At 42.7% G+C, this 48,901-nt stretch carries 43 protein-coding genes and 1 other RNA gene; 25 read left to right on the forward strand and 19 right to left on the reverse strand.

All coding sequences use genetic code 11. The features are described from left to right. Positions 1 to 41: 41 nt before the first annotated feature. From DXB58_RS23495 to DXB58_RS23505, 4 genes are all read right to left on the reverse strand, one after another. Positions 42 to 485, reverse strand: a complete 444-nt coding sequence (locus tag DXB58_RS23495) for an N-acetylmuramoyl-L-alanine amidase (protein ID WP_122138439.1) — start codon at positions 483 to 485, stop codon at positions 42 to 44. Positions 486 to 501: 16 nt separating this feature from the next. Continuing rightward, positions 502 to 600: a smalltalk protein gene (locus DXB58_RS27755; protein WP_004303901.1), complete on the reverse strand. Its 99-nt coding sequence runs from the start codon at positions 598 to 600 to the stop codon at positions 502 to 504. Positions 601 to 670: 70 nt separating this feature from the next. Beyond that, complete coding sequence (locus tag DXB58_RS23500; RefSeq protein ID WP_004303900.1) at positions 671 to 1,159, reverse strand: HU family DNA-binding protein; 489 nt, start codon at positions 1,157 to 1,159, stop codon at positions 671 to 673. A gap of 256 nt (positions 1,160 to 1,415) precedes the next feature. Beyond that, complete coding sequence (locus DXB58_RS23505) at positions 1,416 to 3,743, reverse strand: DUF3987 domain-containing protein (protein WP_122138440.1); 2,328 nt, start codon at positions 3,741 to 3,743, stop codon at positions 1,416 to 1,418. 154 nt (positions 3,744 to 3,897) lie between these two features. On the opposite strand from DXB58_RS23505, the gene DXB58_RS23510 reads away from it, so the two are divergent. The 6 genes from DXB58_RS23510 to DXB58_RS23535 all read left to right on the forward strand — a co-directional run bounded on the left by DXB58_RS23510 (position 3,898) and on the right by DXB58_RS23535 (position 9,251). Beyond that, complete coding sequence (locus tag DXB58_RS23510) at positions 3,898 to 4,257, forward strand: hypothetical protein (RefSeq protein WP_004303898.1); 360 nt, start codon at positions 3,898 to 3,900, stop codon at positions 4,255 to 4,257. 137 nt (positions 4,258 to 4,394) lie between these two features. Beyond that, positions 4,395 to 4,901 carry a DUF805 domain-containing protein gene (locus tag DXB58_RS23515; RefSeq protein ID WP_122138441.1) on the forward strand — a complete coding sequence of 169 codons (507 nt, stop codon included), beginning with the start codon at positions 4,395 to 4,397 and terminating at the stop codon, positions 4,899 to 4,901. 126 nt (positions 4,902 to 5,027) lie between these two features. Further along, entirely contained in the window at positions 5,028 to 7,286 is a 2,259-nt protein-coding gene (locus DXB58_RS23520) for a hypothetical protein (RefSeq protein ID WP_122138442.1), read from the forward strand. A 4-nt stretch (positions 7,287 to 7,290) separates the two neighbouring features. Next, the gene (locus DXB58_RS23525) at positions 7,291 to 7,863 is read left to right on the forward strand and encodes a sigma-70 family RNA polymerase sigma factor (protein ID WP_115485079.1); all 573 of its coding nucleotides are present in this window, start codon (positions 7,291 to 7,293) and stop codon (positions 7,861 to 7,863) included. Between the two features lie 4 nt (positions 7,864 to 7,867). Continuing rightward, on the forward strand, positions 7,868 to 8,935 hold the full coding sequence (locus DXB58_RS23530; RefSeq protein ID WP_122138453.1) for a RyR domain-containing protein: 1,068 nt from the start codon (positions 7,868 to 7,870) through the stop codon (positions 8,933 to 8,935). Between the two features lie 22 nt (positions 8,936 to 8,957). Further along, positions 8,958 to 9,251, forward strand: coding sequence for a RyR domain-containing protein (locus DXB58_RS23535; RefSeq protein WP_004303891.1), 294 nt, complete (start codon positions 8,958 to 8,960; stop codon positions 9,249 to 9,251). Here the strand turns inward: DXB58_RS23535 and DXB58_RS23540 are convergent. Genes DXB58_RS23540 through DXB58_RS23550 form a run of 3 tightly spaced genes read right to left on the reverse strand, consistent with a single transcriptional unit; the run spans position 9,226 to position 14,834 of the window. Continuing rightward, the gene (locus tag DXB58_RS23540; protein ID WP_122138443.1) at positions 9,226 to 12,507 is read right to left on the reverse strand and encodes a CHAT domain-containing tetratricopeptide repeat protein; all 3,282 of its coding nucleotides are present in this window, start codon (positions 12,505 to 12,507) and stop codon (positions 9,226 to 9,228) included. The two genes, DXB58_RS23535 and DXB58_RS23540, sit on opposite strands and share 26 nt — an antisense overlap. Positions 12,508 to 12,527: 20 nt before the next feature. Continuing rightward, positions 12,528 to 13,196 carry a hypothetical protein gene (locus tag DXB58_RS23545; RefSeq protein ID WP_004310258.1) on the reverse strand — a complete coding sequence of 223 codons (669 nt, stop codon included), beginning with the start codon at positions 13,194 to 13,196 and terminating at the stop codon, positions 12,528 to 12,530. A 21-nt stretch (positions 13,197 to 13,217) separates the two neighbouring features. Beyond that, positions 13,218 to 14,834, reverse strand: coding sequence for an SUMF1/EgtB/PvdO family nonheme iron enzyme (locus DXB58_RS23550; protein WP_004321203.1), 1,617 nt, complete (start codon positions 14,832 to 14,834; stop codon positions 13,218 to 13,220). Between the two features lie 95 nt (positions 14,835 to 14,929). Here DXB58_RS23550 and DXB58_RS23555 point away from each other — a divergent pair, with 95 nt between their 5' ends. Next, entirely contained in the window at positions 14,930 to 15,304 is a 375-nt protein-coding gene (locus tag DXB58_RS23555; RefSeq protein WP_004303886.1) for a RidA family protein, read from the forward strand. On the opposite strand, the gene DXB58_RS23560 is transcribed toward DXB58_RS23555, so the two are convergent. Then, a complete protein-coding gene (locus tag DXB58_RS23560) occupies positions 15,272 to 16,762 on the reverse strand; it encodes a folylpolyglutamate synthase/dihydrofolate synthase family protein (protein ID WP_122138444.1) in 1,491 nt (496 codons plus the stop codon). The genes DXB58_RS23555 and DXB58_RS23560 overlap by 33 nt on opposite strands. Positions 16,763 to 16,893: 131 nt before the next feature. Between DXB58_RS23560 and DXB58_RS23565 the strand changes: the two genes are divergently transcribed. Then, positions 16,894 to 18,219: a PhoH family protein gene (locus DXB58_RS23565; RefSeq protein ID WP_004296645.1), complete on the forward strand. Its 1,326-nt coding sequence runs from the start codon at positions 16,894 to 16,896 to the stop codon at positions 18,217 to 18,219. A 120-nt stretch (positions 18,220 to 18,339) separates the two neighbouring features. Here DXB58_RS23565 and DXB58_RS23570 read toward each other — a convergent pair whose 3' ends face one another. From DXB58_RS23570 to DXB58_RS23585, 4 genes are all read right to left on the reverse strand, one after another. Then, entirely contained in the window at positions 18,340 to 19,317 is a 978-nt protein-coding gene (locus DXB58_RS23570) for a dihydroorotate dehydrogenase-like protein (RefSeq protein WP_004296646.1), read from the reverse strand. Positions 19,318 to 19,340: 23 nt separating this feature from the next. Then, positions 19,341 to 20,009, reverse strand: coding sequence for a YggS family pyridoxal phosphate-dependent enzyme (locus DXB58_RS23575; RefSeq protein ID WP_122138445.1), 669 nt, complete (start codon positions 20,007 to 20,009; stop codon positions 19,341 to 19,343). A gap of 6 nt (positions 20,010 to 20,015) precedes the next feature. Beyond that, on the reverse strand, positions 20,016 to 20,495 hold the full coding sequence (locus DXB58_RS23580) for a DUF4494 domain-containing protein (RefSeq protein ID WP_004296648.1): 480 nt from the start codon (positions 20,493 to 20,495) through the stop codon (positions 20,016 to 20,018). Between the two features lie 83 nt (positions 20,496 to 20,578). Further along, positions 20,579 to 21,142: an HdeD family acid-resistance protein gene (locus DXB58_RS23585; protein ID WP_004296649.1), complete on the reverse strand. Its 564-nt coding sequence runs from the start codon at positions 21,140 to 21,142 to the stop codon at positions 20,579 to 20,581. A 137-nt stretch (positions 21,143 to 21,279) separates the two neighbouring features. On the opposite strand from DXB58_RS23585, the gene tpx reads away from it, so the two are divergent. Together tpx and DXB58_RS23595 are read left to right on the forward strand one after the other, a co-directional pair. After that, the gene (tpx, locus tag DXB58_RS23590) at positions 21,280 to 21,780 is read left to right on the forward strand and encodes a thiol peroxidase (RefSeq protein ID WP_004296650.1); all 501 of its coding nucleotides are present in this window, start codon (positions 21,280 to 21,282) and stop codon (positions 21,778 to 21,780) included. A gap of 198 nt (positions 21,781 to 21,978) precedes the next feature. Further along, on the forward strand, positions 21,979 to 22,863 hold the full coding sequence (locus DXB58_RS23595; protein WP_004296651.1) for a DUF3078 domain-containing protein: 885 nt from the start codon (positions 21,979 to 21,981) through the stop codon (positions 22,861 to 22,863). Positions 22,864 to 23,032: 169 nt separating this feature from the next. On the opposite strand, the gene DXB58_RS23600 is transcribed toward DXB58_RS23595, so the two are convergent. The 4 genes from DXB58_RS23600 to DXB58_RS23615 all read right to left on the reverse strand — a co-directional run bounded on the left by DXB58_RS23600 (position 23,033) and on the right by DXB58_RS23615 (position 27,862). Then, entirely contained in the window at positions 23,033 to 23,677 is a 645-nt protein-coding gene (locus tag DXB58_RS23600; protein WP_004296652.1) for a DedA family protein, read from the reverse strand. A 30-nt stretch (positions 23,678 to 23,707) separates the two neighbouring features. After that, positions 23,708 to 25,159 (reverse strand): lipopolysaccharide assembly protein LapB, encoded by a 1,452-nt coding sequence (locus DXB58_RS23605; protein ID WP_122138446.1) that lies wholly within the window; start codon positions 25,157 to 25,159, stop codon positions 23,708 to 23,710. Between the two features lie 102 nt (positions 25,160 to 25,261). Beyond that, on the reverse strand, positions 25,262 to 27,001 hold the full coding sequence (locus DXB58_RS23610) for a glutamine--tRNA ligase/YqeY domain fusion protein (protein WP_004327222.1): 1,740 nt from the start codon (positions 26,999 to 27,001) through the stop codon (positions 25,262 to 25,264). 48 nt (positions 27,002 to 27,049) lie between these two features. After that, on the reverse strand, positions 27,050 to 27,862 hold the full coding sequence (locus DXB58_RS23615) for a PstS family phosphate ABC transporter substrate-binding protein (protein WP_004310267.1): 813 nt from the start codon (positions 27,860 to 27,862) through the stop codon (positions 27,050 to 27,052). Between the two features lie 177 nt (positions 27,863 to 28,039). Here DXB58_RS23615 and pstC point away from each other — a divergent pair, with 177 nt between their 5' ends. From pstC to DXB58_RS23645, 6 genes are all read left to right on the forward strand, one after another. Continuing rightward, the gene (gene pstC, locus DXB58_RS23620; protein ID WP_009000081.1) at positions 28,040 to 29,236 is read left to right on the forward strand and encodes a phosphate ABC transporter permease subunit PstC; all 1,197 of its coding nucleotides are present in this window, start codon (positions 28,040 to 28,042) and stop codon (positions 29,234 to 29,236) included. A gap of 1 nt (position 29,237) precedes the next feature. Next, the gene (pstA, locus tag DXB58_RS23625; protein WP_004321179.1) at positions 29,238 to 30,113 is read left to right on the forward strand and encodes a phosphate ABC transporter permease PstA; all 876 of its coding nucleotides are present in this window, start codon (positions 29,238 to 29,240) and stop codon (positions 30,111 to 30,113) included. Positions 30,114 to 30,121: 8 nt separating this feature from the next. Beyond that, positions 30,122 to 30,880, forward strand: a complete 759-nt coding sequence (gene pstB, locus DXB58_RS23630) for a phosphate ABC transporter ATP-binding protein PstB (protein WP_004296658.1) — start codon at positions 30,122 to 30,124, stop codon at positions 30,878 to 30,880. Positions 30,881 to 30,935: 55 nt separating this feature from the next. Next, complete coding sequence (gene phoU, locus DXB58_RS23635; RefSeq protein WP_004296659.1) at positions 30,936 to 31,625, forward strand: phosphate signaling complex protein PhoU; 690 nt, start codon at positions 30,936 to 30,938, stop codon at positions 31,623 to 31,625. A gap of 375 nt (positions 31,626 to 32,000) precedes the next feature. Then, positions 32,001 to 32,603 (forward strand): riboflavin synthase, encoded by a 603-nt coding sequence (locus DXB58_RS23640; protein ID WP_004303876.1) that lies wholly within the window; start codon positions 32,001 to 32,003, stop codon positions 32,601 to 32,603. A gap of 32 nt (positions 32,604 to 32,635) precedes the next feature. Beyond that, the gene (locus DXB58_RS23645) at positions 32,636 to 33,181 is read left to right on the forward strand and encodes a nitroreductase family protein (RefSeq protein ID WP_008777194.1); all 546 of its coding nucleotides are present in this window, start codon (positions 32,636 to 32,638) and stop codon (positions 33,179 to 33,181) included. A 213-nt stretch (positions 33,182 to 33,394) separates the two neighbouring features. Here DXB58_RS23645 and DXB58_RS23650 read toward each other — a convergent pair whose 3' ends face one another. The 3 genes from DXB58_RS23650 to rnpB all read right to left on the reverse strand — a co-directional run bounded on the left by DXB58_RS23650 (position 33,395) and on the right by rnpB (position 38,548). Continuing rightward, positions 33,395 to 36,679 (reverse strand): S41 family peptidase, encoded by a 3,285-nt coding sequence (locus DXB58_RS23650; RefSeq protein ID WP_122138447.1) that lies wholly within the window; start codon positions 36,677 to 36,679, stop codon positions 33,395 to 33,397. A 51-nt stretch (positions 36,680 to 36,730) separates the two neighbouring features. Then, positions 36,731 to 38,050, reverse strand: coding sequence for a YihY/virulence factor BrkB family protein (locus DXB58_RS23655; protein WP_004296663.1), 1,320 nt, complete (start codon positions 38,048 to 38,050; stop codon positions 36,731 to 36,733). Positions 38,051 to 38,162: 112 nt separating this feature from the next. Beyond that, an RNA gene (gene rnpB, locus DXB58_RS23660) (RNase P RNA component class A) lies at positions 38,163 to 38,548 on the reverse strand. A 98-nt stretch (positions 38,549 to 38,646) separates the two neighbouring features. On the opposite strand from rnpB, the gene DXB58_RS23665 reads away from it, so the two are divergent. From DXB58_RS23665 to DXB58_RS23705, 9 genes are all read left to right on the forward strand, one after another. Then, entirely contained in the window at positions 38,647 to 39,627 is a 981-nt protein-coding gene (locus DXB58_RS23665; RefSeq protein ID WP_122138448.1) for a C40 family peptidase, read from the forward strand. A gap of 4 nt (positions 39,628 to 39,631) precedes the next feature. Next, positions 39,632 to 40,783, forward strand: a complete 1,152-nt coding sequence (locus DXB58_RS23670; protein WP_122138449.1) for a dipeptide epimerase — start codon at positions 39,632 to 39,634, stop codon at positions 40,781 to 40,783. A 219-nt stretch (positions 40,784 to 41,002) separates the two neighbouring features. Continuing rightward, positions 41,003 to 42,538 carry a trypsin-like peptidase domain-containing protein gene (locus DXB58_RS23675; RefSeq protein ID WP_117934855.1) on the forward strand — a complete coding sequence of 512 codons (1,536 nt, stop codon included), beginning with the start codon at positions 41,003 to 41,005 and terminating at the stop codon, positions 42,536 to 42,538. 183 nt (positions 42,539 to 42,721) lie between these two features. Next, entirely contained in the window at positions 42,722 to 43,582 is an 861-nt protein-coding gene (locus tag DXB58_RS23680) for an RNA polymerase sigma factor RpoD/SigA (RefSeq protein ID WP_002561589.1), read from the forward strand. A 134-nt stretch (positions 43,583 to 43,716) separates the two neighbouring features. Further along, positions 43,717 to 44,340, forward strand: coding sequence for a murein L,D-transpeptidase catalytic domain-containing protein (locus tag DXB58_RS23685; protein WP_117934853.1), 624 nt, complete (start codon positions 43,717 to 43,719; stop codon positions 44,338 to 44,340). A gap of 77 nt (positions 44,341 to 44,417) precedes the next feature. Further along, positions 44,418 to 44,819 carry a hypothetical protein gene (locus tag DXB58_RS23690; RefSeq protein ID WP_004296669.1) on the forward strand — a complete coding sequence of 134 codons (402 nt, stop codon included), beginning with the start codon at positions 44,418 to 44,420 and terminating at the stop codon, positions 44,817 to 44,819. A gap of 90 nt (positions 44,820 to 44,909) precedes the next feature. Continuing rightward, positions 44,910 to 46,121 carry a clostripain-related cysteine peptidase gene (locus DXB58_RS23695; RefSeq protein WP_122138450.1) on the forward strand — a complete coding sequence of 404 codons (1,212 nt, stop codon included), beginning with the start codon at positions 44,910 to 44,912 and terminating at the stop codon, positions 46,119 to 46,121. A 22-nt stretch (positions 46,122 to 46,143) separates the two neighbouring features. Then, complete coding sequence (locus DXB58_RS23700) at positions 46,144 to 47,151, forward strand: DUF2569 family protein (RefSeq protein WP_122138451.1); 1,008 nt, start codon at positions 46,144 to 46,146, stop codon at positions 47,149 to 47,151. A 998-nt stretch (positions 47,152 to 48,149) separates the two neighbouring features. Next, complete coding sequence (locus DXB58_RS23705; protein ID WP_122138452.1) at positions 48,150 to 48,485, forward strand: hypothetical protein; 336 nt, start codon at positions 48,150 to 48,152, stop codon at positions 48,483 to 48,485. Positions 48,486 to 48,901 lie beyond the last annotated feature (416 nt).

Here is a 48,901-nt window from a genome sequence, read left to right on the forward strand (position 1 = left end):
GAAAGTAGGAAGAAAACTACTTCGTTTTCCTCCTACTCGATTTATATATTCATATACTCTTTTCGACTGTCAAAACAGGGGCAAGCCTTATGAATCGAAGCACTAAGCTGATAATGTCCCAGGATTTGCGCATCCGGATATTGATGTTTGAGAATCGTCAACAAGTCAAGTAGCGCGAAGCGCTGCGCCTGTGTTCTTGTATCCGCCGGACGACCTGCTTCATCCAACCCGCCTTCATAGCAAATTCCAATACTATGCCGGTTGAAACCGCGGCAATGTGCACCGGGCTCTGATACCGGGCGACAATGGTGAAGTTCCCCATTACGGGTGATGTAAAAATGATACCCTATGTCCTTGAAACCTCGTTGCAGGTGACATTGTCGAAGCTGCTCTACGGTGAAGGAAACATTGCAGCGCGTTGCGCTGCAATGAATCACCAACAACTTAATCTCACGTGGGAGATAGTTTTCTTCTGAATTTTTCATATCGATCAGCAGGAGATTAGTGTCCCACGCAGGACGTTACACCGATAGCTGAAATGATCGAAGTCGCGATAGTCACGATAAATTGGAGAATGTTTTTCCAAAGTTGCTTTTTCATATAAATTTGAATTAAAGAATAAATACTACTGATACATTATGAACTCAAGAACCAGTCAACAACCGGTTGATTATGCTGCCGGGTCCGGAGCTTCCCCGCTGCCGGAACCTCCCTGATTATCATCACCGCCATCATCAGGAAGCGGATCTTTATCCAAATCAGTGGAAGAATCACTCTTATACAGTGTATAATCCAACGTCTTACACAACTTGCGGAGATCACTACCCGGATAAAAGAGCACTTTGCCCTTATCAATGCACGATGCCTTGAATTCCTTTGCCGTATCGGTAGGAGTACCGGTCTTGATACTCATACGGAAATTACCCAGGTCACCCATCTGGACGATATTTCCTTCCTCCAGTACATTGACGATTTCGAGCAAAAACTCACCGATACAACCTTCCAGTTCCCCTTTGGAATAAGAAGAGCGTTCAGTGATACGTTTACAAACTTCCTTGACCGTCACTTTACGACCGCTACGCGCCACTGCATAAAATTTCGGAGTTTCACTAGGTTTCAACAGGTTCTTACGAGCCATGAGAGTGTAATTCTGTGCCATAACTTTTAATTTTAAATCATTAATTTTTAATTGTCTAATTGCCTTGTAATCGATTACATGACAAAAGTACTACATCGGGAAAGCGGCATGACGCATAATGACGCACACAGACGCACAGATAAAAAGAAAAAACATCGGGAGATTTGTATCGAAACTTCCCAATGTTTGATTTCAATCATTGAGATGTTTTTTTCAAATCTCCCGATGTTTTTCCGGACTCTTCAAAAGGACAAAAGGACAAAAAGGACAGATGTGACTATTGCTCATTCATCTTGGTATAGGAACCATGAGATATCTTATTGATCTTTACTCCATTAAGCGATTTTAGCAGACGTGTTACCTTACGATGGTTGAAATCGTATTTTGCGCCAATCTGAATCGCTTCGTCTGTCGTGAAACTGTCGGGCAACTCTTGAACGAAATTACGAATAGTGTCCGGATTCTTCAGTGGACGGACCGAAGGAGATGGCATGGATGAGTGCAACAGCCGGCTATGTTCGTAACAACATAGAACGATTTGAAGAGAACGCTCAAAATCAGCGTCCGTGCAATAAATCTCGGGAGAAAGATCGGTTGCCTCAAATTGCCGGATACGGGTCTGGATCATACTGATGCGCATCACCAGAAAAGCATAGCGTTTCACTACGGCTTGGAGGTCATCGTTGCCTTCCAATGCCACCTCGGACAGCATACGTGAGAAAATCTCATTCAGACGGTTCCATTGCAGGCGGTTGAAATGAAAAAGAACCGGATGAGCCAGACAGAAGTGATATAATTCGGAGACACGATGTGCAATCGGTTTGAAAGAATCTTCCAGTGAGACGCAGTCGTCGCCCATTTCTTTCCAGTGCGGAGCTTCGCGGAAAGTGTAAATCAGGGTGCGGCTGGGCAATCCGTTTTCGTAGCTGCTCAATAGGCCGTCTATTTGTCCGGGAGTACCCGTCAGCAACAAAGCCAATTTGGGATGGCGTATATAGATCGGAATGAGGCCGTTGGCTTTGTAGGAAGAATCTATATTTTCGTGCTCAAAAGCCTTGCGGAGCATATCGTCGAAATTGCCACAATCCAGATGATTGGCTGTGGATAGCGTTTGTGCCTCCGTGTCGAAAATGATGCTTCCCTGTGGACCGTTGTCCTGCATCTGCATTTGCATGCGGGTATAGCTGGTGGTAGCAGGAATGAATAGCATTTTGAAAGGAGGTCGTTGCGGTTCTTCGGAGCATGCTTCTCCTTTCTTTTTCTGTTTTTGATATTCTGATTGCCAGTTATTATGTACAGTTTGGTAGTTTTTCATCATAGATTCACTGGTAGACAGGATTTCTGAATGTATTTCTTCCAACAGGTATCGTCCGGTTTGGGCGATGCTTTTACCACTGGCGGCAGGCGAAAGTATGACACTGAATATATGCGTGGAGTATTTTTTATGATTATAAATTCCGAAAGTCTGCGGAAGTGCTGCGCTCAAGGCCGTGAGATCGGAAAGGAGAGCGACATCTTGTTCGCGTTCGCTTCCGTCTTCAATGATACAGTCATTTAATAGGTCGGGAAGATTATTGTACAAACTGCGGGGAAATAAAGGAGTTCCTTTTCGGAATTCTTCTCCCAGCCAATAGGCTTCGTCGTCGGTATCGGAATTTTCTGCAGTACTATATTGTCTTTTTGTCCTTATGTCCTTTTGAAAAGAAGGGGCGCTGGCCGGAGAGGAAGCGGGTGCATGTTCATTAACTTGTTTATATCCAGACGATAAAACCTTTGTTAGCTCTTCGGAACGAAAATCTGTGTGCTCGAAAAATAGAGAAAGTTCGCGTAATATGCTTTTCTGGGGATAGTGTCGGCGGCAGGCTTCGCAGGCAAGTTTGAAGACGTTGGAATGGCGCTGACCGGCTGTTAGCGGATGAAAGAAAATATAGGACGAAATAAATTGGGCGATTTCTTCTTCAGACACGTTTTCCGGAGTATTATCCTGAAGGGGAAAGGGAGGAAGCACTTCATTTTCAGAGAAAGTGTTTGTTTCTTCTTTTATAAGTGGCTCCAACACAAATGCCTGATAGAGCGCCGCAACATATCCGTTGGGGGAATAACTGAAATAACACAGGCGACTTTCGTCCTTGCATGCCGGGTCACTCTCCAATCCCAGCAGTTGATTGTAGTAGCGGCTCACTAGTTGCTGCCCTTCACGATGGCGGTTTTCGATACCTTCTACATAGGCGAAAACTTTCACTCCGTCGGTAGGGCTTTCTATTGCCGCTACTGTGTGGGGATCTGCCGCACAACGTTGGATGACTTGAAGACGATCTTTTACATGATCGTAATCAAGTCCGACAATATGGCTGGAGAGAAGAAAGTTTTTGATAGCGTGCGCTCCGTCGAATGTGCCTGCCGGAGTGAAGCAGGGGAGTTGGTTTTTCAGCTTCTGTGCTGCGGTATGGTCTCCTTCTGCATGGTACCGCCGAATAGCGTTTATGATGGAGGCATAGATCGGATGAATGCACATAATAATGACTTCAAGGAAAGACATGACTTGGGGCTTTTTTGAATACACATTTTCGTAAACCGAGACTTTGATTTCTTCTAAGACTTTCATATAAAATTGTTTTTTGTAAGATTGAGCTACCTGACTATCAGATAACGGGAACAAAGGTCGAGATATTAAAAATAAGGTTGCTTCCCTATGTGGATAGCACTTGATAAAGCAAATAAAAAACTGAAAAATTATAAATTATTAATCATAGAATGACATGGCAAAAGAAAAACAGGAACCTTATGAGTTCTTAAGCAATTTGGTATTGGCTTTAATGGATATGGATCGTATTTTCAGTAACAGTTTTTTCATAAGCGAATTCGCTATCTCTCCTAAAACATTAGGGGAGATAAGGCGGGGAGAGGATATGTGCATTTATCAGTATGTACGGGTGATCCGGTGTATGACGAAATATCTTCATTTGATTATTCAGCTGGATATGTTGCTGAAGGAGTTAAGAATCGTACTGTCTTCCCATTGTGACTTGGTGGTCGCTACGGTTCCGCATCGTTCTTGCGGAACTTGTCAGCCGACAGAATGGGTGGCAGTGATGCATTGGGATGGAGTGAAATTGTAATTTCTACAGAAAATAGGGCATTTTTTCGATTTTTTTGCCCGGTTCCTTTCTTTATTTAATTTTTTTTATATCTTTGCTTTCATATTGAGAAACACAGAGAATATCTCACTTATTTATTCATATAAACTTAATAAATTATGTTCAAAGCTCCTTTCTCATTTGACGGGCGTATTCGTAGAATTGAATATTTCCTGTCGGGCATTATCGGTGGTGTAGTTTCTAGTATTGCATGGGCACTTGGTGTAGGTACATTTATTTTGGGTGCTGCCAGCGGATCGGCCGGTGGATCAGTATTTGGTTTATTGATCGGTCTTGCTGCTATGATTGCTTCCATCTGGTTCTCTTTGGCACAGGGTGTGAAACGTCTGCACGACTTAAACAAATCCGGTTGGCTGATTTTGTTGTGCTGTGTGCCTATCATTGGTTGGATTTTTGCATTGTATATGTTGTTTGCAGATGGTACGGTAGGTCCTAATCCTTACGGAGCAGATCCGAAAAACCGTATGCCATATCAGGCACAGCCTGCTTCTGTAAATGTGACTGTAAACGTTTCAAGAGAAGAGGTGAAAGTTGACAAGCCGGTGGAGGATGCTCCCGCACCTGCAGAAGCTCCAGCGGAGGAGAATAAAGAAAAAGCTGAATAATCTTATTAAAGAAGAAATAAGAAAGCCTCTTGCAAAATTCGTATTGCAGGAGGTTTTTTGTTACTAATCTGTTTGTTATTCAATATTTTGTATAAATTTGTAGAATAAATAATCAATCTATCGAATATGTATATGTTAAGCACAGTAATCTCTCAAACTGGTGAATGCAATGCACAGCACGCGACAGACCCTTGTTTTTTAAATCAATGGGGATATTCTACCCTTTTGTTAATCATTATCGGGATAGGTTTAGTATACCTGCTTTTTAAGAAGCGGAAATTCTTAGTGGATAACCTGAAATGGATTGCAGGTACAGTATTTATTGCAGGTTTCCTGATATATTGGTACGCTTTTAATGAGGGAGGGAGTGACAGTAATTCGATAGCGTTGGCGTTTAGGTCTGCTCTGTCTTCTATGGAAATGTTCGCTTCGCATTCCGATCTTTTGGAGGTTCCTGAAGATCTGCATCATGATCCTTTCTACATGACGATATTTTCTGTGATACATTTCCTGGCCGTTATAGTGAGTGCGGTTTTTATCATCAAACTGTTAGGATTCAGATTCATCTCATGGGTGCGGTTATGTATGGCGAATCTTTCAAGAAAGAAGAAATGCCGGCTGTTTATTTTCTGGGGTGTCAATGATAATGCGATATTGCTGGCTAACAGTATAAGAAAAAAAGCGGCAGAGCCAAAGGGGAAGAATGAAGAAGGATGGGAGAATTGTAAGTTCATTTTCGTGAGGTTGCTTTCTGCTAATGAAAGCAGTTCTCATGGCCGGTTCACATTCAGTCATTTCTTTAATTCGTCTCATGACGGAACTGAAAAATTCATAGAAAAGATAGAAGAGCTTGACGGCATACTGGTTAACTCTAAATTTGGAATCACAGGCCGGGTTATAGATAAAGTCAAATCGGAATTTGATTTATACAAATATCTCGGATTGAGGAGATTGGGAAACCTAATCAAGAAGTACCCGCAGGCAACTTTCTATTTCTTGTCTCCCAATGAAGAACTGAATCTGGAGGCGGTGTCTGTTTTTAAGGAAATAGCGAAATGTAAAGAAGATAGAGTCCATAATCAGGTTCAGATTTATTGCCATGCGCGTAAGAACAACCAGAACCAGAAGTTGGAAATATGTGATGGGTTGAAACATCAGATTCATATCATCGACTCGTCTAATCTTGCTGTATTGCAATTAAAAAAGAATGTGAGGAATCACCCCGTGAATTTTGTAGATGTCGATACATCGAAGGCTTGTGTAAAGAAACCTTTTACGTCGATGATTATTGGCTTTGGAGAAACCGGACGTGATGCATTTCGTTTTCTATATGAGTTTGGGGCATTGATCGATGTAAATGGCAATAGGAACCCTCAAAAAATATATGTGGTTGATGAACATATAGATGAATTGAAAGGTGATTTTTTAATGAAAGCACCTGCCTTGAAGGAGAGGAAAAATGAGTTGGAATGGTGTGAAGAAATGTCTATCCATTCCGAACGTTTTTGGGAAAAATTTTCTGAAATCATTCATGATCTAAACTATGTTGTAATTGCTATAGGAAATGATAATGAAGGGATGGCATTGGCGATTGATCTCTACGAATATGCCTATCGATATAGAAAGGATTGTTTCAATGATTTTAGGATTTATCTGCGCGTCAATGGAAGTTGCAACACCATTCAGCTGAAGCAAATAAAAGAGTATTTTAATATTTATGGCAATACCCGGGATGTAATCATAACTTTTGGAGCGCAGGAAGAAATATTCTCGTACGATGTGGTATCGACAGATGTGCTTGAAGTATTGGCAAAGGAATTTTATTATGCATATCAGAAAATTATGATTGACGCAATGCCTGAAACGAATGAGAAGGAAATTGAAGAGAAGAAGAAAGCGAAGGAAAGCCTGAAGCAAACAGCGGAAGAAGAATGGAATGCGCGTAGAGAGGCATTGCAGGACAAGCATAGCTTGGATGCACAAATTAAATTGGCTTATCAGGAAGAGCAGGATAGGGCTAATGTATGGCATATCGATACCAAAAAGTTTTTAGCCGGGGCCATGGGAGAGGATGGCAAAGATAATAAGGAAAGATTGAAAGAGATGGTTGAGCTGACGCAGCGTGATGCCCATACATTGAACTATTCTAAGGTTTGTGACGTTGTTTCCAGTACATTATTTGATAATTTGAGTAAGTGCGAACATTTGCGTTGGAATGCATGTATGGAACTGCAAGGATTTGTAACGTGTGACGGAGATAAAGACTTTCAGCAGAAGAAGCATAAATGCATCGTCGATAATGATATTTTAAGAAGTAAATATCCGGAAACCATCCCTTATGACCAGTGTGTGGTTGAGCTAAGTTTTAGATTGAAAAAGAACTAACTATATGACAGATCAGGAAATAGTCGACGGATTAATCAATCGGGATGAAAAAATCACCGATTGGTTTTTCAACATAAAATATCGTCCGTTGTTTATCAATGTAATTAAGCTGATATTTGATTACCAGGTTGATTACGATGAATGTATCAGCGAACTCTACTATCATCTAATGAAGAATGATGCTGCCGTTCTTCGTAATTTTGAGGGACGTAGCACCATTGGAACATGGATTAAGATTGTGGCAATCCGTTTTTTCCGGGAACAGAAAAAACGTGAACAGATGATAGAAGACGAGAGTAAAGAGCCTCTTTATGAGCAGAATCATGAAGAAGAAATAGACGACTCTGAATCGAAAATAGCCGCAAAGATTGATTTGGAACGTTTGTTCGATCTGATGTCGAATAAGCGGTATGTGATGGTCATCAGGGAATTAGTACTCAAAGAGGTCGAACCTGAATTTTTAGCATTATCTATGGGAATAACTGTTGCTAATCTGTACAATATTAAAAAGCGTGCGCTGGCAGCATTGGCTCACTTAGCTATGAATGATAAGAAGAAGTATGAAAACAAAAGATAAAAATATGATAACCGAAGAATTGTTGGCTGCTTTTGAAGAAGGTAAGACGAATGCTGAAGAAACAGCTTTGGTACTTGAATATCTGGCGACTGATGAAAGTTTGCAAGAGGAATTTATCTTGTCTCAACAGTTGGATGTCATGATGGGAGCTGATGATGAAGAAACGGACTTCCTGCCAATGGCGCAGATGGCAGCCAAATCGGAAGGTAATCTTTGTGATTTCCAGTGTGAGCAGTTTATTTTGAAACGTAGAAAGATTGAATATAATTCGGATGAACTCTCGGAGGAGGCCAGGAATAACAGTTGGTTGAGGGAGAGGGGAACTCCTTTGCATAGTGTAGGCCGCCTGCTCGAACAACGCGGATTGATTGTGATGCGTAGTTATGGTTCCAGTATTGACAGTGTCATACGTGCCCTCAAGGCCGGACATGATGCGATTGTTGTGGTAAATAGTTGCCGGTTGCCGGAAAATAGCGAGGAGGAAATTGCTTATCATGCAGCAGTAGTGCTTGACGTAAATGAAGAGGAAGTGACGCTTTATGATCCTGCAACAGGAGAGGAAAGTACGGCCTATCCCAAGGATCACTTTATTGCGGCATGGAATGATGCAAAAGCATATCTTGCGAGGGTGAAAGTGCCTGATCTGGATTATAATCCGCGGCCCATTGATCTGGAAGATGTTGAATTGAGCACTGATTTGATTGAATTGCGTGAAGCCATTGCTGAAAATGCGCATGAAGTCTGGGCCGACCAGCGTCAGGAAGAAGGATGGACTTATGGACCGCAGAGGGATGACGAGAAGAAAGAGACTCCGGACATGGTGCCTTATTCCATGCTTCCTTATTCGGAAAAAGAATATGATCGACGTATGGCGTTTGATACGATCAAGCTGATGAAAAAGCTGGGGTATAGTATTATCAAACAGGGCGATACGGCTCTTCATAATGAGCTGATGAGAAAATTGAAGAATGAAGGTGATGCCAAAGTCTGTGAATGTGGTGCGTATATCTTCATGGATCAAATATATTGCAGTCATTGTGGCAAAAAAATAGATTGGAAATTGTTCCGCTAATATATAAATAATGAATCATAAAATGAAAGAGTATATTCCCAATCCGGTGGATACAGGACATATCCAACTCCCGAAGGAGTTGGAATACCTGGTAGAAGAAATGGCTAAGAATGTTCATGAAGTCTGGTCGAAAACCAGAATAGAACAAGGTTGGACGTATGGAAAAAAGCGGGATGATGTGTTGAAGCAGCATCCGTGCCTGGTCCCGTATGAAGAATTGCCTGAAGAAGAAAAGGTGTACGACAGAAATTCTTCGGTGGAAACCTTGAAACTGATTATGAAACTAGGGTTCAAGATCTCGAAGGATGAGGAATAGGCGATCTGCCTGCATCCAACAAGATAAATGGTGCCCAATATTTACTGTCTGCATATCCGTTCTCACGAAGGTACTGTTGCGCTTTTATAAGAGCCTGTCGTTCGGATAACCCTGAAATGATGTTCTCATAGAATTTAGTCATGAGAAGCATGGAGGCCTGGTCGTCAACAGCTGAAAGTGTCATGAGGATGGTTTGTACTCCTGCATTCTTAAAGCCTCGTTGAAGACCGAAAAGACCATCCGCGCCAAGAGTACCTTGACCGGTGTTGCAGGCAGAAAGAACAACCATACGACAACCGCGGAGGTTTAGTGTACTGATTTCATCTGCACGGAGCAGTCCGTCATTATTCTCTTCCGTGGCATTGGCGCCGGACATAATCAGGAAGCAATGCTTCATCGCATCATCGGCTTCACGTTGCTTCAATTCTTTATAGTCTCCGTGAGTAGCTATGTGAATCAACGAAACAGCTTTGCCGTCGAGTGCCCGGAACTGCTTTTCCGTTCCGTTTTCACCTACGAATAGATTGGTTTTAATCTTCTTTTCTTTCAATAGGGAATTTACGTTATTTACTTCATTGAGCGTATATGGTAACTCATGATACCCATTCTGTCCGTTACGGAATTTCCCGGAGTTATGATCTGTAGAAACAATATTGCGAACTTTGGTTGAAGCCATTTCGTAGTCTAATCCTCCGAAAAGTGCGGCTGATGAGTAGTTCAGTGAAGCTTTGTCGAGTGCGATTTCTTTTGTTGACGATAAACGATAGACGGCTTTCTGGAATGCTAACGGCAGGTTACCCGCTCCATACGGAAGATATTCTACAGGTAACTGATGAAGTATCCCGTCAGGTGAAAAATAAATAGTATCCGCTTTGCTGATATATTCATCCAGCGCTTTCCAGAAATGTGCCCCGTTTTCGGTTGTGGTGAAAGCCGTAGGCGATTGCATCTCTTTCGATAGCAATTTCTGACTCATTAACTTGATTGCGGTGGGAGACGTGTCGCCCGGACGAAGTACGAAAGCGGCCAGGTGTTTGTCCGGAGCTAGTAGTTCATCGTCTATGAGAGCAAATTCTATGGCGATGGAGTTTCCATGCAGATGCTTTTGTACGTCTTGCCATTTGACGGAAAGATAACGGGTATAGTCGCCGAAATCAGTAGATTTTCGCATCAAGTCCAGTTGCAGCTGTTCATACTCCTCTTTCTGGCGGATGATATTTTTCCGTGCTTCCGTCTGATTGGTTGCATTCGGGAGTTCACTTTGCATGGATAAAATTTGTTCCGCCATAAGGGTAGCCTTGTTGTATTGGTTGAGCAGGGATTTATCTCCCGAAGCGCGAATCAGAGACTCCAGTTCAATAGACGAATTGAGCATAATACCTTTCGAAAACAATAATGCATCGTAACCTAACCGGGCAAAACGTTGTTTTTGTTCAGGTGTACCTGTTGCGGCGATATTGGCTGCACGGAGGGGAATACTGTCCAGTGAGGAACGGATATCCTTCCAGAATGCCAGGCGTTCATCGGCTTTCGAGAGACGGAAAAGATTACGCAGTGCGGTTATTTCGCCGGAGAGGAAAGGTTCCATATAGGCTAATGCCTTGTCGGTCTGTCCTTGGGTATAGTAGATGTCAGCGATAGTCCCTAATGCGGAGACATACATCAAACCGTCTTCTCCCCATTGTAGGCGATAAGCGTCCAATTGTTCAAGATTCTCTTTCAATAGCCTGTTTAAAACCGCCATTCGTTGACGTTCGGCATCCTGTTCTGTCTGCTTGGCTGCTGTCTCATTGCCCATCATGGTGTGGCAACGATTCAGACTGCTAAGTGCATCCTGATATTTTACATCACTGCCGGGAAGAATTTTGTAAATGTCTGCAGCCTGTTGGTAGTTTGCTGCTGCTTCTGCATATTGTTTTTGTCGGTATAAGATACTGCCTCTGGAACGCAGAATTTCCCCCATCTTATCTGACTTATCACCCGTCGGAAGCAGTTTTTCGGCTTTTGTGAGTATTTCGAGGGCTTTTCCGTACTCCTTGGTGAATCCGTAGTTACGGCACAATGCAACGGAGGCGTCTACATATTTGTCCAGTCTGTCCGGCAACATCTGTGCATAAACCGACAGTGCCTGGTTGAGCATACGATTGGAGGCCTCATACTTGGCGGCAATGCTATAATTGAGTCCGCCCAGATAAGATTCCAATGCAAATTTAGCCTGTTCGGCAGGATTGTTGCGAAGGATGTCTGCTGCCAGTTCGTAGTATTCGCCGGCAGATGCGTGATCTTGTATTCCGGAAAGAAATTGCGCATAGTTGTGGCGTACTTTAAAAACAATCTCCTTATCAGTATTCACATCGCATTTCTTTAAAGCATCCAGAAAATGTGCCCTTGCCTTATCATTGTTACCTATGCTGGCAAAATACTGGGCACGCTCGGTCAGGCAATCAGGTTCGTCGCAAGGCTTTTCCAATTCTTTTTTATTGTGAGCTTCTACCAATTTCATGTATTCTAATACTTTCGGCTGATTGTTCAGTTCCACGTAGATGGATGATATCCAATCGAGAAGTTGCTCGTATTCTTTTGAATCGTCAGGAAAGATGTTGAAAGCCTGCTCATAATAAGTGACTCCTACATCTTTACGTCCCGACAGGTAGTACAACGAACCTATCTGCTGGAGTTGACGGGCAACTGAAAGGGACTTTTCGCCATACATCTTTTTACTGATGGCTATTTCCTCTTCTACGATGGCACTTGCTTTGTCCATTTCTCCTAAAGCTATGTAGCAGCGGGCGAGATTGATATGAAACATGAATGCCTGTTCAGGACGGGGCTGAATGCGACTGCACAGTTCCCATGTCTTGCCATGAATTTCTGCTGCTTTAGGATAGTCTTTTGCAACAGTCAGGTAGTAGAGTCCTGTGTTGTTCAGGGAGGAAATGTATTTGATATTTGTTTCGCCCAGTATGGTCTTGCGCATATCTGCTGCCATTTGTGTATAGGTTAGTCCTTCGGGACGTTCCAGATTCAGATAACAACGGCCGAGAATGTGCAGGCAGGTAGCGCGTTCCGCACTCTGTGTCTTTCCCGTTTTGACATATAATTCGTCCGCTTGTTTCAGTTTGGTAATGGCAGTTGGGTAATCTTGTTTACTTTCTAGTTTTTGAGCTTCTTCAACCAGTAGGTCGGCTTGGCTTGTAGTCTGTGAGTAGGCTGTCAGACATAGACAGGCTAATAGAGATAGAATGAATTGTCGCATATAATAGAGATTTTAGTGGATTAAAATAAGATCAAGGCAAAGCTCCCGTCTCTCTTGCTTTTATTGGTGATCGAGACGATGATTTTATACCGTTCGTCCGAGCTAACCTTTTCTTTACGGAAAGGAAGACCTTTCCGGACACTGTCATTACATTTGTATTCCCGTTCACTTTTCGATTGATAACCGATTGTCTTTATTTTCCAACTGAAAGAGCGATTCACCTCTGCCACACAGCCTATCTGCGAGGTTCCCGAACAGCTCGGAATCTCGAAAGTACAGGTCTGACCGGCAGCCACCATTTTGGTATCTAATCTTACTTTGTTGGCGGAGTCCTTATCACCTCTCATCCTCGCTTCTGCTGCATACTTGTCCGCAATTTCATAGATTGTTTCATTATCAACGCAGGCTTGAATGAATTCGTAGTCAAATACCAGATGTCCTTTCAGGCTCAAGACATCGCCCTTGGTTTGTTTGACGGTTAATGGGATAGGGGCTGCATCACGCAGCGTTTTGCTTACTGCCAGCAGTTGTTCGCCACTGGCAAAGCCGCCGTCCAATGCTTCACATGCTTTCTTACAGGCGTCGAACACCGTTTCAAAGGGTGTCGTTGTCTGTGCATTGGCACTCATTTGCCCTCCGATGGAAAAAAACAGGAGGATGAATACTCTGAAAATAGTTTTCCTGCTCATTTTTATTCTGCATTCATAGTGTTATTGAATAGGATTAAGTACCACACGAAATCCGATATGTGGTTCTGATGTATCGTAAGTCTGTACGCTACGATGGCGAATGTCCATATCACGTTCGTTGGCCAGGTAGCTGCCTCCTCTCACTATCTTTTTATGGTGTCCGGGATTCTCTGCCGGACCTTGGGGATCTGTGACCCGTGTATTTTCATACCGGCTCATCCAGTCTGTACACCATTCAGCGGCGTTGCCTGACATGTCGTATAAATCGAATCCGTTTTCGCGTTTCTCGCCAACGGGATGCAGGCGTTCATTGGCATTGGAGGCATAGTAGGCTACATCACGAATGTTGTCTGAACCGGCATAAGGATAGCTTTCGCCTCCGGCGGCTGCATACTCCCATTGCGCCTCCGTAGGGAGGGAAAAAGGTAAACCTGTGAGCTTGTTCAGTTTCTTGGTGAAGGCCTCTGCATCATTCCACGTTATATGTGTCATAGGCAGCATGCCTTCTTCCGTAACAATGGAGTCATTCATAATGGCATACCACAACGAACGTGTTACTTCGTATTTACACATATAATAATCGGAACTTAATACAACGGTGTGCTGCGGTGAGTCATATCCTTTTCCCATAGTTTTCCCCATGATGAATTCTTTGTTTTTGGCCGGAATCAGCAGCATATTATTCATCATGTCCACCAGGGAGCGGAGCTGGGGCAGTGTGATTGTGGGATTCCATTTTACGTCTACCCATTCTTTCTCTCTGTCTTTTATATCCCTGTTTCCGGTGTTGTTTACGGAAGCGCGTCCGTCATTCCGGAGTGCATTGAATTCATGCAGGATGGAGTCGCATGTAGATTTCAAAGAACTGTCCGGGTGTTTCTTTATGAAACTACTATAATCGTCATAAGTGCGGCAATCCTTGAATTCCAGTTTTTGTTCTGCCGTTCTTTGGATGGAAGTATAAGTTTTGCTTCCTGCTACTATTAATGATAGAGCAATGAAAGTCATCACAAGCCATTTGGCAGATACATAAGAAGGTTTTGATAACATTTGTTTCAGGAGGTCACCCTTTATATCTTTGAATCGGGCTACTCGTGAGTTACTGTAAAATACAGCTTGAAAATCTTTTAATCCGCTAATGTCCGGTGGTAGTTGCAGGGTGGCGAAATCATAGCTTTCACTTTCCTGCGGAGCAATCGGAATGATATTTATCTGTTTGGGGTTTCTACTCCGGCGGTGTAACGCACGGCCTAATTCTATCCGGACAAAATCGATTTCTCCGGTATGGCTGATCTGCTTAATTTCCGTTTCAAACTCTTCATAGGTCAAGGATGCCATCCGTTCGTAGAAAGCCACTTCTTCCATGTCCCATGTTGCTTTTTCGCCTGTCTCGACCGCTTCTTCATTGAGCGGGCGGATCGTTGTAAACGTCTCCGGCACCATAAACATAATGAAGTCTTTGCACTCATCAATACGGCGAATCAACTCAACATCAAACCGACCGTTTAAATTGTCTTTATCAAAGCTCACCCTTTTGCGGAATCCGGATTCTTCCAGCATCAGTTGTAGCATTTCAGGCTTGTCGCCCGAACATCTTTTACGGTAACTTATGAATATGTCGTAATTATGCTTGCTCATCAGCTGCTAAGATAATAAAAAGAAACAGATTTGTCAATCTTACTCGAAATTTATTTTTATCTTTGAAATTCGGTAAACAGAAAAAAGAAATATATATGAAAAAAGTAATTTGCAGTGAGAAAGCTCCGGGGGCTATCGGCCCTTATAGTCAGGCGATAGAAGCCAATGGTATGGTATTTGTGTCCGGTCAGTTGCCTATTGATGCCGCTACGGGACAGATGGCTGAAGGGATAGAAGGACAGGCTCGCCAGTCGTTGGAGAATATCAAACACATTCTTGAAGAAGCAGGATTGACAATGGGAAACATTGCCAAAACCACTGTCTTTCTTCAGGATATGTCCCTGTTTGCAGGGATGAACGGTGTGTATGCCACGTATTTTGACGGAGCCTTTCCGGCACGTTCGGCGGTTGCCGTAAAAGCTCTGCCAAAGGATGCGTTAGTAGAGATTGAGTGTATCGCGGTTCGCTAACAAATCTGCGACAATGAAACTGCTGCCTCCTACAAAGATCAGATCTTTGGGGGGGCAGTTCTTTTTTGCCGCCTGTACAGCTTCTACAACAGTGGGGTAGGTGGTACCTTTCAATCCGGCTTCTTCTGCCAATGCCAGTAGTTCATTTTCCGGAAGCGCGCGTTTAACGCTTGCTTTGGTAAAATAATAGGTGGCATATTTCGGCAATGCTCGCAGAACCCCCCGGATGTCTTTGTCATTGACCATGCCGAATACAATATGGATCTCCTGATCGAAGGTTTTGTGAATGGCATTGAGCTGTACATGGATATATTCGATTCCATCAACATTATGTCCCGTGTCACAGATAATATCCGGATAGCTGTGTACTTTCTGCCAACGCCCCATCAGACCGGTGAGCTGACATACGTTTGCAAGACCTGTGCGATAGTCCTGGGATCTGATGTTGTAGTTCAGACGGGTCAGTGTCGCAAGGGCTTTTAGGATGGTAAACATATTTTCGAATTGGTAAGCTCCGCTCAACTCTGTGAAAAGTCCGAAAGGAAACATCTCATTGTGGATTTTGATAGCATCTTTTCTTTTGTCGAGTATCTGGTCTAGCGTACGTAGACTGTCTGACAGGTCTAACATGAGTAATGCTTGCCGCATCTGGTTTGCCTCTTCTTCTGATTGTTCGTCCATTGCTTCGATCATTTCGTGCATGCTCTGAATTGTGTTGTCCATCATCGGTCTTATTTCTTGCAATTTCGAATAAGGAACTATTTCCATGTCCCAGTACCGGGCATTTTCACGGGCATATTCGATAGGCGCATTCTTTTCTTTAGCTTTCATGGTAAATACACGTTTCACTGCCCCTTGGGCTCTGCCGATAACGACCGGAACTCCTTCTTTGATAATTCCGGCTTTCTCTTTGGCAATCTTCGTCAGCGTGTCACCCAGATATTGGGTGTGGTCGAGGCCTATGTTGGTGATAACACACAAATCCGGATGGATGATATTCGTACAGTCCAATCTTCCGCCCATGCCTACTTCGATAACTGCTACATCTACTTTCTGGTCGGCAAAATAACGGAATGCCATAGCGGTGGTCAGTTCGAAGAATGAAGGGTGCAGCGGCTCGAAGAAAGAGCGATGCTCTTCTACGAAATTGACTACATACTCTTCCGATATCATCTCACCGTTGATACGGATACGTTCGCGGAAGTCGATTAAATGAGGGGAGGTGAATAGTCCTACCCGGTAACCGGCGCACTGCAATACGGCTGCGATGGTATGTGAACAGGATCCTTTTCCATTGGTTCCGGCGATATGTATCGTCTTGAATTGTTGATGAGGATGCCCAAAATGTTCGTCCAATTTGTGTGTGGTCTCTAAACCCGGCTTATATGCTTTGCCTCCTATTTGTTGAAACATTGGCGCACTCTCATATAAGTACTTTAAAGTGTTCTGATAGTCCATGTTTTATAATATTTAACGTCGGGCAATCTTTATTGCCCACTAATTTGTTTATCTTTAGAACCGTCAATCTGACTATAAATGGGGGATTGGCGAATGAGATTGCAAATATCAACATTTAAATCTAAGAAATCATGGGAACTAAGAAAAATTTTGTGCTAGACACAAATGTTATTCTTCACGACTACAATTGCTTGAAGAATTTTCAGGAAAATGATATTTACCTCCCTCTTGTTGTACTCGAAGAACTGGATAAGTTCAAAAAAGGAAACGAGCAGATAAATTTCAATGCTCGTGAGTTCGTGCGCGAATTGGATGTGCTGACAAGCGACGAGCTTTTCTCCGACGGAGTGAAGCTTGGCGAAGGATTGGGACGTCTGTTTGTCGTGACAAGTAATGTGCCGGCTGCCAAAGTGTGGGAATCGTTTCCTATAAAGAAACCCGATCATTTGATTTTGGCGGCAACCGAATACTTGACCGACAAGTATCCGAAAATGAAATCTATCTTAGTGACCAAAGATGTGAATCTGCGCATGAAAGCCCGTTCAATCGGTCTGCTTTGCGAAGATTATATTACGGATAAGGTGGTAAATGTAGATGTGTTCGAGAAATCTAATGAGATTTTTGAAAATGTAGATCCGGCATTGATCGACCGTATTTATTCTTCAAAGGAAGGCATTGACTTGAGTGAATTTGACTTTAAGGATTTGATTCATCCCAATGAATGTTTTGTATTGAAGAGTGACCGGAATAGTGTATTGGCACGCTACAATCCTTTTACCCATTCTATTATCCGTGTGATGAAGGGTAAGAATTATGGAATCGAACCACGGAATGCGGAACAGAGTTTTGCTTTTGAGATTCTGAATGACCCGAACATCAAACTGGTGGCTCTGACAGGAAAAGCGGGAACAGGTAAGACATTGCTGGCTTTGGCTGCTGCTTTGGGCAAGCTGACGGATTACAAACAGATTTTGCTGGCACGTCCCGTTGTGGCGCTTTCCAATAAGGATATCGGTTTCCTTCCGGGAGACGCACAGGAAAAAGTAGCTCCTTATATGCAGCCGTTGTTTGATAACCTGAACGTCATAAAACGTCAGTTTGCTACAAACTCTACCGAAGTGAAGCGCATAGAAGATATGCAGAAAAGCGAGCAGCTGGTGATTGAAGCTCTGGCATTTATCCGTGGTCGTAGTTTGAGCGAAATGTATTGCATCATTGACGAAGCGCAGAATCTGACCCCGAATGAAATAAAGACAATCATCACCCGTGCAGGAGAAGGTACGAAGATGGTATTTACGGGAGATATCCAGCAGATTGACCAACCTTATCTGGATAGTCAGTCCAATGGCTTGGTATATATGATTGATCGTATGAAAGACCAGAATATCTTTGCACACGTCAATTTGCTGAAAGGTGAACGAAGTGAATTGAGTGAACTGGCAAGCAACCTGTTATAACAGATTTCTCTGCTAAGCGAGATAAATTAATAAGTGATTAAAAAAGAAAACGGTGAACATCCTGTTGCAAATAGCACAATTTGTTCACCGTTTTCTTTATTGATTTAGTATACTTTTTCCTTATTCTTTCTTTCCGAAATATTTCAGGAACTGTGTACGTTCGAATGTATTAACACCCTGAACATCCTTAATATTCAGTTTGCCTTTGAATTGAGCTATATTCCTGAACCCTTTGCGTTCCATCCATGCAGAGAGGAAGCGGTTGGCTTCTCCGATGAATGCATTTGTATTTAGATAGACTGCGCTACAAACTTCTACAGCCGAAGCACCGGCAAGGATAGCTTTCACTACTGATTCTGCATTGGCAACACCACCGGAAGCTGCATAGTCGATCTTGTCTACTACTGCAGACGCAATTCCGATCCAACGAAGCGGAATGGCGAGGTCGGAAGCATTGCTGAATATTTCGCCTGAAATATGCTCCATCTTTTCGATATTGATGTCCGGCTGATAGAAACGGTTGAAGAGAACAACTGCTGCTGCACCGTTGGCATACAACTGATCGATTAATGCCACAGGATTTGTCAGGTTATCACCCAGTTTCATGATTACAGGTATCTTGATTGTTTTTTTAATGTGGCGGAGAATATCGATGTGGCGTTGTTCGAATGAACCGTATGTATATTGCACTTCCGATTGCAGGGCAAGGATATTGATTTCCAATGCGTCGGCACCGGCTTCTTCAATCATCTTTGCAAAGTCAATCCATTCGGAATCAGTGTAGCAGTTGATGCTGGCAATGATAGGAATGGGGCATACCTTCTTACTTTCTTTTATTAAAGTCAGGTATTCGGATAGCTTGTGCTCACGGATATATTCTTCCAGATAGTCACTGGCTTCCGGATAGAAAGCCGGATCTTTCAGTTGGTCTGCTTCCAGCATGATCTGTTCCTCAAACAGTGATTTCAGAACAATTGCACCGGCACCATCTTCGGCCAATTTTTTGTTTTTGCCGGCACTGTTGGTCAGCCCCGAGCTACTGATAATGATAGGGTTTCTAAGGGAAAGCCCTGCGAAAGTAGTTTTTAAATCGGTCATAGCAATATGTTTTTTACTCCTGATTAATAAATTCGTTCTCCGAAAATCTTGCTTCCTACCCGTACCAGCGTACTTCCTGCGGCAATGGCTTCGTGGTAGTCATGTGACATTCCCATCGACAGCTCGCAGAAAGTATCGGAGTGGATGAACCAAGTTGTTTTTATCTTGTTAAAGAGCCTATTTAGTAAACCAAATTCCCGGTTGATTTGTTCAATGCAATCGGTGTTGCTGGCCATCCCCATTAATCCGCAGATGCGTACATGAGTCAGCTCTTTCCATTCTCCGGCATTCAACATCTCCTTACATTCTTCGGGACTGAAACCAAATTTGGTTTCTTCCTGCGCAACGTGAATCTGCAATAGGCAGTTCACTGTACGTCCCGCTTTGACAGCTTGTTTGTTGACTTCGGCCAGCAGTTTATAACTATCAATTCCATGAATCATCGCTACGTATGGTATCATGTATTTGATTTTGTTCGTCTGCAGGTGTCCGATGAAATGCCATTCAATGTCTTTGGGCAAACTTTCGTATTTAGCTGTCATTTCCTGCACTTTGCTTTCTCCAAAAATACGCTGTCCCGCCTGATATGCTTCTTCTATCGCTTCATTGGGATGGAATTTTGAGACAGCAACCAGCCGGACTCCTTGAGGGAGTTCGGCCAGCACTTGCTTTAAATTGTCAGCAATACTCATTGTTACTTATGCTTTTGATGGATCAAATTCCGGTTTGTCATTCGGTTCGGCGCTGTAAGGATATACATCCATGAGCGGAGTCTCGGATACCATACCGATCTGATAATCTGCCATGGTTCCTTTCATTCCTTCATCCAGCTTCTTGACTGCGTCGCGCAAGTCGGCAGCTTGTACCAGTACTTGGGTGGAAGTCTTTTTTTCAGCACCGCTTTTTTCATCCAGAGTGATGAAAATAAGTTTGCATTTGAACCAGCGGTCGGCACTTTCTTCGTCGCTAGGGAAAAGTTCGCTATAGTTGGCACGTTTAATATCCGAAACGGTAAATTCTCCGGAGATAAACGGAGTCATTTCTTCAATAATCCGTGCTTCTGCTTCTGTAAAACTGAGTGCGTCAACAAGATAAGGTTCAGTTACTTTCTTCTGCATTCCGTTTTCCATTACTTTTTCATAACGGATCTTGCACTCAAACCATGTATGCATTGCCATAATTTTCTTCCTTTTTAATTAATTGATTTATGTAAATTGCCTACAAAGATAAACAAAATCCCAAAGTAAGTGCCGAAAGCTTTTTATTTTCTTTTATGCAGATTCTTTAATTCAAATGAAAGCATGACACGGAAAAGTCCGATGATGAGGAAAGCAAAAGAAATCATATACACTGCGTAGAGCGCTCCTATGGCGGGTTGCCATAATATTAAAAGAGAGCACAGGATGGCAAGAATACCGAAAGCCATGTACCAGCCCCAGTCGCGGGTTCCGTAACGTTTCAGGTCGATGGAATAGCCGGTGGAGGAGAACCCTCGGAACATAAGCCAGAAGGCTATGATGAAAGGGATAACTTCCATGCTGACCATCGGATAGGCAATCAGGTAAATACCCAGAACGAGGTCGATGAGTCCTCCTACGATATACCACCCCCAGCTCGGGACACCTTTCCGGTTGCTAAGAGCAAAGATGATTTCCAGAATACCGCTTATCAGCATCGATACACTGAAAATGATGCTTAGAGCTACATAGGTGCTTACGGGTGAGAACATGAGCCAAAGGGCTACAATGATATACACGATTCCCAAAAGAAGAGAAGTCCACCAATTTTTTACTGAATGTTGAATCTCATTGAATACAGTTTCCATACATTTTATATTTTAAATTGAACACTAGAGTGATTTCGTTGAGGAATAACAAATTGAATTTAGAAAAGGTTTTCCGTGAACATATTTGGGGGAATAGTTGTTTCCTATATAAAGTAAATTTTAAATATACATGCATTATGGCAACAACAAATTTCAAAGGACAACCGGTGAAACTGATCGGTGAATTTATACAAGTAGGTAAGGTAGCTCCTGACTTCGAGCTGGTAAAAACAGATTTATCTTCTTTCTCTCTGAAAGATTTAAATGGTAAAAATGTGATTTTAAATATTTTCCCCAGTCTGGATACCAGCGTATGTGCAACTTCTGTACGTAAGTTTAATAAAATGGCTGCCGGATTGAAAGATACGGTAGTATTGGCTATTTCTAAGGATCTTCCTTTTGCACACGGCCGTTTCTGTACGACAGAAGGTATTGAAAATGTAATTCCATTGTCTGATTTCCGCTTCTCTGATTTCGACGAAAGTTACGGAGTGCGTATGGCAGATGGTCCGTTAGCAGGACTTTTGGCGCGTGCGGTAGTTGTGATTGGCAAAGATGGCAAAATTGCATATACGGAACTTGTTCCTGAAATCACCCAGGAGCCTGATTATGACAAAGCCTTAGCTGCTGTAAAGTAATATAGAATATGGAGTATTAAGTATTAGGTATTAACTATTAGTTGCAGCTAATAAACGAATATGGCTAATACTTAATACTTAAGCCTGCTACTTATCTTAAAGATTTTGACCTAATGGGAACTGGTAAAAAGGCTTGGTAAACTGCCAAGGCTCCGTTCTTGTTAGGTTGTGTTTTTTCTACACTAAACCTCAACTATCATGAACAAAATGAAAACTCTATTCATCGCCCTGTTATGTATGGGCGTTGGAACCTTGTCGGCCCAAACTGCCGATAGTACACAAATTTCTCCCTGGACAAAAGAAGGATTTGCCGGACTGAAACTAACGCAAGTGAGCCTCACTAATTGGGCTGCCGGAGGTGATAACTCCGTTGCCTTTGACTTGCAGGGCACTTATCAGATTAATTATAAGAAAGGAAAACATCTGTGGAATAATCGTATCGAACTGGCTTATGGATTAAATAAGACCGGTGACGACGGAACCAGGAAAGCAAATGATAAAATCTATTTGAATACGAATTATGGCTATGCTATTGCCAAAAGTTGGTATGCCAGTGCGTTCGCCACTTTCCAGACACAGTTTTCTCCAGGATACGACTACTCCGTCAATAAAGACATTGCTATCTCCGAATTTATGGCTCCTGCCTATTTGACTACCGGTTTGGGCTTTACGTATGATCCGGGTAAGATATTTACCGTTGTATTGTCTCCTGCTGCGTGGCGCGGAACATTTGTACTCAATGACCGTCTCTCTGACGAAGGAGCTTATGGAGTGGATCCGGGCAAACATCTATTATCCAGCTTCGGTGCTAACTTGAAAGGAGAAGCCAAATATGAATTCTTGAAAAATATGACGGTATATTCACGTTTGGATCTATATTCCGATTATCTGCATAAGCCGCTGAATATAGATGTGAACTGGGAAGTACAAGTAAATATGATTATCAATAAATGGTTCTCAACCACACTTACTACTAACCTGATGTATGACGATGATGTGAAAATCGTGCAAAAGGATGGTACAAAAGGTGCTCGTGTGCAATTTAAAGAGATATTGGGAGTAGGAGTTCAGTTTAATTTCTAATTAGCTCTTATCTACCACAAAAAATAAACCACAGAGGACGTAGAATACACAAAGAAGTAAGAATTTAACGGGTAATAGCCGATTTACAATAATGGATGCCCCGGTAACTCTATGTTCTTGCTTTGTGTTCTCTGCGTCCTCTGTGGCTTTGCAATGAGTATTTTACTACTTATTTTCTTTTTTTCAGCCCTTTATAAGCCAAAAAAACGATTACAATTACCACCACTGCTATAATGACATAGCCGATTTCGTGACTGTATTCGGTGGCCATTACATAGACATCGTTAGTCGTTTTGAGGTCTGTAAAACGGTAAATCAGGTATCCGAGCAAAGCTAATATGCTGTTCCATATAGCAGCGCCGAGAGTTGTATAAAGCAGGAAAGGACCTATTTTCATGCCGGCTAACCCTGCGGGAATACTGATAAGTTGGCGTACAGCCGGAATAAGACGACCAAAGAAAGTAGAGGCTGCACCGTGCTTTCTGAAATATTCTTCTGCATGGTGTATTTTCTCTTCGTCAATAAGGCACATGTGCCCTAAACGGCTGTTAGCGAATTTATAGATAATAGGACGACCCAACCAACGTGCCAGGTAATAATTAACTAATGCACCGATATCTGCTCCTATAGTTGCAAATAGGACAACGAGAAAGATATTCATACTGTCGTCTGCCATAGCTTTCCATGCGGCAGGGGGGACTACGGCTTCCGAGGGGAAGGGAATAAAAGAGCTTTCGATAGCCATAAAAATAGTGACTACCCAATAGTTCAAGTTTTCTAATACCCATTTAAGAAGTTCTGCTACTGATTCCATGTTTTTTGAGGATAGAATTTATAAATTGATTTATTTTTTTCCTTTTGTTTTTTTCTTATTCTCTTTTTTCATGCGTTCCCACACTTCTTTGAGAGTTCTTTCGTCTTCTTCTCTGTGTTCGGGACTGTTCAACAGATCCAGGATCATGTCTTCTTCCAGTGGATGTTCACATTCCTTGTTATATTTAAAGAAGTTGTCGATTTCACCGTGCATGAGGCAAAGAACACTCAATTTCTCCGTCACATCTTCGTATTTCGGATTTATCTGGTACACTTTTTCAAAGTATTCTTTCGCTTCGATCAGATAGTCACTTTCCGAATAAGCAGAGGCAATCATATACCACATTTCTATGTTCGGGTTGATCTCTATCGCTTTTTCGAAAGAGATGGCAGCTTCGTCTTCCAGTTCCTCTGCCAGGTATAGTTTTCCTTCTGTCAGATAAATCAATCCCTCGTTCGGGTTTATCTCTTTAGCTTTCTCGCATAACTCATGCGCCTCTTCATACCTTTCCAGGTGAGAGAGGGCGAATGCTTTGCTGGTATAGGTGTCTATCAATAAAATAGACTGCTTGTCTCCGTCTTCTTCAAAACGTTCGATCACTTTGTCGTAATAGTCATCGGCTTTTTGCCATTCTTCTTTATTACCGTAGGATATTCCCATAAACATGTAACCCAGTTCGGGGGGAATGGCTTTGAGCTCAATCGCCTTTTGGTAATTCTCGATGGCATCATCCGAATTGTTCAGATAGAAGAAACAATGTGCCTTGTAGGCATAAGCTTCCCCGTACTGATCGTCGGCTGCCAATGCGAAATCACAGGCTTCGATGGCTTTGTCTATTTGTTCCTGGACAAAGTAACATTTCACCAGTCCCATCCAGTAGGAAGGGTTGAATGGAGATTTGTCAATGAGTTTATTGTAATAGATGATGGCCGATTCTACCTGATGGGTCGATGCCAGATAATCGGCTGTGAGAGCCATATATTCTTCATCTTCGGCATAACGGGATTTACCTCTGTCGAGCCATTCTTTGGCTGCGTCCGGGTATCCCATGTCCAGATAGAGAAAAACAACATCAATGATTGTTTCCAGCTCGTCGGCATCCGCTATTGTGCTTAACAGCCATTGAGCTTCCTCCAGTTTTCCTCCATTCAGCAATAGTTCGGCTTTCAGCAGTTTCACTTCGGAATCAAATTCTTCGGTAATCGAATCCGCTACTTTTTTTGCTTTTTGCAGCTTTTGGGTATCCAGGTAAAGATATGCTTGTTCTATAAGCAAATCTGTGTTTCCCGGATGTATTTTAAGTCCATAAGTGATTACTTCTTGTGCTTCTTCAAATTTTCGCTCGGAGGCATACCAGTCGGCGATGTCGGCCAATTGGTCAGCATCCAGATAAAGTTGTCGGTTTTCTGCTTTTGCTTCTTCGTAGTTTGTGATTAGTGTGACTAGTTCCTTTTTTGCTGATGGCGAATTTTTTCTACCCATTTTACTTTTAGATTTTTAATTGCTAAGATGGGGCTGTTGCAAAAGTTCAGATGATGATCCTTTTGACACAGCCCCATTGTAAAGTTAAGCTTGAAAGCTTAGTTATTTATTAATCTTACCCCATGTGTCTTTCAACCCTACTGTACGGTTGAAGATTAGTTTATCCGGGGTTGATTCTTTGTCGATATTGAAGTAACCGATCCGTTGGAACTGCAGATAGGAGAGTGGAGGCAGGGTAGCTGCGAACTTCTCTATGTAGCAGTTGGGCAGAACTTTCAATGAATCCGGATTAATGATTTCTTTCATGGCTTCCAGTGCTTCGCATTTTTTTGCTTCGCGGATGGCGGCCAGTTCGTCACGTGGATTTTCCACTTTCCACAAACGGTCGTACAAACGTACTTCTGCTTGCAGGCAGTGGTTGCAGCTTACCCAGTGGAGCGTACCTTTCACCTTGCGGTTCGCATCCGGCATGCCACTGCGGGTATTTGCGTCATATTCGCAATATACTTCTGTGATAACACCGTTTTCGTCTTTCTTGCAACCGGTACATTTCACGATATAAGCATTTTTGAGACGTACTTCTTGTCCCGGTGTCATGCGGAAATATTTCTTGGGAGCGTCTTCCATGAAGTCTTCGCGCTCCATCCACAATTCGCGGCTGAACTCGATCAGGTGACTTCCTGCTTCCGGATCTTCCGGATTGTTGATTGCTTCCAGTTCTTCAACCTGTCCTTCCGGATAGTTGGTGATAATCAGTTTAACCGGGTTGATTACTGCAGATATACGGGTAGCACGGCTGTTCAAATCATCCCGGACAGAGCTTTCCAACAGGGCGATGTCGTTCAGGGCATCGTAAGTGGTATATCCGATTTTATCGATAAACTTATGAATGGACTCTGGTGAATAACCGCGACGGCGGAAACCGCAGATCGTCGGCATACGAGGGTCGTCCCATCCGTTTACCAATCCTTCTTTCACCAGTGTGAGCAGGTTACGTTTGCTCATCAGGGTGTAACTTAGATTCAGTTTGTTGAATTCAGTCTGACGGGGACGGTTGTCGTTCAGGTCTTTTCCTTCTTTCAACCAATCGATGAAGAGGTCGTAAAGCGGACGGTGTACCACAAATTCAAGTGTACACAGAGAATGAGTCACTCCTTCGAAGAAGTCACTCTGTCCGTGGGCGAAGTCATACATCGGATAAGCTTTCCAGGTAGTACCCGTACGGTGGTGCGGGTGCTTCACTACACGGTAAATAATCGGATCGCGGAAGTGCATATTCGGATTAGCCATGTCAATCTTGGCACGGAGCACCATAGCGCCTTCTTCGATCTCGCCGCTATTCATTTTCTTAAAAAGTTCGAGGCTCTCTTCGATAGGACGGTTCCGGTAAGGACTCTCCACACCTGCTTGGGTAGGAGTACCTTTCTGCTGTGCAATCAGTTCGGAACTCTGTTCGTCGATATATGCTTTTCCCTCCTGGATCAGGCGGATAGCGAAATCCCATAATTGCTGGAAATAGTCGGAAGCATAATATTCATTTCCCCACTGGTAGCCTAGCCATTGGATATCTTCTTTGATAGCTTCTACATATTCCACATCTTCCTTGGTAGGGTTTGTGTCGTCGAAACGAAGGTTACATACACCGCCGTGTTTTTCTGCGATGCCGAAATCAAGGCAAATAGCTTTGGCATGGCCGATGTGAAGATAGCCGTTGGGCTCGGGCGGGAAACGCGTCTGCACTTTTCCACCATTTTTACCTTCTTTCAAGTCTTTCTCTACTGCCTGTTCAATAAAGTTCAAGCTTTTCTTTTCGCCTGCTTCTTCGTTTTTAATATCTGTCATAACGGTTAATGTTATCTGTATTTAGGCTACAAAAGTAGGACATTTTTTTTATTTAACCGGAATATAACCGCTCTTTTTTATAATGTCCTGTCCGTCGGATGAAAGAATAAACTGAATCAGGGGGCTAACTTGTTCCTTATTTTTTACATTGTAATAGTAGTAAAGCGGCCGGACGATAGGGTAGGTTTTGTTGGTGGCATTCTCTACCGTAGGGGTGGCGTAGTGGCTTCCGTCATAAGACACGGAAAGCGTTTTGACACGGGGAGACACGTAGGCCAGTCCTACATATCCGATAGCTCCTTTGGTCTGGCTGACAGACTGGATAATAGCACCTGTTGCCGGCATGGAAAGGCTGCTTGCCATGTAGTTTTTATTTTTCAGTACGCTCTCTTTGAAAAATTCGTAAGTACCGGACGATGTTTCACGCGAGTAGACTACTATTTTTCGGTTGTCTCCGCCTACCTGTTTCCAGTTGGTTATCTTCCCCCGGAAAATATCCTCCAGTTGTTGGCGGGTCAGCTGTTTCACCGGATTAGAGGGATGTACCACCACGGCGAGGGCGTCGTAGGCAACAATCACTTCGTTTACTTCTTCTCCCGCCGCTTTAATTTTCATCTTCTCGCTGAACTTGATCGGGCGGGAAGCCATTGCAATGTCCGTTGTATTATCCATTAAAGCGGAGATACCCACACCGGTTCCGCCACCGGTTACAGTGACACGGGCATCCGGATGCTGGTTCATAAACCGCTCTGCTGTCTGTTGTGCGACAGGCAGTACCGTGTCGCTACCTTTTATACGTTGTGCGTTGGCACCGAGCGAGAGTAAGGAAAGGGCGATTAATAAGTTTCTTCTCACTTTCATATTTCTTCTTTTTATTGACTTTGCAAATTAAGCAATCGGATATTACATTTCCATTTCATCCGGAATGGAAATGATACTTGTAACACAAACGTAACATGATTGAAACATTTCCTTCAAACGTTAGTCACACCTCCTTAATAAAGAGACGCTTTCTTTGCATCAGAAATCATAGTAGGTATGAAAAAGGTATTTGAAAGGATTATAGAAGGAATGTTGACTTGTAGCGGTTTCGTGACAAGTATTACTATTCTGCTGATTGTACTCTTCCTTTTCACGGAAGCTTTCGGGCTGTTCAAGAGTAAGGTGATTGAAGAGGGATATGTGTTGGCGCTGAATAAGAGCAACAAAGTTAGTGTGTTGAGCCCTGCACAGATAAAAAATGTTTTTGATGAGGAGATCACAAACTGGAAGGAACTCGGTGGGGAAGATCTCCCTATCCGGGTTTTTCGTTTGGAGGATATAACGCAATATTATACGGAAGAGGAGTTGGGACCTGCTTATGAATATGTAGGCGACAAGATTACGGAACTGGTGGAGAAAACACCGGGTATCGTAGCTTTTGTTCCGCAGAAGTTTATTGTTCATCCGGACGCGGTGCATTTCATAGAGGATAACACCATTTCCGTGAAAGATGTATTTGCGGGTGCCGAATGGTTTCCTACGGCCACTCCGGCAGCTCAATTCGGCTTCCTGCCGTTGATTACCGGTACGTTGTGGGTGAGTCTGTTCGCCATTCTTTTTGCTTTGCCGTTCGGGCTTTCGGTTTCTATCTATATGTCTGAAGTGGCAAACCCGAAAGTGCGGAACTGGCTGAAACCGATTATCGAACTGTTGAGCGGTATTCCTTCCGTGGTCTATGGCTTTTTCGGGTTGATTGTCATCGTTCCGTTGATTCAGAAGTTGTTTAATCTTCCGGTGGGAGAGAGCGGCCTGGCAGGGAGTATCGTACTGGCCATTATGGCATTGCCCACCATCATAACGGTGACGGAAGATGCGATGCGTAACTGTCCGCGTGCAATGCGGGAAGCGAGTCTGGCGTTGGGGGCTTCTCAATGGCAGACTATATATAAGGTAGTAATTCCTTATTCTATTTCGGGTATTACATCCGGCGTGGTACTTGGCATCGGACGTGCTATCGGAGAGACGATGGCGGTATTGATGGTGACCGGTAATGCGGCTGTGATTCCGACAACTATTCTTGAGCCTTTACGTACCATTCCGGCTACGATTGCCGCCGAACTGGGAGAGGCTCCTGCAGGTGGTCCGCACTATCAGGCATTGTTCCTGTTGGGTGTCGTACTGTTCTTCATTACATTGATTATCAACTTTAGTGTGGAATATATTTCTTCTAAAGGATTAAAACGTAGTAAATAAGATGGAAATACGGAGTAATAATAAAGCTAAACACCGTTCGCAGAAATTTGCTTTCGGGATTTTCCGGTTGTTGAGTCTTTGCATTGTATTGATATTGTTTGCGATTCTGGGATTTATCATCTATAAGGGAATCGGTGCTATCAGTTGGGATTTTATCACTTCGGCTCCTACGGACGGAATGACAGGTGGCGGTATCTGGCCGGCTATTGTCGGTACCTTCTACCTGATGGTGGGAAGTGCGCTGTTTGCATTTCCGATAGGGGTGATGAGTGGGATTTATATGAATGAGTATGCGCCGAAAGGCAGGTTGGTACGCTTTATCCGGGTGATGACCAATAACTTGAGCGGTATTCCTTCCATCGTATTCGGATTGTTCGGTATGGCGCTGTTTGTCAATTATATGGGGTTTGGTGATAGTATTCTGGCAGGTTCTTTGACATTAGGTTTGCTTTGCGTACCTTTGGTCATCCGGACAACGGAGGAAGCCTTGAAAGCCATTCCCGACAGTATGCGTGAAGGTAGCCGGGCATTGGGAGCGACGAAGTTGCAGACGATATGGCACGTTATTCTGCCGATGGGTATGCCGAACATTATCACTGGGTTGATTCTCGCCTTGGGACGTGTTTCGGGAGAGACGGCGCCGATTCTGTTTACTTGTGCCGCATACTTCCTGCCGCAACTTCCTACCGGCATTTTGGATCAGTGTATGGCCTTGCCTTACCATTTGTATGTGATTTCCACCAGTGGAACGGATATGGAGGCACAACTGCCGCTGGCTTATGGCACGGCATTGGTATTGATTATGATTATCCTGTTGGTGAATCTGCTGGCTAATGCCTTGAGAAAGTATTTTGAGAAAAGAGTAAAAACGAACTAAATTAGTATATGGATACAGTGAAAATAGATGCGCGTGATGTGAACTTCTGGTATGGGGACTTTCATGCATTGAAGGGCATCAGCATGCAGATTGAGGAAAAATCGGTTGTTGCTTTTATCGGACCGTCCGGTTGTGGCAAATCTACTTTCCTCCGGCTTTTCAACCGGATGAATGATTTGATTCCTGCTACCCGTCTGGAGGGAGAAATCCGTATCGACGGACATAATATCTATGCGAAAGGCGTGGAAGTGGACGAACTCCGCAAGAATGTGGGAATGGTGTTCCAGCGTCCCAATCCTTTCCCGAAAAGCATATTCGAGAATGTGGCTTACGGACTTCGTGTGAACGGAATAAAAGATAATGCTTTCATTCGCCAGCGTGTGGAGGAAACATTGAAAGGAGCGGCTCTTTGGGATGAGGTGAAAGATAAGTTGAAGGAATCGGCTTATGCACTGTCCGGCGGACAGCAGCAGCGTCTTTGTATCGCCCGTGCGATGGCTGTCTCTCCTTCGGTATTGCTGATGGATGAACCTGCGTCTGCGCTCGATCCTATTTCTACGGCGAAAGTGGAGGAGTTGATTCATGAACTGAAGAAGGATTATACGATTGTAATCGTTACGCATAATATGCAGCAGGCGGCCCGTGTCAGTGATAAGACGGCGTTTTTCTATATGGGAGAAATGGTGGAGTTCGATCAGACGAAAAAGATATTCACCAATCCGGAGAAAGAGGCTACCCAGAATTACATAACGGGACGTTTTGGGTAATCCGGGTATCTGGAACCCAATTGATAGAATATTAATCATTTATATATAATAGACTATGGTAAAGTTTATAGAATCGGAACTCATCCTATTGAAGAAGGAAATTGATGAAATGTGGACCTTGGTGTACAACCAGCTTGACCGTGCCGGAGAGGCTGTGTTGACCCTTGACAAGGAGCTGGCTCAACAGGTGATGGTTCGCGAGCGCAGGGTGAATGCTTTTGAATTGAAGATAGATAGTGATGTGGAAGATATTATCGCATTGTATAATCCGGTGGCGATTGATCTTCGTTTTGTGTTGGCTATGTTGAAGATTAACACAAATCTGGAACGTTTGGGTGACTTTGCGGAAGGGATCGCCCGTTTTGTACTTCGTTGCAAAGAACCGGTATTGGATGCGGAGCTGTTGTCTCGTCTCCGCCTGGCAGAGATGCAGGCAGAGGTGTTGTCGATGCTGGAACTGGCAAAACGTGCCTTGAATGAAGAGAGTAATGATTTGGCGGCAGGAGTGTTTGCTAAGGATAATTTGCTAGATGAAATCAATGCGGATGCAACAGGGATTCTTTCAGACTATATTATCGAACATCCGGAAGCTGTACATACTTGCGTAGATTTAGTCAGCGTGTTCCGTAAACTGGAACGTTCGGGAGATCATATTACCAACATTGCCGAGGAGATTGTATTCTTCATTGATGCCAAAGTGTTAAAACATCGTGGAAAAACCGATGAAAATTACCCGGAAAAGTAATTTTCTGCCGATTTTTAAACAGAAATTAGGGCTCCTTAAAAAATTATCTTATATTTGTCTCCTGTAACGGACAAGTTACAGGAGATTTTGCTTCAAATGATAATAAATCCAAAGAATTTTCAAAAAGATGTTATATGACATGTTTTATAATTTGGATAGTATCGGTAAAACCGCCTATATTTGCACCGTTATCCTGAAAACAATCTTTTTACCTTAAAAAAAAACTAATACCTATTGAAAACTGAAAAATGGAGCTTTGTGAAAAGCCCCATTTTTTTTTGCTCTTATTTTCTAAGCTGCTTCCTTATTCGTATCTTTGACCCTTGCATTAAGAGAGTACTTTCAATTGTAAAATCGTAAATAGCAAATAGAATTATGTTTTCTGGAATCGTAGAAGAATATGCTACTTTGGTAGCACTGGTGAAAGACCAGGAGAATATACACTTTACATTTAAGTGTTCGTTTGTGAATGAGTTGAAAATCGACCAGAGTATTTCTCACAATGGTGTATGCCTGACGGTAGTGACTCTGACGGATGATACGTATACGGTGACTGCCATGAAAGAAACGTTGGAGCGTTCTAACCTCGGTTTGTTGAAAGTGGGGGATAAGGTGAACGTTGAACGTAGCATGATGATGAACGGTCGGTTGGACGGACATATCGTTCAGGGACATGTGGATCAGACTGCTACTTGTATCGATATTAAGGATGCGGAAGGCAGCTGGTATTTTACATTCCGATATGCGTTTGACAAGGAGATGGCGAAACGCGGATATATCACCGTGGATAAAGGTTCGGTGACTGTGAACGGTGTTAGCCTGACGGTATGTAATCCGACGGATGATACTTTCCAGGTGGCTATCATTCCTTATACATACGAGCATACGAACTTCCATACGTTTGAGATTGGCAGTGTGGTAAATATCGAATTCGATATTATCGGCAAGTATATCAGCCGGATGATTCAATATAAATAAGAAAATATAAATAAGTGACTGGAGGATTGGAAATGGCATATACTGATTTTCTTCAATTGGTGCAGGCTCGTCAAAGTGACCGTTCGTATGATAAAGAACGTCCGGTGGAGCCGGAAAAGTTGGAACGGGTACTTGAAGCTGCACGTTTGGCGCCTTCAGCCTGCAACGCACAACCTTGGAGGTTTGTGGTCATCACAGACAAGGAACTGGCTCAAAAAGCCGGGAAAGCTGCTGCTGGCTTGGGAATGAATAAGTTTGCCAAAGATGCTCCCGTGCATATTCTGGTTGTAGAAGAATCTGCTAATATAACCTCCCTGCTTGGCGGAAAGGTAAAAGGCAAGCATTTTCCGTTGATCGACATTGGAATAGCGGCTGCTCATATTTCTCTGGCAGCTGAAGCCGAAGGTTTGGGTTCTTGTATTCTGGGTTGGTTCGATGAAAAAGAGCTGAAACAGCTTGCCGGTATTCCTGCTTCGAAACGTTTATTGCTGGATATTGTCATTGGCTATCCGGCAAAGGAAAAACGTAAGAAGATAAGGAAGCCGAAAGAAAAGGTGATTTCATACAATCGTTATTGATTGAAAAATAATTATATTCTTAGCCCTTTAGGATAAGCATATAACAGAAAGCATCGTTGGTTTTAAAGGAAGGGGACGTTCCTTTTAAACCAACGATGCTTTCCTTTTAAAGGAACGACCTGTTTCTTTAAAACCAATAAATGGCTTTTTTAAGGTGTTGATAGTTAGCGTGTTATTGATGCCGCTTTTCCGGCGGCATCAATAATGCTATATTTATTTCTTTTTTGACAAATCTTTCAATAGGTAGTCTACTGCTGCTTTCAGTTGTGCATCTTCTCCTTTCAGGCTGGCTGCCGGTTCGTTATAAACTAGAATATCAGGTTGCAAGGTCTGATTTTCGAGATAGTTGCCTTGCATATCCATGCAACCCACCTGCGGGATACCGAATACAATAGACGGATCTATCTGGCGTTCCCACCACACGGCGGTCATCGTGCCTACCACCGGGGCGCCTACCAGTTTACCAATGCCTAGAGTCTTATATACGTAAGGAGTGCCATGAGCATTGCTGTAATTGTCTTCGCAAGTTAGCATGCATGAGGCTTTCAGCCATTTGTTGAATGGATCGCTGCCGATATATTGTCCGCGTGGCACGAAACGTTGATATTCCTTTCCACTAAGTAAGGTGACTACATCATCGTGCAGCCATCCGCCACCATTATGGCGGGTATCTACCACTACGGCTTCTTTATTACGATAACGGCCGAGTAGTTCGGAATAGATCTTGCGGAAGCTGGGGCTGTCCATACCTTTAATATGTACATAAGCAATGCGTCCGCCGGAAAGCTCTTCCACTTTCTTGGCGCAGCGCTCTACCCAACGTTTGTAAAGCAGGTCGCTTTGGGTTCCATAGCTGATTGCTTTTACTGCTTCTTCAAAACGTTTTTTAGTAGAAGGATCGTATACGGTAAGTACTACTTTGCGTCCGACTTTGCCTTCAAATAACGGGAAGTAATCAGCACCGGCTTCAATCGCTGTGCCGTCTACTTTTTCAATGATGCAACCTGCCTTCACTTCTGTCTTTTTCTGGGTGAAAGGACTTTGCTTCATGATTTCCTTGATCTTTAACCCGGCACCGTCGTATGATTCATCGTAAAAGACTCCCAGAGTAGCGGTAGGCATTGCGCTGCCTCCTGCTGCAAACCGGGCTCCGGTATGGGAACCATTCAATTCGCCAAGCAATTCACTCAACATTTCCGTGAAGTCATAATTGTTGCTGATGTGGGGCAAGAAGCGTTCGTATGCTTTTTTATATCCTTTCCAGTCCACTCCATGCAAGTCGGCAATATAGAATTTGTCATTTACTTGCTGGCAAACGTGGTCGAAGATGTATGCGCGTTCATCATAAGGACGGTAATCGAAGAATGCTTCAAATTCTATCGGTGTAATTTTGCTACCGGCAATCTCTATTTTCTTCAATCGGCCGCCTGTGCACATAAAGATATTCTTTCCTTCTTTATCCGGTATGAGTGAGCCGCCGCCAACTCCTTTCAATAATATTTTAGTCGTATTTTCTTTCAGTTTATGCTCCCAAAGGTCATAGTCTCCTTCAAAAGCTGCCAGGTAATAAAGAATATCACCCTTCGGACTCATAACCGCGTCACCCAGGCGGGAAGAATTTACAGTTAGACGAACGATGCGGTCAAAACGATTCTCCAAATCGAATGTAAGAGGTTTCACTTCCGTACTGTCTTTTTTCGCATTCTCATTCTGGTTCGTTTTCTTCTTACTGTCTTTAGTGTCTTCTTTCTTCTCTGCCTTTTCTTTCTTGGCTTTTTCTTTTTCTGCTTTCTCTGCCTTTTCCGCTTCTTCAAGTAAGGCAATATCTTCTTTGCTCATCAGGAAGCGGTTGTAGGCATCGACGTCGAAAAACATAATATAGGTGTCGTCTTCACTTCCCCAGCTACCATGGCTACGGTATCCGGCACGGTCACTGTTCCATATCATTGCTTTTCCACCCAACACCCATTTGGCATTGCTGTCGCTGTATCCGCTTTCGGTAAGATTGACCATTTCGCCTTTTCCGTCGGCTTTCAGCAAAACGACGTCTTTATTGTTCCAGCCTCCTATGCCAATGAAGTCTGATAGAATCCATTGGCTGTCGGGGCTCCATTGGAACCATTGGTCACCGTCGGCATAAGAATATTGATATTTGGCATCCATCACTGTGCGTACAGCCTTGCTTTTCAGATTGATGACGCGGATAGCGGTACGGTTTTCGAGGAAAGCAACCTCTTTACCGTCAGGACTGAATTGTGGTTGAAAAGAAGCGACTTTGGAGTTTGTCAAACGTTCTTCTTTCAATTCTGTGGCATAGGTGAATTGTTTCTCCTCTTTGCGTACGATGGTGGAAGTGTAAAGCTGCCACAATCCATCGCGTTCTGAAGAATAGACGAGTGTGCGTCCGTCGGGAGCGAAACTGATGTTGCGTTCCTGATCGGGTGTGTTGGTGATTTGTTTGGTTGTTTTGTAATCAATAGAGGTTACGTAAACATCACCGCGCATAATGAATGCGACTTCTTTTCCTTTGGGAGATACAGCGATGTCGGTAGCTCCGTTGGATTTGATTTGGCGGATAATATCTTTGTCATTCTTGTCTGCCAGGATACTTATGTTTACCTTTTGGGGTTGTTTGCCCGGAACAAGTGTATAAATCTCGCCGTCATAGCCATAACAGAGCGTGCCGGTGGTTGAAATGCTTAGAAAGCGTACGGGATGCTTTGTATGGAAAGTGATTTGTTGGGAAGTGGTGGTTCCGGGAGTACGTTGGAATATATTGAAGGAACCTTTCTCTTCACTTAGATAATAGAATGATTTACCATCAGGACTCCATACCGGTTCGCGGTCTTCACCTCCGAAAGTAGTTTGTTTTTGATAAACAGGTTTTTTCCCGGGAGTGTATGTCCAGATGTCACGGGCAATAGGGGATACCTGATGCTTGCGCCAATAGTCTTCGTATCCTTTCTTGTCCTGATAGAGCATCACTCCCTCCTTATTAATAGAGATGCACTCCATTGGCATGGATGAGAACATAGCGGGGCGTCCTCCTGTCACGGCTACCTCGTACACTTGCTGGAACTGACCGGAAGGAAATCCGGCATCTTCGGCAGAGGGAGCAATGTTGGCTGTGAATAAAATGTGTTTGTTGTCTTTGTAGGCAACAGGTTTCTCACTGCCTGAATGAGTGGTCAGTCGCTGGGGTGCTCCTCCTTCACTGGATACGACGAAAACGTCGAGACTTCCCATGCGATCCGATGCAAAGGCAATTTGTTTACTGTCGGGACTCCATACCGGTTCCGTATCAAAAGCCGGATTGGTGGTGATTTGTGTGGCACGTCCGCCGGTTGACGGTACCGTGTAGATGTCTCCTTTGTAGGTAAATGCAATGGTGGTTCCGTCTGGAGAAAGAGCGCAGTGGCGCATCCATAAAGGAGATTCTTGTGCAATGCTTGTCCCTGCTAGACAGATGACAAATGCACTTAGCAGTAGCTTTTTCATTTTTTCTAATATTGTGTTAAGTTCATTTTCGCGATTTAAGGTTTGACTTTCCTACAAATCCTTCAGTAATACTTTACTTGCTTTTTTATAGTATTCTTCTCTGGATTCGGTCAGCACCTTCCATTCGTCGTTGAATTCTTCGTCTTTGTCTATTTTGAAATTCTCGGAGCCGTATGTGTCCAAACGGTCCAGCAGGACAGCAACATTCAGTTGATTGATATCCATTGAAGGCTGGTAACCGATTTCTTCGCTTTTTTCGTCGGTAACAACTTCGTGAATCAATTCTATTTCCTGCAACTGATAAAGTACCTGGTTTGTCAGTCGGATGGGGATCTGATGCTCCTCCGATATTTCTGCAGCCGTATAGGGCGGTTCGTTCTTTTCGAATCGTTTGGCTATGAGTGACATAATCAGGATGGATATAAAATCCCGGTATCGTCTGCTGATGTTCCGGGTGTCCTGGTCAAAGCTAAAGCTGCGGATATTCTGTCCGGCATACGTCAGTTCGGCTCCAAACAAACAGATTGTCCAAGATATCTGCAACCAAAGCAGAAATAAGGGAAGTGCGGCAAAACTACCATAAATGGCATTGTACTTTGACACCCACAACTGGCTGTTGATGTACAGGAACTGAAAAGCCTGATAAGCAGACCCTGCCAGAATACCTGCAATGAGAGCGTGTTTGAATTTCACTTTCGTGTTCGGCATGAAGATGTACAGCCCGGTGAACATCAGCCATGTCAGGACAAAAGGAATAAGCCGTATCATGAATTTCATAACAGGAGCGAGCAGGACGAAATCATCCATCTGCTTGAGAATGGTGCTCATAAACAGAGAAAGTCCTCCGGATACCACGATCAGAATCGGCATCAGCAGGAACATGGAGAAATAGTCCGTAATCTTGCGATACATGGATCGTGCTTTTTTCACTTCCCAGATACGGTTGAAGGTGATTTCAATATTACTGACCAGATTGATAACCGTCCATAACAACATTACCAAACCAACTCCAATGAAAATACCTCCTTTGGTCTGTGAAAGATAGGAATTGACAAATGAGAGAATGGCCTCTGTTGTTTCTGTATTTCCTCCAAAACCGTTGCGGAACTGATGTTCCATCAGGTTGTCGAACCCGAAACCACGCGCTACGGCAAACAGGATGGCAAGTATGGGTACAATGGCAAGCAATGTGCTATAAGTTAGTGCAGAAGCTTTATTGGCCATCCGGTCTTTGGTAAACCGGTTGATACAAAGATAGACGGTCTTTATAATATTGTAGAGTGAGAACTTGGTTCGGGTCACTTCGTCTTCCGTAATGCGCCAGATGTCATACGTAAGAAACTTCCATATATCGGTGATTTTCTTCTTCATAGTTCTTCGCTAATTACTAATTGCAAGCAACTAATTACTGATTACAACAGACTTGCTCGAACAGTCGATCCTCATCCATTAGTCATTTGTAATTAAATGGATAATTAAAAGAAAAAGCAGTCAGCCTATAAGCCGAGTTCTGTACCCATATAATTTCCGATTATTAATCTTTAATTATATCAGGTGCCTGTCATTTATCTGAGTGGCATGTCACCACGACACTTTAGCGGTCTACCCTCCGACATGGAGCGAGCAACTCTCATAACGCCGGTTTACATGACCTTACAACTCCTAAGACGTACAGCCCGCATGTCGCCATGCGACTGGTGGGCTCTTACCCCACCTTCTCACCCTTACCTCTCCCCGAAAGGAGCGGCGGTTATTTTCTTCTACGTTACTCTACCCTCGCGGACAGCTTTCTGTTAGGAAGTAGGATGCTCTATGTTGCCCGGACTTTCCTCCTGCACGAAACATGCACGCGACAGACCGGCCAACTGCTTTAGACTGCAAAAATACGTCATTTATTTTGTTTTAGCCAAAGAAAGTATCACAAATAGAAATAATTTCTAACTTTGCTATCATTAAAATGGATTTTAATGAAGAAGAATATCCTCCTTTTCTATTGTTTCCTGGCGATGATGGCAGCTAGCCTGCAAGCACAGGAAATACGTCCCATGCCTGCCGATTCGGCTTATGGGGTAGTACATATTTCAGTTTGCAATTTGCGCGAGGAAGGCAAATTTACTTCCGGCATGAGTACGCAGGCATTGTTGGGAATGCCGGTCAAGGTGCTTCAGTATAACGGTTGGTACGAGATACAAACACCGGATGATTATACCGGATGGGTGCACCGGATGGTAATTACCCCCATGTCGAAAGAACGGTATGATGAATGGAACCGTGCGGAAAAGATTGTCGTGACCTCACATTACGGATTTACTTATGAGAAGCCGGATGAAAAATCACAGCCCGTATCTGATGTAGTGGCAGGCAACCGTCTGAAATGGGAAGGAAATACAAGGCTTTTTTATAAAGTGTCTTATCCGGATGGACGACAAGCCTATATCCCGAAATCTATTTCGCAGCCCGAAACCCAATGGAGAGCTTCACTGAAACAAGATGTTGAAAGTATCATTGAAACAGCTTACTCGATGATGGGAATTCCTTATCTATGGGCAGGAACCTCTTCCAAGGGAGTGGATTGTAGCGGACTGGTACGGACCGTACTTTTTATGCATGACATTATTATCCCGAGAGATGCCTCTCAACAGGCCTATGTGGGCGAACATATCGATATTGCTCCTGACTTCTCTAATGTCAAACGGGGAGATCTGGTGTTTTTCGGCCGGAAAGCGACTGCGGAACGTAAAGAAGGTATTTCTCACGTCGGCATTTACCTCGGAAACAAGCAGTTTATCCACGCATTGGGAGATGTGCACATCAGCAGCATGAATCCTGCGGATCAAAACTATGATGAATTCAACACGAAGCGTTTACTTTTTGCTGTCCGTTTTTTACCTTATATAAATAAGGAGAAAGGAATGAATACCACAAATAAGAACCCCTTTTATCAATAAAAGAATGCAGAACAGGAGAGATTTTTTGAAAACGGCAGCTTTGGCTGCTTTCGGTTCGGGGTTAGTAGCTCATCAGGCACTAGCCGGAGAATCGTTGCTTTCTACCATTCATATAAATAAGCTCGGTTTGGGAGGGAAGATGAAAATGACTTTTTTCCCTTATGAATTGAAGTTGAGGCACGTGTTTACAGTTGCCACTTATTCGCGTACAACAACTCCCGATGTGCAGGTGGAAATAGAATATGAAGGCGTGACGGGATATGGAGAAGCCTCTATGCCTCCTTATTTGGGAGAAACAGTAGAGTCTGTGATGAATTTCCTTGGGAAAGTGAATCTGGAACAGTTTAGTGATCCTTTTCAGTTAGATGGCATTTTGTCATACGTTGACAGCCTCTCGCCAAAGGATACGGCAGCGAAAGCTGCGGTAGATATCGCCCTTCATGATCTGGTAGGGAAACTATTGGGCGCTCCCTGGTATAAGATATGGGGATTGAACAAAGAAAAGACACCTTCCACTACCTTTACGATAGGCATCGATACGCCGGATGTAGTGCGGGCGAAAACAAAAGAGTGTGCCGATCAGTTTAATATATTAAAGGTGAAACTGGGACGGGACAATGATAAGGAGATGATTGAAACCATTCGTTCGGTAACAGACCTTCCGATAGCGATAGATGCCAATCAAGGATGGACAGACCGCCAATACGCGCTCGATATGATTCATTGGCTGAAAGAAAAAGGCGTTGTGATGATAGAACAGCCCATGCCTAAGGAGAAGCTAGAGGATATTGCCTGGATAACGCAACAGAGCCCGCTACCGATATTTGCGGATGAATCCTTGCAGCGTTTGGGAGATGTAGTCGCTTTGAAAGGCGCTTTCACGGGAATCAATATAAAGCTGATGAAGTGTACCGGTATGCGTGAAGCATGGAAGATGGTGACATTGGCACATGCACTCGGCATGCGTGTCATGGTGGGCTGTATGACAGAGACTTCCTGTGCTATTTCTGCAGCTTCACAGTTCTCGCCATTAGTGGATTTTGCCGACCTGGATGGCAACCTGCTTATCTCTAATGATCGCTTTAAAGGGGTGAAAGTGGTGAAAGGAAAGATCACCCTGAATGACTTACCCGGAATCGGTGTCATGAAAATCTGACTTTACTGAATGAATGTCAGAGTGTTAAAGCCATCTGACATACAACGAATGTAAATTTGTCAGGTGTTGTCGTTAACCGCTGTTAAGCTCCAAATATTCTCTGTTAAAAGTGGACAAAAAAGAGTGACAAGTAGAATAAGTGAACGATATTTGTTATTATTTTAACGTCGTAAAAGTTAAAACAATGTCGAATATTAACATTTTAAAGAATTATAAATCATGAAACAAACAACAAAGAACATTCTGGGAGTAGGAGCAATCGTTCTTCTTAGCTCAGGAGTTGCAGGATTGACAACTTACAAATTGTTGCAATCTAACGAAGCTGCCAAAGAGACATCTTTCAATGAGATGTTCAAGCAGAATCCCAATGTAAAATTGGCCGCTTTTGATGCTGTGAACGCCCAACCTGTTGATTTGACCCAGGCTGCGGAGAATTCGCTTCATGCTGTTGTACATATAAGGTCTACTCAAGAAGCTAAAACAAGAACTGTTCAGCAAGCGCCGGACATTTTCGATTTCTTTTTTGGTGACGGACGCGGACAGCAACGTCAGGTACAGTCTCAACCTCGTGTAGGTTTTGGTTCGGGAGTAATCATCTCGAAGGATGGATATATCGTAACGAACAACCACGTGATTGAAGGTGCGGATGAAATCAGTGTGAAACTGAATGATAACCGTGAATTTAAAGGACGCGTGATTGGCACTGACCCCAGCACCGACCTTGCGCTGGTGAAAATTGAGGGTGATGATTTCCCGACTATTCCGGTGGGAGACTCCGAAGCGTTGAAAGTAGGAGAGTGGGTATTGGCAGTAGGTAACCCGTTCAATTTGAATTCTACTGTAACTGCTGGTATCGTAAGTGCAAAAGCCCGTTCTCTGGGAGTATATAATGGTGGTATAGAATCATTCATCCAGACGGATGCTGCCATCAACCAGGGTAACAGTGGTGGTGCACTGGTAAATGCCAAAGGTGAGTTGGTAGGTATCAATTCAGTGCTTTCTTCTCCGACAGGTGCTTATGCAGGATACGGTTTTGCTATCCCGACCAGCATTATGACGAAAGTAATTGCCGACCTGAAACAATACGGAACAGTACAACGTGCATTGCTCGGTATTCGTGGTGGCTCTATCGGTAGCAGTTTGATGGACGACCGTCAGCCGATTGATAAATCCGGTAAGACACTGGCAGATAAAGCTAAAGAACTGGGTGTTGTAGAAGGAGTATGGGTTTCTGAAATCGTAGAGAATGGTTCTGCTGCAGGTGCTGATATCAAAGTCGATGACGTAATTATCGGTGTGGATAATAAGAAAGTGTCCAATATGGCTGACTTGCAGGAAGCACTTGCTAAACATCGTCCGGGTGATAAGGTGAAAGTGAAACTGATGCGCGATAAGAAGGAAAAGACCGTTGAAGTAACGTTGAAGAACGAGCAAGGTACTACCAAGATTGTGAAAGATGCAGGCATGGAAATCTTGGGAGCCGCTTTCAAAGAGTTGCCGGATGACGTGAAGAAGCAATTGAATCTGGGCTACGGTCTGCAAGTGACAGGAGTTTCCTCCGGTAAGATGTCAGATGCAGGAGTTCGTAAAGGCTTCATTATCCTGAAAGCTAATGACCAGCCTATGCGCAAAGTCAGCGATCTGGAAGAAGTGATGAAAGCTGCTGTTAAGTCTCCGAACCAGGTATTATTCCTGACCGGTGTGTTCCCATCAGGTAAACGCGGATATTTCGCTGTCGATCTGACTCAAGAGTAATATATAAAATAAAGTAAGAAGATTGCAGGATAAGCTAATGAAATAGAAAAAGGATGCCGACAATCAACTTGTCGGCATCTCTTTTTGTTTTATTAGATGAAAAATATAGTGTAAAAGTTACTTAATTTTGTATGTTAACAAATTATTTGTCGTAACTTTGCACTCCAAATCTGTTTTTAAAGAATGAGACAACTAAAGATTACCAAAAGTATCACTAACAGAGAGAGCGCTTCTCTTGATAAGTATTTGCAGGAAATCGGCCGTGAAGACCTGATTACTGTCGAGGAAGAAGTGGAACTCGCTCAACGCATTCGTAAGGGTGACCGTGTAGCATTGGAAAAATTGACACGTGCCAATCTTCGTTTCGTCGTATCTGTGGCTAAACAGTACCAGAACCAAGGTTTGAGTTTGCCTGACTTGATTAATGAAGGCAATTTAGGACTGATTAAGGCTGCCGAGAAATTTGATGAAACACGTGGATTTAAGTTCATTAGCTACGCTGTATGGTGGATTCGCCAGTCTATTCTGCAAGCATTGGCAGAGCAGTCGCGTATTGTTCGTCTCCCGTTGAATCAGGTAGGTTCGCTGAATAAGATCAGCAAAGCCTTCTCGAAGTTTGAACAGGAAAACGAGCGGCGTCCGTCTCCCGAGGAGTTGGCAGACGAACTGGAAATTCCGGTTGATAAAATCTCTGATACGCTGAAGGTATCCGGCCGTCATATTTCGGTGGATGCGCCTTTTGTGGAAGGGGAGGATAACAGCCTGTTGGACGTGTTGGTTAACGATGATTCGCCAATGGCGGACCGCTCTCTGGTTAATGAGTCTCTTGCGAGGGAAATTGATAGAGCTCTTTCTACGTTAACCGATAGAGAAAAAGAAATCATTCAGATGTTTTTCGGTATCGGACAGCAAGAAATGACATTGGAAGAAATCGGCGATAAATTTGGCCTCACACGTGAGCGCGTTCGTCAGATTAAAGAAAAAGCAATTAGAAGACTTAGACAAAGTAATCGTAGTAAATTGCTCAAATCTTACTTGGGATAAGTAAGGAATATCAGTTTCTGAAAGAAAAAAGAATTTGAGTCGCATAAGTCGCACTTTTCATATAGAAGAATGTACTTATGCGACTTTTTACATAAGCCCCATTCTATAATTCAATCTTATACTATGCGAGTTTTATGAAAAAGTCAGTTTTAATATCATTGGTTCTTATTGTTTTGGGAGCAGGGATGGTGGCGTATGCAAAATGTGCGGCATCCTCTTCTGATTCGGTACCTGTTAAAGTAGAGCAGCGTTTGCGGGAAAAAGCACAGGTGGGAAAGGCTTATTGTGATAAGAACGGATATAATACGAATTATTGCTTTCTGGTAGATTTCAGTATTCATTCTGGTAAAAGGCGTTTTTTTGTATGGGATTTCAAAGGAGATTCTGTGAAATATGCCAGTCTCTGTGCCCATGGATATGGGAAAAATAGCACTGTGTCCAAGCCTGTATTCAGCAATGTGGAAGGTAGTTATTGCTCTTCTTTGGGGAAATACAAGGTAGGTATCCGGTCGTATAGCAAGTGGGGAATCAATATTCATTATAAATTACATGGATTGGAAGCGACGAATGATAATGCTTTCAAGCGGTATATCGTGTTGCATTCTTATACTCCGTTGCCGGAAACAGAGGTGTATCCTTTGCATCTTCCGTTAGGAATTAGTCAAGGGTGTCCTGTAATATCTGATGAAGTGATGAGGAAAGTTGACGGGTTGCTCAAAGCGGAAAAGAAACCAGTCCTGCTATGGGTCTATGACTAAGAAATGCTATTTATTTGAGATAAATAGAGGTAATCTCCTCTTTTTTGTTACCTTTGCAAGGTTAAAAATTATATGATATGAAATACGTAAAAATACTATTTGCAATTGCACTTGTGTTTACCATGTGCTCCGCTTTTTCCTTGAAAAAAGACCACTCTAAACCGGTTTATGCTTTTGGAATTTCTGCCTCATTTACGGATACAGTAGTCTATTTCACGGACATTCAGATATTAGATAGTGCGAAAGTTAGCAAGGAAGGTTTCTTGTCTCACCGTGAGTTATATAGTTATCAGTTGAAGAATTATTTGGAGGATAACCAGTTGCAACAGAATAGTACATGTATGATTTACTTCTCGGAAAACAAGAAGAAATTAGAAAAAGAGGCAACGAAGATTCTGAATAAATACAAGAAAAATAATAGAATGACGGTGTCGCGGATTGATTCTGATAAATTCCACTTTACGAAACCGGAAGAATAATAAGCAATAGTTAAATTGTTAATATAATAAGAGATGCAGCTTTGCATCTCTTATTTTTTTATCTTTGCCTCGTCATTAATGAAAAATATTATGAAAAAGATTAAAATATACTCTGTTTTTTTATGTCTAATAGTATTATTGGGGGCTTGCCACGATGATGAAGAAGGACCAGTTAAACCCGAACCACGCGAACAGGTCGGACGGACAGTATTGGTATATATTGTAGGGGATGCAGGAGATGCTAATGAACTGTCCACTCTTTTTAAAACCAATTTTAGCGATATGAAAAAAGGGATGGAAGAGGTTGATTACTCAAAATGTAATTTAGTTGTTTATAGTGAAATGGTCAATGATGTTCCTCATCTTATTTCACTAAAAAAACAGAATGGTAAAGTAGTGGCAGATACTCTTTTTACCTATTCCGAACAGAATCCTTTAGCTAAAGAGGTGATGTCTTCTGTTATTTCTCAAACGATAAACTACTTTCCAGCAGATAGTTATGGCTTTGTGTTTTTGTCTCATAGTGCTTCATGGCTACCGGCTACCAATGATGCGAATTCTCGTTCAATCGGGTATTATCGTAAAACCCAAATGAATATTTCAGATTTTCATGATGTATTATTCTCCTCTTTTCCTAAACCTTTGAAATTTATTTTGTTTGACTCATGTTTTATGCAGTCTGCAGAAGTTGCTTATGAATTACGAGATTGTTCAGAGTGCTTTATTGGTTCTCCTACGGAGATTCCTGGTCCTGGAGCGCCTTATGAAGTAGTGGTTCCGGAGTTATTTACAGAAACTGACTTGGCTGTGAACATAGCGAAAGCTTATTATAATTACTATGAATCCCGTTATGATGGAACATATCCCACAAATGATAATTGGACAGGAGGGGTTGCTATTTCTGTAATAAGAAGTACAGCTTTGGATGAGTTTGCTAGAGTAACAAAGGAGCTACTTCCCAAATATATACAGAATCACATGGTAGTGGATAAAACAGGAATACAACGATATGATTTAACAAAGGAAGATGCTAATTATGATTTTGATGGTTTGATTCGTGCTCTGACAGGAGGAACGGAAAATATAGATTATGCAGCTTGGCGTGAGGTTTTTAATAAAGTAGTTGTATATTCGGAAACAACGTCTAAGAATTTTTCTAGTTCTGGCGGTATGTTCTCTATGAAAGGTGCAGAAGGGCTTTCCACTTATATACCTAGCGGAGATCTTGATTCAAAAATGAATAATTTTTATCGAACATTACAATGGTACTCCGCTGCCGGATGGGATGAGACAGGCTGGTGATTAAAATAATAAATCAGATACTATGGACACACCAAATTTAACCCCTTTGATACCGCAAAAAGACAAGCAAGTTCGTGGCTGGCTTTCATTTTTTCTTTTTGTTGTAGGTTTGGGCGCAGCATTAACGGTTGTTGTTTCGATTGCCGATTTTTCTTTAGATTCTTATGATACAGGAATGGGATCCTTTTTTACCTGTTTTGTGGCATTTATTGATATTGTTTATACTTTGAGTATTGGAGGGCTGGCTCTTTATACGATATTAGCCTTTTTGCATAAACGACCGAATGCAGTCTTTCTGGGTAAAGGTTATCTTGTTGTAATTTTCCTTTCCAATGTTTTGCTTTTGTTGGGTGGCGATTATGAAGATTATGGTTTGGGAAGTTTTCCGCAGATTATGAAAGCTTTGATTTGGGGGATAATCTGGTTCACTTACCTTTGTTTGTCCAGGCAGGTTTCCGATTTGTTTCCTAAAGAAGAACGGAAAATTTTGAAAAGAGATAAATATATAGTTGGCTCTTTGGTACTTACTCCTGTAATTTTGTGGGGTGTTTTGATGTTGGCGTATTTGGGAAGCGTATCAACTCCTATGGAGGTATCTTTGGAATATGGAGAATATAGTGATGGTGTTATTGCTTTTCGTGTCCCTGAAGGCGCTATTTGCGAGAGAACAGATACTATTGATGATGTGCATCATACTTTTGTAATGGGGGATAGTATTTGGGGAACTATAGTTGGTGTTTATGATACTAATACAAGCGAGGAATATTTCAAGGAATGTGTTGATTTGTGGCGTGATACGGACTTGGATGGTTATGATTTCTCTGTTCTTAATACTCATACTGAAGTGGTTAACGGAAACATTATGCGTATTCAATCCGTAAAATATGACACTCGTCCATCATTAATCTGGCAATTTTCCACCTTGTTTAACCCGGAAACTGGAAAGGCTTGTATTATTTCATTGTATTCTACGGCAGAAGATTTTGAAAATACGATGAACACTCTTATAGCTTCTGTGCATTTTAAATAGAAAATAAAGATAGAGTACTTTTTACCCTCACACCCTCACACCTTTACTCAATCCCTTTATTCATCGTAGTTTCGGCTGTGAGGGTGACTGTGATAGTAGGGTGAGGGTAGAAAGTTACCCTCACCCTGTTTCGTCCTGATTTTAGTTTTAAATTATTGATTTATAGTGAAGTATGCTACTGTTTGAGTTAAACTAATCAATCTCATATCTCACCGTTTTGAGCCTTTCCCCATCATATAAGTGCCGAATATGTGTCATTAGTATCTGTCTTGAAGTAGCTCCTCTTATTCTCTATCCTTTCATCTATAATAGATTAATGTCTAATGATTCTTCTGTTAACGCTTAATGCTCCTTATAGGCTTACTACTGTGAATAGACTTGTTTACGGTAGTGAGCCTATTTGTTTATATCTGATAGCTTATTTGTTCACATTAGTGAGCCCTTTCTGATTACTAAGCGAGAATATGTAAATTATAAGGGGAATACTCCTGAAATGCCGTTCTTTATCAAATAAGATGTCTGTATTCTAAAATTCAGATAAGGAAGAGGGCGGGTAGGATAGCGTCTGCTAGATACTAAATGAAAAGATTGTAGGCTTATTAATATGCGTTTGTTTGTAAGAAATGAAATAAATTTGTTTGATTCACTCGTTTTTCTGTTAATATTGTTTGTTTACTAAATATTAATACTTACTGTTTGTAACAGCATACTTTCACGCGTTGAAAGGAGCTTTGTTTATTTTATATAGAGAACGGTTATTTGTTGCATTCAATCATAAAAATCCGCTAATTTTTTACCAATGAATGACAATGAGTGACAGGTCTCGCGCACTTTTGCATATATACTTTGTTATATACACAATTGGGCGTGGGACTATCACTTATGCTCACTGGGGGTCTTAGCGGATACCTATGATTGACGTAATGATAGTTTCCACGCTCTCTTTTTATATTAACCCTCGCACCACTGGGAACTGATGCGACAAACAAACAAAAGCGATGGAACGTGATTTTAAAGAATGTATCATCCGTTTAATGCAACACCCTATTATGTGTAAGCCTATCAGTGAACTAACTACTGGTGAACAAGAGTATGCTTATGATCTCCTGTCTGATTTGTTTGATTTTTCAATAGAAGAATCATATACTTTACTGGATGCTATCCAAACAGCTCGTATTCGTTACGCCCTTGGTGAATTATCTAATGCTTTAGGTGGTGATCCAATGGTTATTCTCGAACATTTCCGTTCTGCACTCTGTAATTTGAAAAAAGGAGGCATTGACCTAAGTTTAAATAAATGGGTTGAGCTAGTAAGTCTTCGTACAACAGATTGAAAGTTGTATGGTAGACTAAAGAATAAGAAATCGTATATCTCCAATATATCATAATTCTACCAATATGTAGTAATCCTACCAGTGTTATATGGAGGCGGCAATGGAAGATCTGTTTGTGAAAACTGTTCTTTTGTCCTGCCTTTTAGAGAGGATGCCTAATTTTTCCCTTACAGGCATCCTCTTGTTTTTCCTTTTTCGCCTTTGCGCGCCCGCGTGTAATATAATAATGTGTATCCCTCTCGTCGTTTCCGCACACAATCTGCCCGTACTTAAAAAATATGTTCTACAACATCGTTATGCATCAGCACTTTAGCAAATGTATTCAAAAATAATTAGAAAAAATAGTTTGATATATTTGGAGTGTATACCAAAAGGGCGTACTTTTGCACCCGCTTTCCAAGAGAAGAAAGCCTTGA

The sequence above is a fragment of the Bacteroides sp. OM05-10AA genome (assembly GCF_003439055.1).
Classification (GTDB): Bacteria; Bacteroidota; Bacteroidia; order Bacteroidales; family Bacteroidaceae; genus Bacteroides; species Bacteroides intestinigallinarum.

Bases quoted from the DNA above. Each gene is read 5' to 3' on its own strand.
- DXB58_RS23495 (WP_122138439.1), bottom strand. From the start codon at position 485: ATGAAAAATTCAGAAGAAAACTATCTCCCACGTGAGATTAAGTTGTTG.
- DXB58_RS27755 (WP_004303901.1), bottom strand. From the start codon at position 600: ATGAAAAAGCAACTTTGGAAAAACATTCTCCAATTTATCGTGACTATC.
- DXB58_RS23500 (WP_004303900.1), bottom strand. From the start codon at position 1,159: ATGGCACAGAATTACACTCTCATGGCTCGTAAGAACCTGTTGAAACCT.
- DXB58_RS23505 (WP_122138440.1), bottom strand. From the start codon at position 3,743: ATGAAAGTCTTAGAAGAAATCAAAGTCTCGGTTTACGAAAATGTGTAT.
- DXB58_RS23510 (WP_004303898.1), top strand. From the start codon at position 3,898: ATGGCAAAAGAAAAACAGGAACCTTATGAGTTCTTAAGCAATTTGGTA.
- DXB58_RS23515 (WP_122138441.1), top strand. From the start codon at position 4,395: ATGTTCAAAGCTCCTTTCTCATTTGACGGGCGTATTCGTAGAATTGAA.
- DXB58_RS23520 (WP_122138442.1), top strand. From the start codon at position 5,028: ATGTATATGTTAAGCACAGTAATCTCTCAAACTGGTGAATGCAATGCA.
- DXB58_RS23525 (WP_115485079.1), top strand. From the start codon at position 7,291: ATGACAGATCAGGAAATAGTCGACGGATTAATCAATCGGGATGAAAAA.
- DXB58_RS23530 (WP_122138453.1), top strand. From the start codon at position 7,868: ATGATAACCGAAGAATTGTTGGCTGCTTTTGAAGAAGGTAAGACGAAT.
- DXB58_RS23535 (WP_004303891.1), top strand. From the start codon at position 8,958: ATGAAAGAGTATATTCCCAATCCGGTGGATACAGGACATATCCAACTC.
- DXB58_RS23540 (WP_122138443.1), bottom strand. From the start codon at position 12,507: ATGCGACAATTCATTCTATCTCTATTAGCCTGTCTATGTCTGACAGCC.
- DXB58_RS23545 (WP_004310258.1), bottom strand. From the start codon at position 13,196: ATGAGCAGGAAAACTATTTTCAGAGTATTCATCCTCCTGTTTTTTTCC.
- DXB58_RS23550 (WP_004321203.1), bottom strand. From the start codon at position 14,834: ATGAGCAAGCATAATTACGACATATTCATAAGTTACCGTAAAAGATGT.
- DXB58_RS23555 (WP_004303886.1), top strand. From the start codon at position 14,930: ATGAAAAAAGTAATTTGCAGTGAGAAAGCTCCGGGGGCTATCGGCCCT.
- DXB58_RS23560 (WP_122138444.1), bottom strand. From the start codon at position 16,762: ATGGACTATCAGAACACTTTAAAGTACTTATATGAGAGTGCGCCAATG.
- DXB58_RS23565 (WP_004296645.1), top strand. From the start codon at position 16,894: ATGGGAACTAAGAAAAATTTTGTGCTAGACACAAATGTTATTCTTCAC.
- DXB58_RS23570 (WP_004296646.1), bottom strand. From the start codon at position 19,317: ATGACCGATTTAAAAACTACTTTCGCAGGGCTTTCCCTTAGAAACCCT.
- DXB58_RS23575 (WP_122138445.1), bottom strand. From the start codon at position 20,009: ATGAGTATTGCTGACAATTTAAAGCAAGTGCTGGCCGAACTCCCTCAA.
- DXB58_RS23580 (WP_004296648.1), bottom strand. From the start codon at position 20,495: ATGGCAATGCATACATGGTTTGAGTGCAAGATCCGTTATGAAAAAGTA.
- DXB58_RS23585 (WP_004296649.1), bottom strand. From the start codon at position 21,142: ATGGAAACTGTATTCAATGAGATTCAACATTCAGTAAAAAATTGGTGG.
- tpx (WP_004296650.1), top strand. From the start codon at position 21,280: ATGGCAACAACAAATTTCAAAGGACAACCGGTGAAACTGATCGGTGAA.
- DXB58_RS23595 (WP_004296651.1), top strand. From the start codon at position 21,979: ATGAACAAAATGAAAACTCTATTCATCGCCCTGTTATGTATGGGCGTT.
- DXB58_RS23600 (WP_004296652.1), bottom strand. From the start codon at position 23,677: ATGGAATCAGTAGCAGAACTTCTTAAATGGGTATTAGAAAACTTGAAC.
- DXB58_RS23605 (WP_122138446.1), bottom strand. From the start codon at position 25,159: ATGGGTAGAAAAAATTCGCCATCAGCAAAAAAGGAACTAGTCACACTA.
- DXB58_RS23610 (WP_004327222.1), bottom strand. From the start codon at position 27,001: ATGACAGATATTAAAAACGAAGAAGCAGGCGAAAAGAAAAGCTTGAAC.
- DXB58_RS23615 (WP_004310267.1), bottom strand. From the start codon at position 27,862: ATGAAAGTGAGAAGAAACTTATTAATCGCCCTTTCCTTACTCTCGCTC.
- pstC (WP_009000081.1), top strand. From the start codon at position 28,040: ATGAAAAAGGTATTTGAAAGGATTATAGAAGGAATGTTGACTTGTAGC.
- pstA (WP_004321179.1), top strand. From the start codon at position 29,238: ATGGAAATACGGAGTAATAATAAAGCTAAACACCGTTCGCAGAAATTT.
- pstB (WP_004296658.1), top strand. From the start codon at position 30,122: ATGGATACAGTGAAAATAGATGCGCGTGATGTGAACTTCTGGTATGGG.
- phoU (WP_004296659.1), top strand. From the start codon at position 30,936: ATGGTAAAGTTTATAGAATCGGAACTCATCCTATTGAAGAAGGAAATT.
- DXB58_RS23640 (WP_004303876.1), top strand. From the start codon at position 32,001: ATGTTTTCTGGAATCGTAGAAGAATATGCTACTTTGGTAGCACTGGTG.
- DXB58_RS23645 (WP_008777194.1), top strand. From the start codon at position 32,636: ATGGCATATACTGATTTTCTTCAATTGGTGCAGGCTCGTCAAAGTGAC.
- DXB58_RS23650 (WP_122138447.1), bottom strand. From the start codon at position 36,679: ATGAAAAAGCTACTGCTAAGTGCATTTGTCATCTGTCTAGCAGGGACA.
- DXB58_RS23655 (WP_004296663.1), bottom strand. From the start codon at position 38,050: ATGAAGAAGAAAATCACCGATATATGGAAGTTTCTTACGTATGACATC.
- DXB58_RS23665 (WP_122138448.1), top strand. From the start codon at position 38,647: ATGAAGAAGAATATCCTCCTTTTCTATTGTTTCCTGGCGATGATGGCA.
- DXB58_RS23670 (WP_122138449.1), top strand. From the start codon at position 39,632: ATGCAGAACAGGAGAGATTTTTTGAAAACGGCAGCTTTGGCTGCTTTC.
- DXB58_RS23675 (WP_117934855.1), top strand. From the start codon at position 41,003: ATGAAACAAACAACAAAGAACATTCTGGGAGTAGGAGCAATCGTTCTT.
- DXB58_RS23680 (WP_002561589.1), top strand. From the start codon at position 42,722: ATGAGACAACTAAAGATTACCAAAAGTATCACTAACAGAGAGAGCGCT.
- DXB58_RS23685 (WP_117934853.1), top strand. From the start codon at position 43,717: ATGAAAAAGTCAGTTTTAATATCATTGGTTCTTATTGTTTTGGGAGCA.
- DXB58_RS23690 (WP_004296669.1), top strand. From the start codon at position 44,418: ATGAAATACGTAAAAATACTATTTGCAATTGCACTTGTGTTTACCATG.
- DXB58_RS23695 (WP_122138450.1), top strand. From the start codon at position 44,910: ATGAAAAAGATTAAAATATACTCTGTTTTTTTATGTCTAATAGTATTA.
- DXB58_RS23700 (WP_122138451.1), top strand. From the start codon at position 46,144: ATGGACACACCAAATTTAACCCCTTTGATACCGCAAAAAGACAAGCAA.
- DXB58_RS23705 (WP_122138452.1), top strand. From the start codon at position 48,150: ATGGAACGTGATTTTAAAGAATGTATCATCCGTTTAATGCAACACCCT.